The 42270-nt window shown below is 42.5% G+C and carries 38 protein-coding genes; 2 read left to right on the plus strand and 36 right to left on the minus strand.

Features of this window, described 5'->3' with window-relative positions; translation table 11 throughout:
* Window positions 1-71: 71 nt before the first annotated feature.
* The 12 genes from EKM80_RS09555 to EKM80_RS09610 all read right to left on the minus strand — a co-directional run bounded on the left by EKM80_RS09555 (window position 72) and on the right by EKM80_RS09610 (window position 13117).
* Window positions 72-1136: a DUF916 and DUF3324 domain-containing protein gene (locus EKM80_RS09555; RefSeq protein ID WP_125552901.1), complete on the minus strand. Its 1065-nt coding sequence runs from the start codon at window positions 1134-1136 to the stop codon at window positions 72-74.
* 97 nt (window positions 1137-1233) lie between these two features.
* On the minus strand, window positions 1234-1935 hold the full coding sequence (locus tag EKM80_RS09560) for a WxL domain-containing protein (RefSeq protein WP_125552902.1): 702 nt from the start codon (window positions 1933-1935) through the stop codon (window positions 1234-1236).
* A 12-nt stretch (window positions 1936-1947) separates the two neighbouring features.
* Window positions 1948-2286, minus strand: coding sequence for an LPXTG cell wall anchor domain-containing protein (locus tag EKM80_RS09565; RefSeq protein WP_125552903.1), 339 nt, complete (start codon window positions 2284-2286; stop codon window positions 1948-1950).
* 14 nt (window positions 2287-2300) lie between these two features.
* Complete coding sequence (locus EKM80_RS09570; RefSeq protein WP_225418854.1) at window positions 2301-3755, minus strand: cell surface protein; 1455 nt, start codon at window positions 3753-3755, stop codon at window positions 2301-2303.
* Window positions 3756-3916: 161 nt separating this feature from the next.
* Complete coding sequence (locus tag EKM80_RS09575) at window positions 3917-5422, minus strand: helix-turn-helix domain-containing protein (RefSeq protein ID WP_125552904.1); 1506 nt, start codon at window positions 5420-5422, stop codon at window positions 3917-3919.
* A gap of 307 nt (window positions 5423-5729) precedes the next feature.
* A complete protein-coding gene (locus EKM80_RS09580) occupies window positions 5730-6017 on the minus strand; it encodes an HU family DNA-binding protein (RefSeq protein WP_223877021.1) in 288 nt (95 codons plus the stop codon).
* 220 nt (window positions 6018-6237) lie between these two features.
* Complete coding sequence (der, locus tag EKM80_RS09585) at window positions 6238-7548, minus strand: ribosome biogenesis GTPase Der (protein WP_125552905.1); 1311 nt, start codon at window positions 7546-7548, stop codon at window positions 6238-6240.
* 176 nt (window positions 7549-7724) lie between these two features.
* Window positions 7725-8975, minus strand: coding sequence for a 30S ribosomal protein S1 (gene rpsA / locus EKM80_RS09590; protein ID WP_125552906.1), 1251 nt, complete (start codon window positions 8973-8975; stop codon window positions 7725-7727).
* 77 nt (window positions 8976-9052) lie between these two features.
* Window positions 9053-9739, minus strand: coding sequence for a (d)CMP kinase (gene cmk / locus EKM80_RS09595; protein ID WP_125552907.1), 687 nt, complete (start codon window positions 9737-9739; stop codon window positions 9053-9055).
* Window positions 9740-9810: 71 nt separating this feature from the next.
* On the minus strand, window positions 9811-10407 hold the full coding sequence (locus EKM80_RS09600) for a LysM peptidoglycan-binding domain-containing protein (protein WP_125552908.1): 597 nt from the start codon (window positions 10405-10407) through the stop codon (window positions 9811-9813).
* A gap of 228 nt (window positions 10408-10635) precedes the next feature.
* The gene (locus EKM80_RS09605) at window positions 10636-12090 is read right to left on the minus strand and encodes a RecQ family ATP-dependent DNA helicase (RefSeq protein WP_125552909.1); all 1455 of its coding nucleotides are present in this window, start codon (window positions 12088-12090) and stop codon (window positions 10636-10638) included.
* Window positions 12083-13117: a helix-turn-helix domain-containing protein gene (locus EKM80_RS09610; protein WP_125552910.1), complete on the minus strand. Its 1035-nt coding sequence runs from the start codon at window positions 13115-13117 to the stop codon at window positions 12083-12085. Before EKM80_RS09610 ends, EKM80_RS09605 begins: the two co-directional genes overlap by 8 nt.
* Window positions 13118-13259: 142 nt before the next feature.
* Between EKM80_RS09610 and EKM80_RS09615 the strand changes: the two genes are divergently transcribed.
* A complete protein-coding gene (locus EKM80_RS09615) occupies window positions 13260-13514 on the plus strand; it encodes a ferredoxin (RefSeq protein WP_125552911.1) in 255 nt (84 codons plus the stop codon).
* A gap of 33 nt (window positions 13515-13547) precedes the next feature.
* Here the strand turns inward: EKM80_RS09615 and EKM80_RS09620 are convergent, their stop codons facing one another.
* The 11 genes from EKM80_RS09620 to dnaE form a co-directional block, all read right to left on the minus strand.
* Window positions 13548-14279, minus strand: coding sequence for a pseudouridine synthase (locus tag EKM80_RS09620; protein WP_125552912.1), 732 nt, complete (start codon window positions 14277-14279; stop codon window positions 13548-13550).
* Complete coding sequence (gene scpB / locus EKM80_RS09625; protein WP_386699687.1) at window positions 14279-14866, minus strand: SMC-Scp complex subunit ScpB; 588 nt, start codon at window positions 14864-14866, stop codon at window positions 14279-14281. Before scpB ends, EKM80_RS09620 begins: the two co-directional genes overlap by 1 nt.
* A gap of 2 nt (window positions 14867-14868) precedes the next feature.
* Window positions 14869-15621, minus strand: coding sequence for a segregation and condensation protein A (locus EKM80_RS09630; RefSeq protein WP_225418855.1), 753 nt, complete (start codon window positions 15619-15621; stop codon window positions 14869-14871).
* Entirely contained in the window at window positions 15596-15979 is a 384-nt protein-coding gene (locus tag EKM80_RS09635) for an N-acetyltransferase (protein WP_125552915.1), read from the minus strand. Before EKM80_RS09635 ends, EKM80_RS09630 begins: the two co-directional genes overlap by 26 nt.
* 145 nt (window positions 15980-16124) lie before the next feature.
* The gene (gene xerD, locus EKM80_RS09640; protein ID WP_125552936.1) at window positions 16125-17012 is read right to left on the minus strand and encodes a site-specific tyrosine recombinase XerD; all 888 of its coding nucleotides are present in this window, start codon (window positions 17010-17012) and stop codon (window positions 16125-16127) included.
* A 74-nt stretch (window positions 17013-17086) separates the two neighbouring features.
* The gene (fur, locus tag EKM80_RS09645) at window positions 17087-17572 is read right to left on the minus strand and encodes a ferric iron uptake transcriptional regulator (protein WP_125552916.1); all 486 of its coding nucleotides are present in this window, start codon (window positions 17570-17572) and stop codon (window positions 17087-17089) included.
* Between the two features lie 28 nt (window positions 17573-17600).
* Complete coding sequence (locus EKM80_RS09650; RefSeq protein WP_125552917.1) at window positions 17601-18479, minus strand: CvfB family protein; 879 nt, start codon at window positions 18477-18479, stop codon at window positions 17601-17603.
* A 45-nt stretch (window positions 18480-18524) separates the two neighbouring features.
* Window positions 18525-18989 carry a DUF441 domain-containing protein gene (locus EKM80_RS09655; RefSeq protein ID WP_125552918.1) on the minus strand — a complete coding sequence of 155 codons (465 nt, stop codon included), beginning with the start codon at window positions 18987-18989 and terminating at the stop codon, window positions 18525-18527.
* Window positions 18990-19180: 191 nt separating this feature from the next.
* Window positions 19181-20941, minus strand: coding sequence for a pyruvate kinase (gene pyk / locus EKM80_RS09660; protein WP_125552919.1), 1761 nt, complete (start codon window positions 20939-20941; stop codon window positions 19181-19183).
* A gap of 61 nt (window positions 20942-21002) precedes the next feature.
* On the minus strand, window positions 21003-21962 hold the full coding sequence (pfkA, locus tag EKM80_RS09665) for a 6-phosphofructokinase (RefSeq protein ID WP_125552920.1): 960 nt from the start codon (window positions 21960-21962) through the stop codon (window positions 21003-21005).
* Window positions 21963-22104: 142 nt separating this feature from the next.
* On the minus strand, window positions 22105-25446 hold the full coding sequence (gene dnaE / locus EKM80_RS09670) for a DNA polymerase III subunit alpha (RefSeq protein WP_125552921.1): 3342 nt from the start codon (window positions 25444-25446) through the stop codon (window positions 22105-22107).
* A gap of 169 nt (window positions 25447-25615) precedes the next feature.
* On the opposite strand from dnaE, the gene EKM80_RS09675 reads away from it, so the two are divergent.
* Window positions 25616-25798, plus strand: a complete 183-nt coding sequence (locus EKM80_RS09675; protein ID WP_125552922.1) for a DUF2929 family protein — start codon at window positions 25616-25618, stop codon at window positions 25796-25798.
* A 31-nt stretch (window positions 25799-25829) separates the two neighbouring features.
* Here the strand turns inward: EKM80_RS09675 and clpB are convergent, their stop codons facing one another.
* From clpB to EKM80_RS09740, 13 genes are all read right to left on the minus strand, one after another.
* Complete coding sequence (gene clpB / locus EKM80_RS09680) at window positions 25830-28430, minus strand: ATP-dependent chaperone ClpB (RefSeq protein WP_125552923.1); 2601 nt, start codon at window positions 28428-28430, stop codon at window positions 25830-25832.
* Between the two features lie 194 nt (window positions 28431-28624).
* On the minus strand, window positions 28625-29863 hold the full coding sequence (gene pepT, locus EKM80_RS09685) for a peptidase T (protein ID WP_125552924.1): 1239 nt from the start codon (window positions 29861-29863) through the stop codon (window positions 28625-28627).
* A 25-nt stretch (window positions 29864-29888) separates the two neighbouring features.
* Window positions 29889-31025 carry a Nif3-like dinuclear metal center hexameric protein gene (locus EKM80_RS09690; RefSeq protein ID WP_125552925.1) on the minus strand — a complete coding sequence of 379 codons (1137 nt, stop codon included), beginning with the start codon at window positions 31023-31025 and terminating at the stop codon, window positions 29889-29891.
* The gene (locus tag EKM80_RS09695) at window positions 31018-31716 is read right to left on the minus strand and encodes a tRNA (adenine(22)-N(1))-methyltransferase (RefSeq protein WP_125552926.1); all 699 of its coding nucleotides are present in this window, start codon (window positions 31714-31716) and stop codon (window positions 31018-31020) included. The genes EKM80_RS09690 and EKM80_RS09695 overlap by 8 nt, the downstream gene beginning before the upstream one ends.
* Window positions 31717-31872: 156 nt before the next feature.
* Window positions 31873-32985, minus strand: coding sequence for an RNA polymerase sigma factor RpoD (rpoD, locus tag EKM80_RS09700; protein WP_125552927.1), 1113 nt, complete (start codon window positions 32983-32985; stop codon window positions 31873-31875).
* A gap of 179 nt (window positions 32986-33164) precedes the next feature.
* Window positions 33165-35015: a DNA primase gene (dnaG, locus tag EKM80_RS09705; protein ID WP_125552928.1), complete on the minus strand. Its 1851-nt coding sequence runs from the start codon at window positions 35013-35015 to the stop codon at window positions 33165-33167.
* A 162-nt stretch (window positions 35016-35177) separates the two neighbouring features.
* Window positions 35178-37259: a glycine--tRNA ligase subunit beta gene (glyS, locus tag EKM80_RS09710; RefSeq protein ID WP_125552929.1), complete on the minus strand. Its 2082-nt coding sequence runs from the start codon at window positions 37257-37259 to the stop codon at window positions 35178-35180.
* 2 nt (window positions 37260-37261) lie between these two features.
* Window positions 37262-38164: a glycine--tRNA ligase subunit alpha gene (gene glyQ / locus EKM80_RS09715; RefSeq protein ID WP_125552930.1), complete on the minus strand. Its 903-nt coding sequence runs from the start codon at window positions 38162-38164 to the stop codon at window positions 37262-37264.
* 267 nt (window positions 38165-38431) lie between these two features.
* Window positions 38432-39208, minus strand: coding sequence for a DNA repair protein RecO (recO, locus tag EKM80_RS09720; RefSeq protein WP_125552931.1), 777 nt, complete (start codon window positions 39206-39208; stop codon window positions 38432-38434).
* Window positions 39209-39221: 13 nt separating this feature from the next.
* Window positions 39222-40127 carry a GTPase Era gene (gene era / locus EKM80_RS09725; protein ID WP_125552932.1) on the minus strand — a complete coding sequence of 302 codons (906 nt, stop codon included), beginning with the start codon at window positions 40125-40127 and terminating at the stop codon, window positions 39222-39224.
* Window positions 40128-40204: 77 nt separating this feature from the next.
* A complete protein-coding gene (locus EKM80_RS09730; protein ID WP_125552937.1) occupies window positions 40205-40594 on the minus strand; it encodes a diacylglycerol kinase family protein in 390 nt (129 codons plus the stop codon).
* Window positions 40578-41054, minus strand: a complete 477-nt coding sequence (gene ybeY / locus EKM80_RS09735; RefSeq protein ID WP_125552933.1) for an rRNA maturation RNase YbeY — start codon at window positions 41052-41054, stop codon at window positions 40578-40580. The genes EKM80_RS09730 and ybeY overlap by 17 nt, the downstream gene beginning before the upstream one ends.
* A gap of 27 nt (window positions 41055-41081) precedes the next feature.
* Entirely contained in the window at window positions 41082-42050 is a 969-nt protein-coding gene (locus tag EKM80_RS09740; protein WP_125552934.1) for a PhoH family protein, read from the minus strand.
* Between the last annotated feature and the right edge of the window lie 220 nt (window positions 42051-42270).

Raw genomic sequence — 42270 nt, forward strand, 5'->3', positions numbered from 1 at the left:
AAACAGATAAAAGTTTATATTATTTCAATTGTCAACTTGACAGGGCCTAGTACACCACATCGTTATTTTATTTACTTTTTGTGTTTATCTAATTCAGCACGTAAAGCCGCATTTTCTTTTTCTTTAGCCTTTAATTTCCGTCGACTAATGAACCAGAAAATACCAATCAATATCACCAAAATAATGACACCAATCAAGGTATCCAGCCAAGTATAGTCAGGTTTGATCGTTACATCCCGCTTATTCAACTTAGCTGCCTTTGTTCCGTCGATTTCAAAGTTCCGGGTAAAATGCCACTTACGTCCTTTGGAAGTTGCAACTAGGTCCAACGTGTATTTACCTGCTTTTAGGGGCTGACTGTTTAGACGCACAGGAAAAGCAAATTTAGAGTTAGGCGCCATCTGCATCCCTTTATTGGTCTGCTGGTACTTAACCTTTTGACTACCACGCGTGTAAATCTTGGCTTTGACCGTTAATTGATTGACATAGGTTGCCGTCACATTACGCAAAGTGGCGTTGATCACATTCCGATAATTAACTTGGCTGGCCGCGACCTGGCCTAATTTTAACTGTGGGGTCACGGCTTGCGTATTTTGATGCAAAACAATGCCAATCACGTAGGCGTACTGATTCTGTACCGTTGTTCCCTTAGTCGCCTTCTTTTGCGCATCTAGCGCGTTGACATCTTGTAGTCTAAGCCCACTAGCGAGGATTCCATTAAACTTGCCCGCTGGCATTGTAACGTTTAACTTAACCGCAGTTTTTTGATGAGCTGGGATATTAATGGTTTTTTGCTCCGGCTTAACATAATCTGCTAACGAATAACGTAATGTGGTGTCTGCTTTTGCTTTAACCTTAGTGTATTCCACAACGCCATTTATATTAGTCGTGGCCGCATTAACTTCCGGCTTTAACTTAACCGCTTTATCAGTCAGGTTGGTCACCGTTGTGCTAATCGTCTGTTGCGCACCTGGCGCTAATTTTAAATCGAAGTAATTAACGTTTTTGGTGACTTGATTATCCGGCAGATTGGTTTCTACCCCAAAAGTCAATTCACTAGCCGCAGCAGGCTGGAGCCAAGTAAACAGTCCTAAAATTAAGGCTAAAGTAGCTAATACCAAATTTCGTCGTTTCAACAGACACACATCCTTTATTCGTTAGTACGCGGCAAAAAGACAGCTTTAACTGCCTTTTTGAGCACGCCTGAGTATGATTAGTCGAACGGGTTGATTATTAGTTTGCGGGCACGTCAGTTAAGGTCCACGTTAATTCTGATGTGTAGGTGGTTGCATCTGGATGGGCCGCAACTGGGACGTCTAATTTAGCCTTTGAAGCACCAGTTTCACCCCATTTATCCGCCCAAGTACCAAAGCCAGCACCAGCGCCAGCGTCCATAATAACTGATGACGTTCCTGGCGTTAAAGTAACATCATGTGTTGTTGGTGCTTTTTCAGCATTGTTAGTCGTCGTAATCGCCGTCCCTGAGAAGGATAATGCTGCACCATTTAATTTACCGTCGCTCTCATTGGCAAACTGATCCTGTTGCATAACCGTCAAGGTCCAGCCTTTAACCGCACCAGAACGTTGATCAGTCACCTGAACAAAATTAGAAATTGCTTTGCCTTCAGTTGTTTTATCGTCTGCAGCTGTATAAGTTGCATCTGCGGTTGGTACATCATGTGTCCCAAAATCTAAATCAGAAACATAATCAATGGTCAACGGTCCTGTTTCACCAGTACCAGGACCAGGGCCTGGATTGCTAGGATCAGGGTCTTCAGGATCAATTGGATTAGTAGGATCAGTCGTGTCGGTAAAAGTAGCTGTCGCAGTTGAATCTTCTGATTTGGATACAGCTGCGCTCACGCTTGTTGCTGTCCCACCAATCAATAAACCACTGAGTAATGTCATTGTTACCAAAGCACTTGTTTTAATCATGCTAGTCACCTCTTAATTTAATTTATGTTGCCCTAACCTGCTTTTAAAACTTAATCCTGCTAATCCAATCAGTAGACCACTGCCTAAAAGGGTTAATCCCCAAGAAGCTTGTTCATTAGTTTGCGGTAGTACTGATTGGGCGCTGCCTGCTTGCGAACTGATTTGACCAGTACCCTGATTTGTTCCCTGCTGATTCGGTACACTTGGTTTAACAACCGCTGCCGGTGTGGTTGCAGCGTTGGGCACAAAACTTGTTTGCGCCTGACTATTGATTGCGGCATAACTAGCCGTACTCGGTAAAAGGAGTGCCGCAGCTAGTAGCAAATTTAAGATGAGCTTCTTTGCATTCATCAGCGTGACCCCTTTCACGAATTCGGCGGTGTTTCTTGTAAATTCCAAGTCACCGTACCAGAGTATTTTTCAGCTTTCGGTTGCCCCGGCTTTGGTTCAAAAGCCAAGCCATTTTGTGCATCCCACTTATCAGAGAGATTAGTGGTTTTACCAGGTGTTGCTGTGGTTAAGCTAGCTACTGGACTGGCAGCGCTAGACAATGTATAGTCAGTGCCATTGTTCAAATAGTGCAAACTATCAGTTAAAACCGTACCGGTGGTTTCACCAGTCATCTGCTTAGTTAAACTCGCCGTTAGTTTCCAGCCGTTGATCTTCACACCTGCCGGAAAAACACGCGTATCTTCCACCGCCAAGGGCTTGTCACCAGTTGGAATTCTGCCCATATATGTTACGGCATTGGTTGCCTTCACATCAAGATTATTGCCAAAATTAATCTGACTCGGTGCAGTGATACCGATCGTGCCTTGAATGTACGCTAGTTTAAAAGAACTTGAGACCATCTCACCACTAGTTCGCCGTGCCTCAATTCGAAACGAATAAAGGGCTCCAGCCATAGCAGTACTTGGATCTGGGAAGTAACTATCTGGAACAACGTACTTCCATGGCTGATTGTCGCCGAGAATCGCATTAAAAGTACCTAACGTTCTATTCTGAAGCACACTACCAGGACCACTGTGCGCATAGGCTACAAGAACAAAAGTCAGTTTTTCCTTGAGCGTATCATTTAGTGTACCGGAAAGTGTAAAGTCGCCGCCATAATAAAAACTAGTTGCGATATCACTGGTGCCAGTAGCTTGATCAGCTCTCAAGAAAAATGTTGCACGCGTCGTTGCTGCTGTTTCAAGACTGGAATCTAAATCTGGGGTACTTGGGGTTGAGGTCGAATCTTCATCCACAACGACAGTACTGTTGGCTTCAGTTTCACTAGTGGCCTCTTCTTGCTGTAAAGTTGCATCAGCTGTTGATTCTGCGGATTCAGTAGCTTCCGTTGACTCAGAAGAAGCCGTTGATTCTGAAGCCTCTGGGGTAGTCTCTGTAGTTGTTATTGCTTGGAAATTAGACTGTAGCGTTCCTGCAGTTGCTTGTAATTGGTAATTGCCTGCGGTGACTGCTGTTATGGGAATTGCCAACTTAAGTGTTGTTGCTGCATGTGTGGTGATCAATAGGTCAGTTGCCTCAAGTCGTGCACTGAATTGCTCACTACTGGTATTGTTACGCTGGTTAAGTGCCGCTACGTCCGTTGTCAGTCCCGCTGGTAAGGTTAACGTAATCTGTGTCTCAGCAGGGACATTAACGGCTGTTAACATCAATTCATTACTTGACGCCACTTCTAAATCACTAACACCACTTAAGGTCAATTCTGGTTGCGCTACTGTGGTCGCCGCTTGAACTGAACTACCCACAATTCCAACGACCAAACTGACAAGAGCAAATAGATTTAGCCAGCGGCGCCACATCCTAGTCCGCATAAGTCCACCTACTTTCCTAATCATTTTTACAAGTTAATTGTAACCGATATCATTAAAAATAGTTTATCAAAAATGATAATAACATTACCAAAAATGATAAAACAAATAATTTAAAGGACAAAAAAATAGCAATAATCACTTAATTAAAGTGTTTATTGCTATTAAACAAAGCTATTAGTCTGTTCAAGTAGTGTTCTGCCACATCCGATATAGGATATTATTTCTTCTATATTATGCAGGTCACGTTTAGTGCCCAAGTGCGTTAATTGATAAATTTGTTGATCAGCAGCAACCGTAGCTAATTTATGATTAGTTATGACTAGGTCATAATCGTGCCCTGGCTGATACATTGTGATATTGATCAGCCATTGATTGTGTAATCGTTGCTGTAATTTGCCGATCAATAAACGTTCAAAGACATCCGTAAAATCAGTCGCTAAGCCAATCGTTATTTCTCGTCGTTGCTGCGTTTGAAATTCATTGATAATCAACAATAAGCAATCCTGAAAATAAGCCTGATTAGTTGTTACGATCAAGCCTAACTGTGAATAATCACTTTGCTTTAACTTGTCGATCACATCGGTCACCAGCCCTTGCAGTTCAGCTGTAAAATAAAATTGCTGATAATAAATAGTCGCCGCTGAATTAAAGGTTGCCAGCTCACCAGTAAATAAATACGGTTGCGCCAAAGTATCAAACAATAATTTAGTAAGGCTAAACGGACATTGTTCAGGTTTAATTGCTAATTCCTGACAAATAGTTTGGTTAAAGGCTAACAGCAACCGACTTAATTCGGTGTAATTTTTTTGATAGATATCGGCAAATTGACGGACCACCGTGGCGTGACTGTTGAACACGCTCATGCCTAGCAACATGGCAAACAAAGCCTTGGTTTCAAAATCAACGGTTGCCGCGTTGGTCCGCTCGAACAATTGGCAATAATAGAGATTGATCCGTTCGAACAGTACATTATTGCGACTAAGTTCCGCGATTGCTGGCGGTAGTTGCTGATCGAACTTTACGCTTGTTAATTGCCGCTGGCGTGAAATTGTAATCCATAATTTGATTCGCTGCGCTGCTACCGTGTTAAATTGATAAGCAAAATAGCTTTCCAAGCGGGCGATATATTGATCGTGTACAATGTTAGTTTGAATTTCCAACGGTAATACTTGGGTAAACAGCTGGTAATAAAAATAGCGAATCTGTAATTCTGAACCAACTAATTGCCCATGCCGAATTGCTATTTTAAATTCACGCAATACCCGATTAATATGTTGAATATGCCGATACAGCGAGGCCTCACTAATAGCCAACGTGAAAATAAAATCTTGTAAATTAACTTTACCCTTACGATACATTAACAATAAAATTTGATAATCGATCGCATTGCGAAAAACGTGATCAAAGCACAACTCATTTAGGGTTATTTGACCAGCTAAGTTTAACTGTATCTGATTAGGTGTTAGCTGTAGCTCAACGACATTACTAATAATCGCAGGTTGTAGATCAATTACTAATTGCTCAACATAACGATTTAACGAAGATAATGAAATTGACAATCGTTGACTCAAAACTTGCTTACTAAGCGCACCATCCGCCCAGTAAAGCTGTTCTAGTAATAACACTGTGATTCGGTCCTGTTTATCTAATAAGTCTTCTTTAAACATAAGCTGGCCCCTTTCCACAAAAAGATACCATCGTTATTAAAACTTAATTGCTCATTTTCTTAATTTTAAGGTTCATTTAAGGTTAAAGTTATTCCAAAACATGAAGAATTTGCGACGCCAAACAATTGACTGCTTATATTAAGCCACCAACGCTACTGCTTTAGACTAATTTCACTTTTGTCTGCTCAAAATTAATAACTAACAGCTCAAATTAGCGGTGTAACGCAAAAAGGGCTAATTTAACGTTAAATTAGCCCTTTTCACGGTATAAAAAAACTAGCAACCGAAATTGCTAGTTCATCATGCTTTATTTAACTGCATCTTTTAATGCTTTACCAGGTTTGAATGCAGGTACTTTGCTGGCTGGAATTTCAATTTCAGCACCAGTTTGTGGGTTACGACCCTTACGAGCAGCACGGTCACGAACTTCAAAGTTACCAAAACCAATCAATTGAACCTTTTCGCCTTTTGCTAATGTGTCTTGGATTGAACCAAAAACAGCATCAACAGCAGCGGTTGCATCTTTTTTAGTCAAACCAGTTTGGCTAGCGACGTTTTCGATTAATTCAGCTTTGTTTGCCATAGTGAATGTCACCTCCTGAGCAACAATTAGACAGTTGTCTAATATAAAATGAGTACTGCACTTAGCAGTTTTGAAATAATGGTTTGCAACATCATTTCTGAATCAAAGATATCATAGGAACGCCTTGATAGCAAGGTTTTTTCATATTTTTAAGCGCTTTTTCTTTAAAAACCACTAAATATGAGAAAAGTCTTCATAATTCGACGTTTTTATTGTTAAATCAGGCTTTAACCTACTTCCGCCGCCGAACAATAATATGGATCGGCGTACCGGAAAATTCGAAGGCATTGCGCAACTGATTTTCTAAGAAACGTTCATACGAGAAATGCATCATGTCAGGATCGTTGACGAAAACAATAAACGTTGGTGGCTTGACCGCTACCTGCGTTGCATAATAGATCCGTAATCGTTTCCCGTTTGATGATGGTGTTGGGTTAGTTGCAATAGCATCTAATAAGACATCATTCAACGTTGATGACGTGATCCGTCGACTTTGATTTTCGCTAACATGCTCGATCATACCTGGGATCTGGTTGAGTCGTTGCTTGCTCTTTGCGGAAACGAATACGATTGGCGCATAGTCTAAATAAGCAAAATTAGCCCGAATCGCCTGTTCAAAGTTGTTTAGTGAATGATTATCCTTTTTCAAGGTGTCCCACTTATTGACCACAATGATAATACCGCGACCTGCTTCGTGAGCATAACCGGCAATCTTCTTATCTTGTTCGCGGATGCCTTCTTCAGCATTTAATACGACCAAAACAACATCCGAACGATCAATGGCGGACATCGCACGTAAAACACTGTATTTTTCAGCATTTTCGTAAGCCTTGCCGCGTTTACGTAAGCCAGCTGTATCGATCATGTTAAATTCAGTTCCGTTGGCCGCAGCAAAGCGTGTATCAATAGCATCACGCGTTGTCCCAGCAATATCCGATACGATCACACGGTTTTCGCCTAAAATGGCGTTAACCAATGAAGACTTACCGACGTTCGGCCGGCCAATCAGGCTAAAGCGAATACGGGTTTCGTCTTCTGGTTCAATATCAGTTGGAAAATGTTTGATGATCTCATCAAGCAAATCACCAACACCGATACCGTGAACACCGGAAATACCAATTGGTTCGTCAAAACCAAGCGCATAATAATCATAAATATCTTGGCGTAATTCTTGATTATCAACTTTATTAACTGCCAAAACAACTGGTTTATCAGAACGATAAAGCAACCGCGCCACGTTTTCATCTGCATCCGTAATACCTTCACGAACACTCGTCACAAAAACGATCACATCAGCTTCTTCAATTGCAATTTCTGCTTGTTCTTTAATTTGCACAACAAACGGTTGATCGACAATATCGATCCCACCAGTATCGATCAAATTAAATTCGTGGCCCAGCCATTCAGCCGATGTATAAATACGGTCACGGGTTACACCAGGCGCATCATCAACAATGGAGACACGTTGCCCTGCGATCCGATTAAAGACGGTTGATTTACCGACGTTCGGCCGGCCAACAATAGCCACTACTGGTTTTGCCATTTTATCGCCTACTTTCTTAAATTTCACACTTGTTTTAAATTTATTTTTGCAATCACTTGATCATAGCATATTCGACCAGCAAACTGTAACAACTAGTCACTAAACTAATTCTGATCTGTGTGCATAGAAAAAGGGATTGGTCATTACCAATCCCTTCAACCAATATGACTGATCACTTATTTTTGATTGTCATCAGTACTGCGTTTTAATTCATTACCAATCAAATCGCCTAAGGTGAAGCCACCTTCGTCGTTATCTTGATAGCTTGAATTATTATCTTGATAATCGTTCTTTTCAGCTTTTGGTGCTGAATGACTTTCTTCGCTAGATGGTTTTGGTGTTAATGCTTTGATCGATAATGCCAAACGATGTGCGTCTGGATTAACTTCAAGTACTTTAACCTTTACATCTTCACCTTCAGAAAGAACTTCGTTAGGTGTTGCGATATGCTGATGTGAGATTTGTGAGATATGAACCAAACCTTCAACGCCAGGGAAGACTTCAACAAAAGCCCCAAAAGTCGTCAAACGCTTAACTGTACCTTCCAAAACGCTACCAGCTGGTGCTTTTTCTTCAATACCAGTCCAAGGTTCTGGTAAAGTGGCTTTGATCGATAACGAAATACGTTCACGATCAGCATCAACGGATAAGACTTTAACCGTGACTTTTTGACCAACTTTAAGCACATCAGATGGTTTTTCAACCCGGTCAAATGAGATTTCAGAAACATGGACTAAACCGTCAATGCCACCGAGATCAACAAATGCACCGAATGAAGTCAAACGTGCAACGGTACCTTCAACAGTATCGCCAGCTTTAAGTGTTGCCAAAACATGTTCACGTTGTTCTGCCTTAGCAGCTTCAACGATAGCACGATGTGACAAGATCAAACGATTTTCGCTTGGTTCGATTTCAATGATCTTCAATTCTAATTCTTTACCCTTATAAGCATTTAAGTCATCAACAAAATGATCTTGAATCATTGATGCTGGGATAAAGCCACGAACGCCAGCATCAACGACCAAGCCACCTTTAACAACTTCGGTAACTGGTGCCGTGATGTTTTCGCCAGCATTAAATTTGTCCTGAATTTCAGACCAAACTTTACGGGCTTCAAGGCGACGCTTCGAAAGTAAGTAGCTACCATTCTCCTTATCTTTACCGATCGTAGAAATAACAACGAGATCAAGGACATCCCCGACTTTCGCTACTTCTGCAATATCAGCAACTGGTTGGCTAGCTAATTCTTTAACTGGAACTACACCCTCAACACCAGTACCTTGGATACCGACGATTAATTGCTTGTCGTCGTCGATTGCCAAGATTTCACCTTTCACAATGTCACCGACTTTTACATCGTGGACGCTATTTAAAGCATCCGCCATGGCATTTTTATTTTCAACTTGGTTTGTATTATCTTCGCTCATGCCAAAATCCTCCTTAACAGCTTGAAACTACATTGTCTATTTTATAGTAAAATGACTTAAATTGCCACAAAAAGCTGCTATTTATTATTATCTTTCTGTTTTTGGGCCGTGATTGCACTGATTTTGGCAACCACTTGTTCGATTGATAACGCTGTCGTATCGACTAGTACAGCATCTTTTGCTTGTGTTAATGGCGAAACTTTACGGGTTGAATCTTTTTTATCGCGAACCTCGATTTCATGTTGTAAAACCGTCAAAGGCGTGTCGATACCCTTACGAATATTTTCCGCATAGCGCCGTTGTGCTCGTTCAGCCACACTAGCAACTAAATAAATTTTTACTGGTGCTTGTGGCAAAACCGCAGTCCCAATATCACGACCATCCATCACAATTGAGCCCGCGGCAGCAATTTTTTGCTGATGGCGCACTAATTGTTGCCGTACACCGGCTAGAGCCGCCACCGTCGATACATTATTAGTCACATCAGGTTGGCGAATAGCTTGCGTTACTTCTTGCTCATTAACAAAAACTTGTTGCTCAGGCTCGCCGGGTTTAAAACTGATCGTGATCTTAGCCAAGACTGCTAAAACGGCTGCTTCATCTTTTAAATCAACTTGCGCTTGCATCGCCGCTAATGTTAACGCGCGGTACATTGCACCCGTATCACAATATGTATAGTGTAGCTGTTTCGCCACTAATTTAGCAACTGTGCTTTTACCGGCCGATGCTGGTCCATCGATTGCGATTTGTAACCCTGCTGTCATTATTAAAAATCCCCTTGTTCAAAAAAATCGAGACTGTGACTTTTGCCGCAATCTCGTCATCACCTATTTTTTTATTTTACCCGTATTTGTTGGCCTGGCTTGATTGTACTAGTACTAGTAAGACCATTCAACTGTAATAATTCAGAAATCGTCAACCCATTATTTTTTGCAATGGTATATAAGCCCTGACCAGAACCAGCCGATACATAGCTTGCATTTGCGCTGCTAGAGCTACTTGACGAGCTAGCCGATGAACTAGTCGCACTTGAGGTGCTAGCGGCTGTAGAGGCGCTCTCAACGCTACTGCTGCTATCAGCGACAGTACTAGCCGCAACTTGTGAGCTGGCGCTACTTGATTTGTGACTAGTAGTTGATTTAGTGGCTTGTTTCTTAGCCGTTGTGGTCTGCTTAGCACTACTACTGCTGCTACTAACGGCGCTTTCCGTTGCCACAGGTCGATTCATTTGATTTTGCCAAATCGTCCAAGCGCCAACTGGTAAGGCAGCTAACACTAAAAGTGCAATTGTCAGGATCGTGACAAATAATGTATTACTCTTATCTTTACGGTGAGTTGCTGATCGCGACAAATTACCCTTATCATCGCGATCATCCTCAAATTTTGCATCCCATGGTTTATCATCGGTTAACTTTTGATCTCGTTTACTCATCGTTGCTCCTTCTTGCTCACCAAGCGTCTCCGTTCAGCAGAAATAAGCCAGTGAGTTACTAGCGTGTGAGCAATTAGCGATAGACTTTCTGCTAAACCTTCAGCAAATATTGTAACATAATCTTATTTAAAATTCTTTAAATTTCCTTTAAGGCTCGCCCTGTTTGGAAAAAGTACCCATTGCGATTCTGGCATCATGGTTCGATTTAGCATTGCTTTTAAGTGGCGCTTAAGTTGTGGTCGTAAAAACAGCCGCTAAGCGTTCCTGCCAATTTTGCTGCTGTGATTCAGTGTCAGCTATGGTTGTTGGCCGATATAAATCTAATGCCGCTAAATCAGGTGGCGTTGTCGTGTTGCAGCAAGTGGCATCATGGGTCACCTTGGTTGGATCAGTAAAATAATTCAAAATAAATTGGCGTTTGCAGCCTGGTGTCTGTAAAAAGGCTAACATACTGCGCAGTGCTAATAATTTCTCATCCCGCCGTTTAGCAAATAAGTGCTGTAAAGTTGCTGCATCTTGACCATGCTGCCGGTAAAATTTTAATAAGTCGATTTCCGGGATAGCCGCATTCGCAAATCGTTGTGGCTGAGCAAAATATTGCTTGATCAGCGCGGCATCAGGCAATGTATTAGTCACTAAATTCGCCTGCAATTGAAAATCGCGGGGCGCATATAACAAGTACGCAATACTTTGCTGGCCGTCACGTCCAGCACGGCCGATTTCCTGCAAATAACTTTCCAGATTACTCGGTAGATGATAGTGGATCACAAAGCGCACATCCGCTTTATTAATTCCCATACCAAATGCATTAGTCGCGCAAATAATCATTAATTTACCGTGCATAAATTGTTGCTGTACAGCAAAACGATCCTGACTAGCCATTCCCCCATGATAAAAAGCAACTCGCGCCGTTACTTTTTGTTGTAATAACTGCGTGATTTCTTCAGCTTTTTGCCGACTGGAAAAATAAATAATACCGGGTTGCTTTAATTGCTGGCATAACTCGATCAGACGTTGGTCTTTAGCGGTGTCATCCGCTACCGCCTCCGTGGCTAGATAAATATTACGACGATCAACCGAATGTACGATCTGTTTGGTATCAGTTGCTGACAAACCTAATTTAGCTAAAATGTCGGCTTGAACGCGCTTAGTCGCTGTTGCCGTTAAGGCTAGTGTCGCCTTTGGTGTAATCGCAGCGCGTAGTGATTTCAGTCCTAAATAATCTGGGCGAAAGTCAACACCCCATTGTGAAATACAATGGGCTTCGTCAACCACCAATAAGTCAACCTGTGCTTGGCGTAATTGCTGCCGGATCGGTGCTTGATTTGCCATTTCCGGTGACAAGAAGATAAATTTATATTGACTAAAATGGGCCAAACTAGACCGCCGCGTCGTAGCGTCCAATGTTGAAGTCAGTGCCAAAACACGCTTTTCACCTAAATAGTGTAATTGTGCCACCTGATCTTGCATTAACGATAGCAACGGTGAAATAACCACCACCTGTCCAGACAGCAAATAGCCCGGCAACTGATAACACAGTGATTTACCCGTTCCCGTTGGCAAAATGGCAAATGTATCCTGACCAGCTAAAACAGCACGGATCACCTCTGCTTGACCTGGTTTGAACGCTGTGTAGCCGAAGCGCTGTTGTAAGACTTGCTTAATTTGTGCTGCTTCAACCATGCTGCTTCCTCCGTTCAATTTGGTATAACCTAAATTCAAAAAAATCTAATCCAGAATCCGCCAATTGGTCAAAACGCCATTGATCCACTGGTTGTTGGTCAAAAGTAAGCGCCAGTGTTTGCCGTACTGAAGTCGATAAATAAGTAGCAAAAGGAAAATCAGCCAATAAAATTGCCGCTTCTAATAAATGTTCCTTCAATGTATTAACTTTCACGCGCCGGCGCTGACTGATCACCTCCAGCGACCAACCTTGCTGTAGCATCGCCAGTGTTTGCGCAGCGCTTTGACTAAGTGGTCCACTAGCCAATGGTTGCCATAAAGCCGCCAATAACGGAAACCGTGCGGCCTGAGTCGTCAGTAAGCGTAAAAAATGATGACTAACCTCTTGCCGCACCAATTCACCAGTCAATGGCGACCAACCAGCTAATTGATCAGCTTGGTTGGTCGTAGCGCGTTGGACCTGATAGCCCAGTAAAAACTGACTATAATAATCGGCCTGTTGTTGCGGCAACGCACCTAACAGTAACTCCCATTCGTGTTGCAACCGCTCAGCCACTAAGCTAATATCTTGCTGGTATAACCACTGCTTGACATGATATTGGGTGGCAGCACTGACCTCTAAAGGAAAATAGCGCCGATTATGCGCTTGTAATTCCGAAACCGCCTGTGTCGCTAAAAATAAGCTATCACTAAATTCACGACTATGCTGAAATTCAAAACCAGAATAATTAACTGGCAAAATAGCGGCGGTCTGCCACCTTGCTTTAGCCGCTACACCAGTTGCCGTTAAACGTACCGCGCGGGCCGCTTGTTCCAATAATCCCGCTGTCAGCAATTGGTTTAAGGCTTGCTGAAATTTTTCCGCCGGCAAATGTGGCAATAATTGGTATAATGGTAACAGATCGTAGTCAAGGCCAGCGTAAAGATTCGATACTGTTCGTTTACCTTTAAGTAACGCTTGTATGGCTAACGGCCGCCGCCACTGCTTTTGATCGAATAAATAAAGTAAATATAATTGATCTTCCATTTTCCACCCACCAGATTATGGTAACCGCACCAAATTAGGCCAAAAATATAATGACAACTTTAGCCAGTTATGCGTTTTACCCTTTGTCCACTTATTCTTTCATAGTATCAGGTTAATAATTAATACTTAAGGAGTCTTTTTCATGTATAGTCGTGTTCAGCGTGACGCTTGTATTGCTTGTGGCTTATGCCAATTATGCGCCCCAGAGTTATTCAATTACGATGCAGAAGGCATTGCTTATTACCGCCCAGATCATAATCAAGGCACTACGCCGATTCCACCAGAACAGTTGACGGCGTTTAAACAAGCCTACCGCCAATGCCCCACTGGTGCTATTAAGCGGCAAACACAGCCTTTTCCACCAGCAGATAAGAAAAGTACGACGCACCTATTATAGGCGCCCCGCACAATCATGAGCCTATTTAGTCCGCTAGCGTATTTTGCCAGTGCGGGCTAATTTTTTTAGTGATGCGACTTCTTGTGGTTGTAATGGTCGTGAATCACCTGCAGTCATGCCGTCAGTCGTTAAAAAGGCGTAGCGTTCTCGGCTTAACTTACTAACGGGATACCCAACTGCTGTCAGCATATCGCGGACTTCATGGTTCATCCCTTCATGGATCGTTAAATTGATCAAGGCTGTATTCTTGGTCCGATCACTGGATAACAGCTTAACCTTAGCTGGTGCCGTTGTTTTGGCTGCTAACTTAACGCCAGTCCGTAGCTTTTTAAGTGCTTCGACCTTAGGAATACCTTCGACCTTGGCTGTGTATTGTTTTTCAATACGATAACGTGGATGGGTCAATAAATTCGCCAACTCACCGTCGTTAGTGAGAATGATCAAACCAGAAGTATTGTAATCTAATCGTCCAATTGGATATATCCGTTCGTTGACTTCTGGAAATAAGTCGACCACGGTTTTACGTCCTTTTTCATCATGAACGGATGAAATCACACGCCGCGGCTTGTACAGTAAGAAATAACGCTTCTTCTCGGTTGTCAGTGGCACGCCATCAACTTCAATATGATCATGGGGTTCAACCTGAATCCCCATTGCTTTAGCCACTTGACCGTTGACTTGTACGTGTCCAGTACTGATCAGTTGTTCGGCCTTACGTCGTGATGCGATCCCTGCGGCGGCGATCACTTTTTGTAGTCTTTCCATTAATGATTTTCTTCCTTATCTTTTAATTGTGCTTCAAATTGTGCAAACAGATCCTGATTAGTTGCTGTAGTGTCTGTTGGCGTAGCGGCTGTTGGCAAAGGTGGTAAGTCAGCTAATGATTTGAGGCCAAAATAATCCATAAAAAAAGCACTCGTGCCATAAAGGATCGGCCGGCCAGGCGCGTTTTTACGCCCCCGTTCTTCAATTAGCTTACGCAGCATCAACCGCTGCAAGGCCCCACCACTTTGCACACCGCGAATCTCATCAATTGCGATACGCGTTACTGGCTGCTGATACGTAATAATAGCCAGAGTCTCTAGCGATGCCTGACTCAAATTAGTCGTCAGCGGCGTCGCAAAATAGCGTTTGATCAGATCGGCGTAAACTTTCTTGGTGACCATTTTATAACGCTCACCAAATTGAAACAAGACCAAGCCTCGTTGTGTGTCGGCGCGTAATTGATCCGCAAAAGCAGCTAACGCCCGCTTGATCGTTGCTCTTGAAGCCGTCAGTAAATGATCAAATTCATCCAGACTAACACCGTCATCGCCTGCAACATATAATAAGCTTTCTAACTCTGCCGTGATATTCATGCAATTTCCTCTTTCAAGGCAACCGTAATCGGTGCTAACGTTTGTGCTTGAAAACAAGCAATTTGTTTATTTTTCATAAGTTCTAAAACCGCCATAAAAGTCGTAACGGTTTCTTCGATCGATGGTGTAGCCGAAAGTAAATACGTAAAATCCAAGCGTTGTTGGCTACTGTGTTGTAACACCTGCTTGATTTGCGCCACTTTTTCCGCTACTGTAATTGTTTCTGGCTGAAGCTTGCGCGTTTGAACCACTTGTGGTTGTTGGCGCTGTAGCATAGCCGTAAACGCCGCCGTTAATGCCGTCAGTGGAATTGCCTGCTCTGGCATCGGCACTGGCGTTGCACTGGCAATTAGACTAGGTGCCTTACTAAAATACGCTTGGCGTTCCTGCTCACGGCCTTGGAGCTCAGTTGCCACTTGCTTATAAGTTTGATACGTCAACAATTGCGTAACTAATTCATCCCGCGGATCAGTATTATCAAGCTCCTCATCTGCTAAAACGGGTTCCTCGGGCTGCGGCAATAGCCATTGACTTTTAATTCGCATTAACGTTGCCGCCATCACAAAATAATCACCGGCAATTTCTAACTTGATTTGCTGCATGGAATGTAAATAATCCATATATTGTGACGTGATCGCCACAATTGGAATATCATAAATATTCATTTCCGAATCCTTGATCAGATGTAATAATAAATCTAAAGGACCCTCAAATTCAGGTAATTTAACCGTTAAGGCCACTAAACTCATCCTTCTTATGCCGCTGTTCCCACTTACCAATCAATGGCGCTGTTGCAATTGTGCCCATTAATTTGAGTTCTGGATACAGCTGACCTAATTCATCTAAAATCGTGAAACTATTACCCTCATCCCGATCAGATGGACTCAATGACAGGTGCCGGATAATGAGATAATCCTTATTCTGTTCAACACCAACAACACCAGCAATATCACCAGTTGCGTTTTTCCATAAAAATAGTTGGCGCCCAGTCTGTTCTTGATACCAGTCAATCTCAGCTTTTAGATGGCTAACATCATTTAAATCAGGAATAAAGGAGAGCAGACCCATCGCAATCTTCTCGTAGTCCGTTTTGTATTTTAATAACATGCTAGTCCTCCCAGTCCTTACCGTTCGTTTATAACCATAGCTATCCTATCATAACAATTTTCCCAGGATAATACCACTCTTACAAAAAGACCAACTGCAATCACGCTGACTATTTGAACTAGCAATTCAACGTCGTCCATACTTCTTAAGCGCGGGGATGATAGCGATTATATGCCTCACGTAAATGTTTTTGGGACACATGGGTGTAAATTTGTGTTGTTGAAATATCAGCATGCCCTAATAATTCTTGCACGACTCGTAAATCAGCCCCATTTTCTAACAAATGGGTCGCAAACGAATGCCGCAACGTATGTGGTGTAATATCTTTATCAATTCCCGCTGCTTTAACCATTTGTTTTAAGTTTTTCCAGATACCTTGCCGGGTAAACGGTCGACCGTAATGATTGAGAAACAAAATCGGCTCACTTTGTCCTGACTTTAAGAACGTGGGCCGACTTGTTTCTAAATAACGGTTGATCCAATCGATTGCAACGTCACCAATGGGAATTAAACGCTCCTTATCACCTTTACCAATTGTTTGGATCAAGCCTAAGCTTAAGTGTAATTCCGCTAATTTTAAATGGGTCAATTCACTGACCCGTAAACCAGTAGCGTACAGCACTTCCAAAATTGCCCGATCACGAATACCTAACGCAGTTGTGGTGTCAGGTACAGCCAGCAAGCGTTTGATTTCATTTTGCGACAATACTTGGGGTAAATGTTGTTGCTTCTTAGGCGAATCAACTTGTTGCATCGGATCAATCGTTATTTGTTCTGTTTCCAACAAATAACGGTAAAACTTACGTAAACTGGACACCATCCGAATGACACTATTAGTCGCCATTTTTTGTGTTTTTAATGTGCCTAAAAAATTTATGATCACAAAACGATCCTGTTCAAAACTAGACATTTTTTGTTGTTCTAAATAAGTTTTAAATTTAGTTAAATCGCGGGTGTAACTGCTAACCGTATTTTGGGCTAACCCTTTTTCAACCGTTAAATACCGCTTAAAATCCGCAAGTTGATTGGTCATAACTTCCAATAAAGATTCCCACTCTTCCTTAATTCAAGGCAAGTTGCCGCTAATCACTTGGCCTGCAGCAAACCCTACTCTTCCTTAGCCTTTGCCGCCTGAGCCTCGCGATTATGGCGCTGACAATCAGCACAGATACCTTGAAAAGTTAGTTTATGATCCTGAACATGAAAATGATACTGCTGTTCAACTAAACGTTCCACATCGTGTAATAAGTCTTCATGAACCTCTTGGATCTTACCACACTGTGTGCACTGTAAATGATGATGAAAATGCTGCTGTGCGCCTTCACGCCGGAGATCATAACGAATCAGGCCATCAGTAAAACTTACCTTATTAACGATATTTAGCTCGGTTAAGATTTCCAAAGTTCGGTAAACTGTTGCCAGCCCAATATCAGGTGTTGACGCCTTAACTAATAGGTAAACTTCTTCTGCGCTTAAATGTCCGGTCTCATTTTGTAACAATGATACCACGGTAGCTTCCCGCTGTGGCGTCAACTTAAAGCCTGCTTGATGTAATTGTGCCTTGATTTTTTTCACGTATGCCTGATCGACCATCCTGATCCCCCGCTTTCACGCTCATCAATTATTCTTCGTTTTGTTCAGCTAGTACCGTTTGACCATCAATTTGTTTGACCACGCCGGCTTTCATTAAATGGCCTAGTGCCCGCTTAAATTGGCCTTTACTGATGCCAAAATATTGCTTGATGTCTTCTGGACTACTTTTATCCGTATACGGCATTTTTTGTTCTGGCTGATGTTGTAAAACTGCTAAAATCATTTGCGCATCATCACCAATAGCTTCATACGCCCGTGGCCGCAACGATAAATTCAAAATACCATCAGGCCGCACACCAATCACCCGAGCCTTGACGTGCTGACCTAAGCGTGGTTCAGTGTCACGTTCACTGGGATGAATAAAGCCTAGATAATGATCGGATGTGAAAACATAACTGCCAACGATTTTCAGCCGGTAAACAGTACCAACGACATTGGTGTTCTTCAAGCTCGCATCAGCCTTTTTAGCCATTTGTTGAAAACGGTCCTCATCAGCTAAATCACCCCAAATACGCCCCTTGTTATCAATGGTTAAACTAACTAGTAAATAATCGCCACGTGCTGGCCAGATTTGTTTGATCGTTGGTAGCTCGTCTAAGGAAACAACAACATCCTTATTCGGTAAGCCAATATCGACAAAAACACCAAGATCATGCCGAACTGCTACCACTGGTACGAAGTCAAAGCGACCAATCTGAACTCGGGGAATTTTTGTTGTGATCTGCAACTCATGATCTTCATTCTCATAAGCAAAACCAGTAATTGCATCGGTTACCCGATGCTCCTTAGTCAATTCTGACTTAGCAATCCGGTAAGTAAACCCTTCATGTTGTGCAAAATAATAATCTTCGTTCTCGTCGGTGACGGTCACCGAAATTTTATGTCCCATTGCTTGATTTACGTCCATAATATCTCCTTCAAGTTCAGCTTAAAGCTGTTAAATTTCTATTTTTTATTTGATCAATGATAATGATTGCATAACTTGGATGATCACAAAGGTCATTCCTGATGCAATCACCGGTCCGGCAGCAATCCCTTTAAATAAAACGACACCCATAATCGTACCAAAAACTAGCGCAACGGTAATTTCTGGGCTTTGTGATAGCAAACCAACACCCTTACTGGATAAAACGGCTACCAGCACGCCACAAGCCACCGCAATAAAGCCAACTGGTGACTTAAACGCATTCAATAAGTCTTTAAAACCAATCTGGCCAGTCGCAATCGGCACTAAAATGGCGACTGAAATCACGGTGACGCCCCAATTGATTCCTTTAGCCTGAATCGTCGTTAATAGCTTTTGCGTATGCGGAATTAATTTTAAAACTAAAACTACCCCTGATGCGATCACCAAGGATTGGTTTTTACCTAAAAGGGCAACCACTAGAATAATTGCTAAAAACAACCAGCTTTCCATAAAACCTACTTTCTAAACCCTATAATACCTGTCTTTGAAAGCACTAATGTATTCAGAATCATTTTTATTAATATTTTTATTTTAATATAGCCAGTTATATTGAAAAATTAATTCAATTTTTACCCGTACTTTCATTAATGATAGCACAAAAAAAAGCCATCGTGTCAAACACGACGGCTTTAATTTAAAAATTACATTGCGTTAGAAGCACCGCGATAAATGATACCACGACGAGAATCAACAGTAATTACTTCGTCATCAGCAATCAATGAAGTCGCATCAGTTGCACCAACGACAACTGGGATACCCATTGCAATACCAACAACAGCAGCATGACTAGTTAATCCGCCAGCTTCAACGATCAATGCGCTTGATTTCTCAATTGCTGGTAAGTAATCTTTATCAGTTGTCTTAACAACTAAGATACCACCTTCGACCGCTTTTTGATTAGCTTCAGCAGCTGAAGTCGCAATGACAGTCTTACCAATAACGGTTTGATCGCCAACGCCTTGGCCTTCAACTAATTTTGAGCCGATCAATTGGATCTTCATAACGTTAGTTGTACCGCGTTCGCCAACTGGCACACCAGCAGTGATCAAGATCAAGTCGCCTTCTTTAGCGAAACCTAAATCTTGTGCTTTTTGTGAAGCCAAGTTGAACATATCATCAGTTGATGCTGGCTTGTCAGTTACGATTGGTTGAACACCCCAGTTAACGGCCAAGCCGCGACGAGTGCGTTCGTCAAAAGTAATTGCCAAGATGTCTGACTTAGGACGATACTTGGAGATCATCCGGGCAGTGAAGCCAGATTCAGTTGCAGCAACAATTGTACGGATGCCTAAGTTACGAGCAGTATGGGCAACGGATTGACCAATTGCTTCTGTAACGTCAGTCTTGCTGAATTCTTTCAAAGCGAATGAGTCAGCATCAACCATTGCTTTTTCAGCGCGTTCAGCGATTTTTGCCATCGTTGCAACTGATTCTACAGGGTATTTACCGTTAGCACTTTCGCCAGAAAGCATTGTTGCATCAGTACCATCAAAGATAGCGTTGGCAACATCAGTAGCTTCGGCACGAGTAGGCCGTGGGTTTTCTTGCATTGAATCTAACATTTGAGTGGCAGTGATAACTGGTTTACCAATTGCATTGCACATCTTGATCAAACGTTTTTGAATAATTGGGACGTTTTCAACAGGAATCTCGACACCCATGTCACCACGAGCAACCATCAAACCATCAGAAACCTTTAAGATTTCACTGATGTTGTCGATACCTTCTTGTGATTCAATTTTAGGGAAGATTTGGACATGTTCCATGTGCTTTTCTTCTAATAATTCACGAATATCTAAAACATCTTGTGCTTTACGAACAAAGCTAGCAGCAATGTAGTCAATATCATGGTCTAAACCAAAACGGATATCAGAAGCATCCTTTTCAGTGATCCCTGGTAAGTTGATTGCTACGCCAGGTGCGTTAACACCTTTACGGGAGCCAAGTAAACCGTCGTTTTCAACTTCAACGATAAGTTCGTTGTTGGCGTCATCTTTTTCAGTGACTTTCATGTCGATCAAACCATCATCAAATAAGACATGGCCGCCAACATGAACATCATCAAACAAACCTGGATAAGTAACCGCAATCTTATCTTTAGTCCCTTCAATGGAATCATCCATTGAAATACGTGTTACATCGCCGGTTTTGAACGCAATTTTGCCTTCTTTTTCAACTGTAGTGCGAATTTCAGCACCCTTAGTATCCAGCATAAAGCCGATCATCTTACCAGTTTCTTTAACTGCATCACGTGCTTGTTGCATCCGGTCTTCATGTTCTGCATGATCACCATGTGAGAAGTTGAAACGGAATACGTTAGCACCAGCTTCGATCAATTTTTTAATTGTTGCTTTGTCGGAACTAGCAGGACCAAGTGTACTTACGATCTTGGTTTTCTTCATAGGTAGAATCTCTCCCTTGGAATTTTTTATAAAAAGACTTTAGTGTCATTTTTATCGAGTATTAATATGAAATGCTTCTGTTTAAATCAAACAGCGACAATTCAGCGTGGTGCTTGGAATCAAATAAATCAAGAATGTCATGAGAAACGATCTTGTTGTTTTCAATACCAACTGCTAAGCCGCCTTTACCTTGCAATAAAAGATCGACCGCATAAGCACCCATTTGTGACGCCATAACGCGATCACGGGCAGTTGGCGAACCACCACGTTGCACGTGGCCAAGTACGGTTACACGAGTATGGAAATCACCGAACTTGCCTAATTCTTCAGCAAATTCGTCGGCGTGCATAACGCCTTCAGCCAAAATAATCAAGCTATGTTTCTTACCACGATTACGGCCCGCACGAATCTTATCCGCAATTGCTTGCATATCAAATTCTTTTTCGGGTACGATGATCGCTTCAGCACCACCGGCAACACCAGACCATAACGCAATATCGCCAGCGCCACGACCCATAACTTCGATAACGAAGGTACGTTCATGACTAGTAGCAGTATCGCGGATCCGATCGACTGATTCCAAAACAGTATTAACTGCTGTATCGAAACCAATTGTAAAGTCAGTGTAAGGAATATCGTTGTCGATCGTTCCTGGTAAACCAATTGCGTTGTAACCATGTTCAGTTAAACGTAAGGCACCATGATAAGAACCATCGCCGCCGATAACAACTAACGCTTCAATACCAAACTTGTTTAATTGTTCAATACCCTTTAACTGTCCCTCAACTTGAGCAAATTCCGGATATCTAGCAGAATACAAGAAAGTCCCACCGCGCTGAATCTTGTCACCGACTGAGGATTCGTCCATTTTGAAGATATCCCCGGCAACTAAGCCAGCATAACCATAGTTGATTCCGTATACTTCTAGTCCTTCGTGGATCGCTTTCCGAGTGACTGCACGAATTGCCGCGTTCATACCCGGCGCATCGCCACCACTGGTTAAAATCCCAATGCGTTTCATTTCTTCACCTCAGGCATTTTGTTTAATTTGTTAAAGCACAAGCACCTGTACTCAAACCCAGAAATATCATACCACTTTTCAGAAAATATGTCTGCTTAATCTTTGAATTTTTCATCACAAATTCATTTTAAATCGGTTTCATTCAGGGTGCAGGCAACGTTTTCGCTTTCACAACCACATTTTCAGCCCCTAACACGCCTGCTAATTGCTCGACTACCGTGCTGGTCAAATCGATCCAATAGTTTTGCCGCAACAATAATTTACGCTTTGTTGCCGGATAAAATAATAACACTGGCGTCGTCCCCTTATTTTGTTGTAGTAATTTTTGTACAGCTATTGTTTGCGCCTGCTCTAAACGCAAAAAAAGCATCTGTTGCGGCAATTGTTGTTCTAATGCCGTTGCCGCTTGAATTTGTTCTGCCAACAGTTGCAACTCACCGCGTTGATCATCGGCTTTACCCGCCACGTAGATCACCTGACCTTTTTCCAGCCAAGAACTAACTTTGCGGTATAACCGTGGAAAAACGGTCACGTCGAGCTCATCCGTTGGATCATTAGCGGTAATAAAGGCCATTTGTTCGCCACGCTTAGTTCGGATCACTTTGATCCGCTTAATAAATAGTAACACGGCTTGGCGCTTGCCAGCTACTAACTCGCTAATCGCCACGGTCGGTTTCAACCATTGCAGATTAGCATATTTTTCCACCGGATGACCGGATAAATAAGCACCCAAATAAGTTTCTTCCTGATCTAGCTTCTCAGCTAAGGTCAAATCAGGTACTGCTTCTTCTTTCAGCGCTAATTCTTCCGCCAATAGCTCACTTTGTCCACTAAAAGTCGTCGTCGCAATCAATTGTGGGACTCGCTTTAACAACGCACCACGATTGGCATTAAATTCATGAAAAGCAGCACTATAAATCAGTGGTTCCAAATAGGACATGTTCACCCACTTATCATCCAATTTAGCTAAGCGCTGAAGAAATTGTTCCAACGATTTAAACCGACCGTTGGTGCGCCGCTCCGTTAATAACGCAGTCACAAATTGGCGCCGCAACCCCTTGATGCACAATAAGCCAAACAGAATCTTATTCGGCTGCTGAAGCGTGTAGGTCAACTGACTTTGGTTGATATCTGGCGGCAAAATCGTCAAATGGCGCTTTTTGGCCGCAGCTAAATAGCTTTTGGTTTTGGTCGGGTTGCCAATCACTGAATTCAGTAACGCCGCAAAAAAAGCTGCCGGATAATGCGTTTTAAGATAAGCCAACTGGAAGGCCACCATACTGTAAGCCACTGCATGAGAACGATTAAAGCCATAATTGGCAAATCGTTCAATGTAATCATACATTTGTGTTGCTGTTTCTTGAGTGAAATTCTGTTGCAGTGCACCAGCTACAAATTCATCCCGCTTGGCATCGATCACTGCTTTTTTCTTTTTACTCATCGCCCGACGCAAGCTATCGGCTTCACCAAGGCTAAAACCACCCATCGCCGCTGCTACTTGCATGACTTGTTCTTGATAGACCAAGATACCATAAGTTGGCGCTAAAATTGTCGCGATCCGTTGATCTGGATAGTCGGGCTCCTTTTGCTCATGTTTGCGCTGAATAAATGTCGGAATATTGACCATTGGTCCTGGTCGATATAAAGCATTAACTGCAACAACATCTTCAAAGCTCGTCGGTTGTAGCTCCCGCAAAACATTTTTAATCCCCGCAGATTCAAACTGGAATACGCCATCCGTATCCCCACGCTGAAATAGCGCTAGAGTGGCGGCGTCATCCAATGGCACTTGCGCAATCGCTAATGCTTTGCCCGTTTGTCGTTTAATTAAATTCAATGCGTTCGCTAAAATACTTAAGTTACGTAGGCCCAAGAAATCCATTTTTAACAAACCGAGTGCTTCTACGTTGCCCATTGGTAACTGGGTCAGTAAAATACCCTCACTACCAGTCTGTAACGGTACATAATCAGTTAAATCTTGGTCACTGAGCACAATCCCCGCCGCATGGGTCGAGTAATGCCGTGGTAACCCTTCAAGCTTACGCGCAGTCGCAAACAGCAGCTGGTTGCGTGGACTATCACTAACTAAATTACGTAAACGCAGCGATTGGTCATAGGCAGTTTTTAAATCAATGTGTAACACGTTAGGAATCGCCTTGGACCAATCCGCCATTTCAAATTGAGTCAGTCCCAATACCCGACCAACATCGCGCAACGCCTGCTTAGCCGCCAAAGTACCAAAAGTAATGATTTGCGCCATGTGTTGCTGACCGTATTTGTCATGAACGTATTGTAGTAGCTGCTCGCGCTTATTATCTGGAATATCCAAATCAATATCCGGCATATTATGCCGCTCCGGATTCAAAAAACGCTCAAACAGTAAGTTATATTGAAGTGGATCGACTTCGGTAATGGCTAAAGCATAAGCAACCAAGGCCCCAGCAGCCGAACCACGTCCTGGTCCTGTTAAAATATGCACGCGATGCGCATACTGCATAACATCCCAAATAATCAGAAAATAGTCATCAAACCCCATTTTCTGGATCACACCAAGCTCATAATCCAAGCGTTGCTGGTAGGCTACAGGAATTTGACCATCACTAAAACGTTGCTTTAGCCCTTGTTCTGCTGTTTGCCGTAAATAGATGTGACTACTTTGGTCTGTTGGTACTGGAAATTTCGGTAATAACGAATGATGCAATTTAATTTCTAAATGACTACTAGCGGCAAAACGGACTGTTTCTGCTGCGGCTGCCGCTAACCCATTAGCTTGGTAGCGCTCGGTAATGGCAGCCGCTGTTGGTAAATAATGACTGCCTGTTTGTTGCGTGTCAGTGGTCGCCAAGGTTGTGCCAGCCTTGATATGCTGTAACACAGTGACACTAAAAGCATCTTCCGGCGCCAAGTAGCACACATCTTCTAAAGCAATCAGCGGTATGCCACTACTTTGACTGATTTGCTTAAGACCTGCAATATAGGGCTGTCCTTCCGGCTGTAAACTGACGCCTAAGCGTAATTGGGCTGGTTTTAACGCCTGCAATTGTTGTACATATTGCTGCGCCTGCGCCATATCGGTTGCCACTAAATCTGGTAATTCGGCAGCATAAGCAGGTGTGATCACAGCCAAATGAGCTAAGTACGGTTGCAACGCGGTTATTGGTACCCCTGCTTCATTGGTCATTAAATGAGTCGATAACTTTAATAATGCCTGATAACCAGCTTGATCCAGTGCATAAACCAGTAACGGCGCAGCTTGTTCTGTTGTCAGTAAGCCGTTCGGCGCAATGGTTAACCCTAATATCGGCTGCAAACCAGCAGTACGACAAGCAGTATAAAAATCAATACTGGCCGATAACGATTGAAAATCAGTCAACCCAACTGCCGTGTACCCCTGTGCTTTTGTATTTTTAACTAAATCGGCGATCGTTAATGAACTTTCAAGTAAACTGAAGGTACTTTTCACTTGTAATTGTACAAAGCTCAATTCGCCACGTCCTTTCATTGACTATACTGATAATTATACCAAACGAAAACGAGTTCCCCTAACCGATTGCCTTTATTTTACTTGGCTACTGACACTGAGTTAATGCATTCAACGCTTTCACTTATCCGTAAATTATGCTAAAATCATCAAAGTAGAAAGAGGTGCCGGCATGAAAAATATTATCGTCGTAATTTGGGCTTTGATTCTGGGCCAATTAGTAGGTTACATTGGCTCTGCCGTGACTTCACGGCCTTATAGTGTCATTTCTGTAGCAATCGTTTCAGCAATCTTTGGCGTGATTGTTTGCATTTTACCACACGTCCTTGATACAAAATCCGCAACTAGTAAATAAAAAAAGACCGACATTTGCCGGTCTTTTTTGTTTACTCTGCTTGCACAGCTTCATTTTCAAATACTAATTGATCATTTAATAAATTAATATTGATCGTGGTATGCGGTGCTACCCGGCTACTAATAATTTCCTTGGCCAATGGGGTTTCTACTTTGCGCGTAATAAACCGCCGCAACGGCCGCGCACCAAAGGCTGGATCATAGCCTTTATCCGCCAACCATTTTTTAGCACTCTCAGAAATCGTTAAGGTGATCTCCTGGTCAGTTAACCGCTGTTCTAATTGTTCGAGCAACTTAACCACAATTGCCTGCACATCACTTAAGCTCAACGGTGTAAACATGATAATATCATCGATTCGGTTAAGAAATTCTGGCTTAAATTTAGTTTGGATCAATTGTTGGACTTGTGCTTGACTAGCCGCCGAGATTTGGCCGTGCTCATCAACGCCATCCAGTAGAATTTCTGAACCTAAGTTAGAGGTCATAATAATAATTGTATTTTTAAAATCAACTGTCCGCCCTTGGCCATCAGTTAAACGCCCATCATCTAATACCTGTAGTAAAATATTAAACACATCAGGATGCGCTTTTTCAACTTCATCTAGCAACACAATTGAATATGGATTGCGTCGGACAGCTTCAGTTAGTTGGCCACCTTCTTCGTAACCAACGTAACCAGGTGCTGCACCAACTAGCCGCGAAACAGACGCTTTTTCCATATATTCACTCATATCAATGCGAACCATATGTGATTCAGAATCAAACAAATTTTCTGCTAACGCCTTCGCTAACTCAGTTTTGCCGACCCCAGTTGGTCCAAGAAATAGAAACGAGCCTAATGGTCGATTGGGATCTTGTAAGCCCGCTCGTGAGCGTAGTACGGCATCCGTTACTGCTGTCACCGCTTGATCTTGACCGACAACCCGTTGGTGTAAGCTGTCACCTAGATGCAGTAATTTCTGACGTTCACCTTGAACTAATTTGGCCACTGGGATCCCTGTTTGCCGGCTAACCACTGCCGCAATTTCATCCTCAGTCACTGATTCCTGAACTAACCAATCATCGGGCCGATCTTGCTTTTCTAAATCGGCTAATTGCTTCTCCAATTCTGGAATCGTCCCATGTTGTAGCCGTGCTGCTGTCTCTAGGTCATATTTGCCTTGTGCATCTTGTAATTCACGCTTAGCCTTATCCAATTCAGATTTTTTAGTGTTAACCGAATTAATGTCTTCCTTTTCGGCTTCCCACTGCATTTTCAAATTATTAGCTTCTTCACGTAAATTACTTAATTCACTTTGTAATTCAGCTAAACGTTTTTTTGAAACGGCGTCAGTTTCCTTTTTTAAGGCTGCTTCTTCAATTTCCATTTGCATTAAGCGCCGCGTCACTTGATCTAGTTCAGTCGGCTGTGAATTCATTTCTACATTGATGTTGGCGCTAGCTTCATCGATTAGATCAATTGCCTTATCTGGTAAAAAACGATCGGTCACGTAGCGGTCAGATAAAGTTGCCGCCGCCACTAACGCATTATCATGAATTCGAACACCATGAAAAATTTCAAAACGTTCTTTCAAGCCACGTAAAATGCTGATCGTATCTTCAACGGTTGGTTCTTGAATTAGAATTCGCTGGAACCGCCGCTCCAAAGCCTTATCCTTTTCCATATATTGCCGATATTCGTCTAAGGTCGTGGCCCCGATCAAATGGAGTTCACCCCGAGCCAACATAGGTTTCAATAAATTACCAGCATCCATACTGCCTTCCGTTTTACCGGCGCCAACGATATTGTGGATCTCATCGATGAAGAGAATGATTTGGCCGTCACTTTTCTTAACAGCTTTCAATACACCCTTAAGGCGCTCTTCAAACTCCCCACGGTATTTTGCCCCCGCAATCAACGCGCCCATATCCAAACTGAAAATAGTCTTATCCTTTAAGTTATCTGGTACATCCTTATTGACGATTCGTTGTGCTAAACCCTCAACAATGGCAGTTTTACCAACACCTGGTTCACCGATCAGGACTGGATTGTTTTTAGTTTTACGCGACAAAACGCGGATCACGTTACGAATTTCTTCATCCCGGCCAATAATCGGATCTTGATCACCAGTCCGAACAGCCTTGACTAAATCAACCCCGTATTTTTCCAACGCTTGATATTGTGCCTCTTGATTTTTTGAAGTCACCCGTTCACCAGCTCGCATTTCTGTAATCGTTGCTTGTAATTTAGCCTCTGTGATCCCTGCTTGGGTCAAGAATTGCGTCAATGGATGATACTTTAAGGCCATCAGCGCCAAAATAACACTTTCCGTAGCAATAAAATCATCGTTAAAACTAACCCGCACTTGATCCGCTGCTTGTAGTAATTTATACAAATTTTGGCTCATACTCTGGCCGTACTGTACATTACCTTCAACGCCTGGTGTTTCGTCTAATAACTGATCGATTTTTGCTTCAAACTGACCGAGATCAACGCCGACTTTTTCATAGATCTGTCGACCTAATTGGCCTGGCTGCACAATAAACTTAAATAAATGTGCCACATCGATTTCTTGATGTTTGCGTGTTACCGCAATCTGTTGCGCTTCAGCTAAAGCATCCTGTACCGCTTGAGTTGATTTTTCTGGATTCAAATGACTTACCTCCCGTAAACTATCACTGAAAAAATCGGCAGTTATGCACCACCAATCATCCTTTAACTAGTTGCTGAATAAAGCATATCACGAACCTATGTTCTACTCAACTATTTTGACCATCTTTGACTAATTAAAATGACACCTTACAATAACACGCCTACAAGTCCGTTTGCTTCCGTCCTAAGACTGAATTATGCCTGACTATTTAATCGTGAAATCTCCAAAATTGTCGCGACAGCTTTCGCCATTACTTGCTCAGACACAAATTCATACCGGCCATGCATGTTTTCCGGCCCAGCAAAAATATTAGGTGTTGGCAAGCCCATAAAGGAGATTTTTGAACCATCAGTGCCACCACGAACAGGCTCGATAATTGGTTTAATACCAAGGTTCTCCATTGCCTTTTTGGCTAGTTCAACACTGGTCATATCTTTTTTCAAAATTTCGCCCATATTATAATATTGATCAAAAATAGACAGTGTGATCCGTTCCATATCAAATTGTTGATTCAACTTAGCGGCCAATTCTTGGGCACGGGCCTTACGTGCTTCCAATCCTGTACGCTCAAAATCGCGGATAATGTAGGTCATATCAGCTTCTTCAACATTACCATTTAGCTGGTATAAGTGGAAAAAGCCAGCTAAACCAGCAGTTTTTTCTGGAACTTCTGCTTGGGGTAAGCCGTTTTGAAAATCAACAGCTAATTGCAGTGCATTGACCATCACGCCTTTAGCAGTGGCAGTATGCACATTTTTGCCTTGAATGTGCACTTTCATTTCAGCGGCATTAAAAGTTTCATACTCCAGCTGGCCTTCAGTCCCACCATCGACAGTATACGCAAAGGCAGTGTTGAAATCCTGCACGTCAAAATGATCGGCACCAGTGCCAATCTCTTCATCGGGGCCAAACCCAACACGCAATTCACCATGCTTAATTTCTGGATGTTGAATTAAGTATTCCATTGCCGTCATGATCTCAGAAACCCCCGCCTTGTCATCACCACCAAGTAGCGTGCTGCCGTCAGTGGTAATCAGTGTATGGCCGGCGTAATTAGCTAAGAATGGGAAATCAGTTGTGTTCAAGGTATACTGACCAGCCGCATCTAGCTTAATTTTTGACTGGCCATCATAATTATCAACAATCTGTGGCTTGATCCCTTCAGCATTAAAATCAGCCGTATCAAAGTGACCTAGAAAACCGATCACTGGTACTGAATGGTCTAAATTACTGGGTAAGGTACCAATCACATAGCCATTTTCTTTTAAATAATGAACATTCTGTAAACCAATTGTTCGCATTTCTTGAGCTAAATCTTGCGCAAAAGTAACCAAACTAGGTGTAGACGGAATCGTTGTTGAATCTGGGTTAGAGCGTGTATTAACCTTAACGTAACGTAAAAAACGGGGTACTAAAGTTGTATAATTAGCCATTTAATTGACCTCCAATAAAATTATGTTAATCGTTAGTTGAACTTATAAACGTAAACGGATCAGTACTCAACGTTGACGCCATAAACGTCACGTCAGTCCAGGCCAGTGCTTGTGCCCACTGTTCAAATAGCGGTATCGCCTTAGTCTTAACAATACTTTCGATATGGTGTCCTGGATCAACTGCTGATAAGCCCGCCGCCAACATATCGTGCGCCGTATGATAATAAACGTCGCCAGTTACAAAAACATTAGCTTGTTGCTGTAGCACCGCTGGATAGAATTTACCACCGTCACCGCCAATCACCGCCACCCGTTTAACTAGGTCGTCAGGATTATGAGTGACTAGGCGCAGCCCATTAACCGCAAAAACTGTTCGTGTGAATTCCGCAAACTGGCGAATCGTCATCGTTTTGCTAGGCTCACCAACGCGGCCAATCCCAAATTGCTCACCAGTTGCGTTGTCTAACGTAAACAAATCATAGGCTGGCTCCTCATAGGGATGCGTACTGAACATTGCCGCCAACACCGGGTTAGTTAAGTCTTCAGGAAAAACAACTTCAACCTTGGTTTCCGCTACGGCTTCTGCTCGTCCAACCTGACCAATAAACGGCTGTGCGCCATTGTCTGGTGTAAAGCGGCCAGTCCCAGCATAGCTAAAACTAGCCGCTGAATAATCACCAAGCTGACCAGCACCAGCCGCCGCTAACGCCTGCCGCATCGCTGCTGCATTGGCTTCTGGCACATAGGTGGCCAATTTCTTGATACGCCGGCGATAGCTTGGTTGTAGTACCTGTATATTTTGCAATTGTAATTGTTCAGCTAACCAATCATTCATGCCACCATTAGCGCTATCTAAATTCGTATGTGCGGCATAAACGGCGATATGATGGCGCAATAGTTCTGCATACATGGCGTTTTGCGGATCATCAGTTACCAGATTCTTAGCTGGATGGAAAACAACAGGATGATGGGTAAAAATAAAATCAACTTTTTTGGCAATGGCTTCTTTAACAACTTCCGGCCGCACATCTAACGTCACTAAAACGCGATGAATCGTCTGTTGCGTTGAACCGATCTGCATCCCAACTGGATCACCTTGTTCCGCCAAATAGCGTGGCGCAAATTGTTCAAAGCGTTGAATAAAATCCTTGACCTTAACCATGAAGCACCTCCATAATTTGCTGATTTTCCGCTTGTAACGCAGTCATTTTAGCTTGTGGTACATTTTGCGCTTGTGCTAGATTTGCTAAAATACGCTGATTAGTCAAGTGTTGATGTTGCCATTTAGCCTGAAATTCTGGCGTTTTAGCTTGCATTAACAATGGCCCAAATTTAATTTGCTGCGCTGTATAGCTCACAGAGTGCGAACTTGGCTCAGCAACTATAATTTCATAGGTATGTTGATCTTCACGTAAAATTGTTTCGGCAACAATCCTAAATTGTTGCTGCATTAACCAAGTACGCACTACATCTTCTTGCACATTTGGCTCTAGCACCAACCGTTTCACTGTTTTCAACGTTTGCCAGCCACGGGCTAAAATATCGCGAATCAAGATACCACCCATACCAGCGATCACGACTGTATCAATTTGATCAGCAACTTGGATTGCCGCTAAGCCATCCGCTAAGCGCACCTGAATCTGTGCGGCCAGCCCAGCTTCAGCAATAGCAGTTTCTGCCCGTGAAAATGGTCCAGCAATTACTTCGCCAGCCACTGCGTAATCGATTTTACCACTGGCCACTAAATTAATCGGCACCAGCGCATGATCGGAGCCAATATCAGCTAGCCGCGCCCCTTGAGGAACGTAACCCGCAACTGCACTTAAACGCTTTGTTAAATGATGTTTATTCACACTATTCAATCCCTTATTTGACAGATATTACTTCTATTGTAACAGCCAACCGCACCATTTAAAATGTTTTCTCGCCACTTTACTGACGCCGCTCACCACAAATTTTTCCAAACAAAAAAAGCAAACACCGTAACGATGTTTGCCTTAAGCTAAAATCTATTCTAAGAAATCTTTTAATTGTTTTGAACGACTTGGATGGCGTAACTTCCGTAACGCCTTCGCTTCAATCTGACGAATCCGTTCACGGGTAACGCCAAAGACTTTACCGACTTCTTCCAAAGTCCGCGTCCGCCCATCATCTAGGCCAAAACGTAACCGTAAAACATTTTCTTCACGATCAGTCAAGGTATCCAAAACGCTTTCCAATTGTTCTTTCAACAATTCATAAGCTGCATGATCCGCTGGACTAGTAGCATCTTGGTCTTCAATGAAGTCACCTAAATGTGAGTCATCCTCTTCACCAATTGGTGTTTCCAACGATACAGGCTCTTGCGCGATCTTTAAGATCTCCCGAACCTTATCCGTTGGCATATCCATTTCTGCACCAATTTCTTCAGGTGTTGGTTCACGCCCTAAATCCTGTAACAATTGACGTTGGATTCGAATCAATTTATTGATTGTTTCGACCATATGAACGGGAATACGAATTGTCCGCGCCTGATCGGCAATCGCACGGGTAATTGCCTGACGAATCCACCACGTGGCATAAGTTGAAAATTTAAAACCTTTACGGTAATCAAATTTCTCAACAGCCTTCATCAAGCCCATGTTACCTTCTTGAATCAAGTCCAAGAATTGCATTCCACGGCCAACATAACGTTTAGCAATTGAAACAACCAGCCGTAAATTAGCTTCCGCCAGACGTTGTTTAGCTTCGCCGTCACTTTGTTCGATTTTTAAAGCCAAGGCAACTTCTTCATCAGCCGTTAACAGCGGTACTCGGCCAATTTCCTTCAAATACATCCGTACTGGATCATTGATCTTGATCCCAGCTGGTGCCGATACATCATGCAACGCTTTTTTAGAAACTTTCTTTTCTTTCTTCAAGCTTTGTTGTGAAGGTTCACCGTTTTCATCAACAACACTGATTCCTTGGTCTTCAATTCGCAAAATGACTTTCTCAATTGCTTCAGACTGCAAATTGAATGGCGCAACGATCTGCTCAGTCAGCTTATCCTCCTGAATTTGCTTTTCAGGCTTATATTCCTTGATGAGTGCTTTGAGCGCCGTTTCCAGTTTCTTATTACTCTTCACAGTCTCTTTTGCCATTAAATCGGCCTCCCTATTTCAATCTCACTATAATCACTACTTAATATCCCTAAAAATGAGCATCTAATAATTTACAACCGCAGTTTCACTCACTATCGTGTCTATCATAACGCTAATAAATATATTGGTACACTGTAGCTACTCAATTTAGTTCAATAAAAATTACTTTTTCAACTACTCTAGCCAACATCAGAATCGCCGGCTGGTTGCATTTGCCGTTTCAGGCGAATAATTGTTTGAACCGCATTTAGCGAACCAATACTATCCCCGTTACGACTAGCCTCTTGTAATTGAGTCTGCGCCGCGGATAACTGTTGCTCCAGACTAGCCTGTTGCAGGGCCCGTAAATAATCCTGAAATTGTTCCTGGACCGTCTGCTCATCAAAGACCATTTGATCTATGGTGATCACCAAACCTTGCAACCGATCATCCGTTACTTGATCCATAAATTGTGCAATAACAAAATGATCATGCACGGCAAAATAAGTAGTTGCCAGTTGGTAGATCACCTGATATGGTTCATGGATAAAATGAAAATCAGTCTGATTTTGCATAGCAACCCGGACATCAGCTAATTTAAAATATAGATTCAGCAAGCCACGCTCTGCGCGCTCCGCACGCGTTAGCTTAGCTTGTTGCTGATGCACCTGCGGCGGTGGCGCAATCTCGTGTCGGGCTTGTGGCGCCGCTTGTCGTTGCGCCGTCGCATCAACCAAATAGTCCTGTAACTGGGTCACTAACGCCTCATAAGTGACCTGTAAAGAGTCACTGAGTCGATTTAGATAAATATCCCGTTCGACCGCCGAGCTCACATTGACTAGCTCATGTAACGCCGCATCAATGTACGTTAACTTATCCTGTTCATTATCCAAATTACGGTCTTGCTTTAAATAGCGTAGCCGGAAACCGACAGCTGTTTCCATCCCGCCAGTTAAGACGTCACGAAAACGTTCCGCACCATACTTTTTAACGTATTCGTCTGGATCTAATTGTTCTGGTAAGGTCACAATACTCAGCTGAAAACGCGGATCGTTGTGCAATAAAGTAATGACCCGGTTAGTCGCCTTCATACCTGGTTGGTCACCATCGTAACACACGATCAAATGCTCAGTCGCCCGTTGCAACAGATAAAGTTGCTCATTGGTCAAGCTAGTCCCCATTGAAGCAACACCATACTTAATACCAGCTCGATAAGCAGCAATCACATCCATAAAACCTTCAAATAACACAACTTGCTTGGCCTTACGAATCTCAGCCTTAGCTAAATCAAAATTAAATAGAACGTCACGCTTATTAAATAAATCAGTTTCTGGACTATTTAGATACTTCGGCTGATTTTCACGTTTAGTCAAGGCGCGACCAGAAAAAGCGATCACGTTACCTTGACCATCTTTAATTGGAAACATCACCCGATCAACAAAACGATCCCGCAATGTTCCATCACTATTTTCAGTAAATAAACCAGAATGGCGTAATAAATTAAAATCAAGTTTTTTCTCTGCAAAAAAACGGGTCAATAAATTATTTTCATCTGGGGCATAACCAATATTAAACGTTTCTAATAAATCTGGAGACAATTGACGCTGCTGCGTATATGCTAACGCCGTTTCACCAAGTTTGGTATTCAGTAAAATATGTTGGAATAAAGCTGCGGCATCCGCATAAAGCTGACGTAATTGCTGCTGCTGTGAATTAGGAGCTACTTCATTGCTCGCATGATCAGCATAATTAGACAGATCAATATTAACATGACCTAACTCAGCAACCCGCGTCACCGCTTCCGGAAAAGAAAGACTTTCGATTTCCATGATAAATTTAAAAACATTACCACCACGGCCACAACTGAAACAATGAAAAATTTGCTTGTCTTCAGTTACTGAAAATGACGGTGTGCGCTCTTCATGAAAGGGACATAAGCCAAATAAATTACGACCAGATTTCTTTAACTGCACATATTGTCCAACGACATCAGTGATGTTAACAGCATCGCGAATTTGTTCCACAACGTCCTCTGGAATTCTTGTTGCCACATTGATCACCTTACTCTCAAGCCATAAGCTTCGAAAAGTCGCACCCAAAATGAGTGCGACTTTTCAGAGCCGAACGAGCACAAAAATACATCATTAACTATAGCACAAGCTGGCTGAACCAGCAACCGGTTTGCTTGTAGTTTAATTTTTTATTATAACACGTTATTTAACGATCAATTGATTTAAATCAGCAATACTGAAAATTAACCGTGCCAAAATAACTAATTGTTTCAAGCGATTATTCCGTACCGCTTCATCATCAACCATCACCATAGTCGCATCAAAGTAATCAGCGATCAATGGCCGCAATGCCTCTAATGCATGGTAATTTTCAGCGATCGTCCGACCAACTGCTTGATCCCGAACGGCTTCAACTGCAGTATAAAGTTGCTTTTCAGCATCATTTTCAAACAAGCTAGGCTCAACTTTTAAATCAGCTTGTGGGCCAAAATCAGCTTTTTCACTGAGGCGCAAGACACGCGTTAAAGCTTCGATCGTTGCTTTAAAGGCAGGATCGTCTTTACGTTGCTCTAATACTTTAGCAGCCGCAAACATCCCTTGTAGATCGTTTTCGTGACTCGCTAAAACAGCATCGACAATGTCATAGCGCACTTTATGTTGACTAAACCATTGGCGCATCCGTTCATTAACAAATTGTTGCAAGTCAACAATATTAGCGTCCAGTTTCAAGCCAAAGGTAGCTTTGTGTTCAGCTAATACGTGGCTACTTTCTTGTTGCAACGCAGAAATATCTAAATGCCAGTTTTCTGCCTTAACAATACGGACGATCCCCGCAGCTTGACGCCGTAAAGCGTATGGATCGTTGGACCCATTAGGAATTAAACCAACGGCGAAAAAGCTAGTGATACTATCAAGTTTATCGGCCACAGCCAAAACTGCACCAACCGTAGTTTGTGGCAATTCACCATCGGCTGAGATCGGCATATAATGTTCACGAATTGCCGTCGCAACAGCCGGATTTTCCCCTTGTAACAAGGCGTATTTTTCGCCCATTGTACCTTGTAATTCAGGGAATTCACCGACCATCCCAGTCATTAAGTCAAACTTGTAAATTTCACTGGCACGTTGTAGATCCGCTAATTCAGTTGAATTTAAACCAACGTTTTTACCAATCAGTTGACCGATCAATTGTACCCGCTGCATTTTTTCATACATGGTTCCAATTTTTTCATGGAACGTGACTTTCTTCAAACGTTCAACGTAGTCAGCGATTGTTTGTTGTTGATCTTCATTGTAGAAGAATTGGGCATCTTCTAATCGTGCCGTCAACACCTTTTCGTTCCCACTGATCACGTTGTCTAAATACGCCCGATTTCCGTTGCGCACTGAGATGAAAATCGGCAACAACTTACCAGCTTGGTCACGCGCGTAGAAGAAACGCTGATGATCCTTCATTGAGGTGATCAACACTTCGTCTGGCATTTGTAAATATTTGGTTTTAAAGCTACCAGCAAAAGCAGTTGGGTATTCAACTAGATTATTAACTTCTTCCAATAAATCAGGATCTAGCTCAACCACCCAATTATTTTCCTTGGCCAAAGTCGTAATCTGTTGCTTGATCTCAGCTTTACGTTTGTCAGGATCGGCAACGACAAATTGTTTCGCTAACGCAGCTTCATAATCGGCAGCTTGAGCTAGGGCAACCGGTTGGCCTAAGAAACGATGGCCTTGTGTCGTGCGGCCACTTTTAATGTTCAAAACCTGTAATGGTACAATGGCTTGATCCAACAGCGCAACTAGCCAATGAATTGGCCGAATGTATTCAAAGTCGTAACTGCCCCAGTGCATATTAGTTGGGAAAGTCATGCTTGTGATAACTTCAGTTAACCCACTTAAAACTTCAGTCGCTGACTTGCCCGGCGTAAACTTGTTCACGAAAACATAGTCTTCACCTTTTTGCTGTTTAAACGTGATATCGTCAGTCGTCAACCCTTGACCACGGACAAAACCTTGCGCCGCTTTAGTCCAATTACCATCCTTATCTTGAGCAATTCGTTTGGCCGGACCGCGTAATTCCTTCTTAACATCAGCTTGTTTCGCTGCAACGTCAGTTAACATAACCGCTAACCGCCGGGGAGTTGCAAAGGACTTGATCTCACCGTAATCTAAGCGCTGTGCTTTTAAAAAGTCAGCGGTGCGCTTAACCAATTGCTCACGACTAGGGGTAACAACGTGAGCAGGGATTTCTTCTAACCCAATTTCTAGTACAAATGTTTGACTCATAACTATGCCTCCTCCTTTTTTGTTGCGTCCTTAAGTAAGGGGAAACCTAACTTTTCCCGTTCGTCAACAAAGGCACGGGCCACAGCACGGGCCATATTTCGGATGCGCGCTAAATAACCGGCACGTTCAGTCACACTGACGGCGCCACGTGCATCCAGCAAGTTGAAAGTATGGCTACATTTGAGAATATAGTCATAGGCTGGGTGAACCAAACCATTTTTGATTTGCTTTTTAGCTTCAGTTTCATACATATCGAATAATTGTAATAACATCGCCTGATTACTTTCTTCAAAAGAGTATTTTGAATGTTCATATTCAGGTTCTTTGAAAATTTCGCCGTACTTGACCCCGTCGCCCCATTCCAAATCAAAGACGCTGTTCACGTCTTGGATGTAGGAAGCTAACCGTTCAATACCATACGTAATTTCTGAAGTAACTGGTTTAACGTTTAACCCACCAACAACTTGGAAATACGTAAACTGAGTTACTTCCATACCATCGAGCCAAACTTCCCAACCAACACCGGCACAACCCATTGATGGATTCTCCCAGTTATCTTCAACAAAGCGAATATCATGCTCTAATGGTTCAATGCCTAATTCACGTAAGCTACCTAAATACAGTTCTTGAATATTGGCTGGTGATGGCTTCATAACTACTTGAAATTGGTGATGTTGGTATAACCGGTTAGGATTTTCGCCGTACCGACCATCAGCTGGCCGCCGTGAAGGTTCCACATAGGCCGCATTCCATGGTTCTGGTCCGATCGCCCGTAAAAAAGTATAGGGGCTCATCGTGCCGGCGCCTTTTTCCGTATCGTAAGCTTGCATTAACATACAGCCTTGATCGCCCCAATAACGTTGCAAGGTCAAAATCATTTCTTGAACATTTAATTTCTGACTCATAACAAATCCTCCATTTCTAAGTTCGCGGCATATAAAAAGTCCCTATGCCGTCAAAAAACACGACATAGGGACGCAAGTGCGCGGTTCCACCCTAGTTCTAGCAAATTACTTTGCTAACACTTCATTGTAATTCAATTCGAACTCGAGAGTGCCACGCCAAGCAATTACCTACCTGACTTCCACCAACTCAGGCTCGCTTAAAGTATTGCTTAACACCGTTCCGTCTTCATTCACTGATACAGATTCTACGGCTTTTCTTAAAAGTTGTCAATCACGTTTTAACAAACCATCCCAATTGGCCATTTCATCAATAAAATGTTTACTCTTTAACGCTAGGCCCGTGCTATCTTGATAGATTCGATCGATCATGCGCTTTAGGTCTTGCTTCGTCGCTGGCTTAACCGTGATCGAATTCAACTTACGCAGATCAATTATCGAAAATAAGCGCAACAGATAAATAGCGCGTGCACTGCCGTGAAAGCGATAAGGATCCAGTGACCAATGTTGTTGGCACAGCACGCCACCATAGCTTTGTGAATAATCCAATGGTAAATCAGTGCGTTGACAAACCACGCAGCTTTCTAAATGCGGCGCCACACCAAAAACTTGTAACAGTTGCACTTCCATAATATTAGTGATGATTTGTGGATCAAAACCATCATCGATATACCGTAAGGCTAATTGCGTTTGTTCATACCAGCGTTCTAGTGGTTGACCATCAGGAAAAGCCACATCGATCAAGTTTAAAATATAGGTCGCGTAGGCATTGAGTGTAATGTCTTGGCTGATTGATTGCCACTGCCGGTATTCCTTAGCTGCATTGATAAACGACAAGCCTTCGGGCCGCACATCACCTATAAAGGTGCCATGGGTAAATGGTAAAATTGCTGCTGCCAACCGAAACCCGCGCTTACGAGCCCCACGAATAAAAAACATTTTCTTGCCGAAACGATCAGTTAAGATCTTAACCAACATATCCCGCTCACGATAATCTTTTCGCAACATGACAACGCCATTAAAATCAGTAATTTCTCGTTGTGCCAACGCAACCTCCTGGTTAGTAATTCTTCTTTTGGTAACCTAATTCGTTTAAGTAGCGTGGATTATCGCGCCAATTTTTATCAATTTTAACCCATAATTGCAAATACACTTTGTCACCTAACAAATGTTCAATATCACGGCGTGCACGGGTACCGATCTCTTTTAGCATTTTACCACCTTTACCGATGATAATGCCTTTTTGACCTTCACGTTCGACAATGATCGTTGCTTCAACTTTTAGTTTGTCATTATCGTTGCGCCGCATCCGCTCCACATTAACTGCAACAGAATGTGGAACTTCATCACGGGTCAATTCAAGGATCTTTTCCCGAATTAATTCCGAAACAACAAAGTATTCTGGATGATCGGTGATTTGGTCATCGGGATAATATTGTGGACCAACTGGTAAATTTTGATTTAATGCCGTCAATAATTCATCAACATTATTACCTTCCAATGCAGAAATTGGGAAGACGTTAGCAAAATCAAACTCAGCTTGGTACTGTTCCACAAATGGCAATAAATCATTGGGGTGCACAGTATCGATTTTATTGACGATCAAATAGACTGGTTGCTTAACATGCTTTAATTGCTCCAGAATGAAAGCATCACCGCTACCCATTTTATCTTTGACGCTGACCATAAATAAAACAGCATCCACTTCATTTAGCGAAGAAGTTGCTGAGTTCAGCATAAACTCGTCCAGCTTATTTTGTGGCTTATGGATCCCTGGTGTATCAATGAAAACAATTTGACTATGATCAGTGGTATAGATCCCTTGAATTTTGTTGCGGGTGGTTTGGGCCTTATTCGACATAATAGCAACTTTTTGACCAACAACGCGGTTTAAAAAGGTTGATTTACCGACATTGGGCCGACCAACGATTGCGACAAACCCAGAATGGAATTCTGTTTCACTCATTTTATGCTGCTCCTTAATTAGGTTGTACTTTAAGCGTACTTACCTAGCTTCATTAAAAATCGATTTTACTTTACGCTCTAAATTAGCGCTAATAATTTGGGTAAAAAAATGACCAAGCCAACAATTATGGCAAAAAGTGCGGCGACTAATACAGCTGCTGCCGCCAAATCTTTGGCGTATTTAGCGGCCACGGTATAGTGATGGGCCGTTAATAGATCAACCACATTTTCCACCACCGTATTAGCCAATTCACTTTGGATCACCATAAAAATAGCGAGTACCAGCCAGAGCCAGTCGCCACGGTCCAAGTGCAACCACCAGCCACAGCCCAATACCAATAAACCAGCTAATAAATGCCAGCGCATATTGCGTTCCAAACGGACAACCTCAACTAGGCCAGCGACTGCATGCCGCATACTCTGACCTAAATTATGATTTTTAGTGGTCTGTCTATCTTTTAAGCCCATACGCATCCAAAATTTCTCGCTGTAATGAAAACATGATTTTTTCGTCTTCTGGTGAGCGCATATGATCGTATCCATTTAGATGTAAGAAGCCGTGAACGACTAAGAAACCTAATTCGCGCTCAAAAGAATGGCCGTATTCATCAGCTTGCTCCTGCGCTTTATCAACTGAAACCATTAAATCACCGATGTTACGCGGCACGTGAACATCATCTGGCAAAATGATCACATCTTGATCATCAGGATCTTCTTCGATAGCAAAACTGATCACGTCAGTGGCTCGGTCTGTATTACGATAATCCTTATTGATTTGATGAATTTCATCATTATGCATCAACGTTACTGACATTTCCGTATCCGCAGGTAACTTCATATAATTACCAGCAAATTCTAAGACGTCTTGAATCAATTTTAAATGTTCCGCAGATGCGGCTTCCGTATGGTCAAATATTTCTAAATCCACACAACTTCCTACCCTTCAAAAATAATATTATGCTTGCCGACTTTGCTTATCATAAGCCGCAATAATGCTGGCCACCACTGGATGGCGCACCACATCAGCAGCACTAAAATTAACAAAAGTAATATGATCAATATCTTGTAAAATACGCTGTGCTTGGACTAAACCACTGTTAGCACTACGCGGTAAATCAATCTGGGTGATATCCCCATTAACGATCATTTTCGAGCCATAGCCCAAGCGAGTCAAAAACATTTTCATTTGCGCTGGTGTCGTATTTTGCGCTTCATCTAAAATAACAAAGGCATTGTCCAACGTTCGCCCACGCATATAGGCCAGTGGTGCGATCTCGATCACACCACGATCCATTAAGCGCGTGGTGTGTTCTGCGCCTAAGACATCATATAGCGCATCGTAAATTGGCCGTAAATAAGGATCAACCTTTTCCTTTAGGTCACCTGGCAAAAAGCCTAAACTTTCACCCGCCTCAACTGCTGGCCGGGTCAAAATAATTTTTTCTACGGTTCCTTTTTTCAACGCGGCAACGGCCATAACCACGGCCAAATAAGTTTTACCAGTCCCAGCTGGGCCAATACCAAAAGTAACATCATTATGGTCAGCTGCTTGTACGTATTGACGCTGACCGAAGTTTTTCACGCGAATCGGCTTACCACGACGATTTTTAATTAATTCAGTAGCGTACAGGTCTTGAAAATAGTCTAATGTGCCGCGGGTAGCCATTTTGATTGCACTGATCACATCTTCACTACTGATTGCAATGCCTTGACCAAGTAACTGTAATAAGTTAGTCAACACCGCATAAGTCTGGCTGGTGGCTTCACTTGCACCGGTAATTTTAATTTCATTACCAAACGCATTGATCGTCACGTGCAGGCCATCTTCCAGTAAACTAAGGTTTTTGTCTTGATTACCCATTAAGCTGACGGCTTGTTCTGGGCTGCTGACACGAAATACTTTAACGGCTTGTTCTTCTGTCAAAAGCGGGCTCCTTCTCACATCGTATTTTTTCTACGTCTCTTCTGAATAACTAATGCATTATTTTCAGTAATTAATGGCGTCATTATCATTAAAAATGATAGCACAACCACGCTTAAAAAGCATCTGCCATTGTTTGCAGAATTTTTTAGGCGTAAATTTTAGGTCAAAAAAAGGCTCTATACTTTATCCTGTTGATAGATTGCTCAAAGTGGTAATCTAT

Origin of the sequence: Loigolactobacillus jiayinensis (genome assembly GCF_003946445.1) — a bacterium.
Classification (GTDB): Bacteria; Bacillota; Bacilli; order Lactobacillales; family Lactobacillaceae; genus Loigolactobacillus; species Loigolactobacillus jiayinensis.

What these genes read in the sequence shown, in the direction of transcription:
- pfkA (WP_125552920.1), bottom strand. Translation starts at nt 21,962, where the DNA reads ATGAAACGCATTGGGATTTTAACCAGTGGTGGCGATGCGCCGGGTATG.
- EKM80_RS09730 (WP_125552937.1), bottom strand. Translation starts at nt 40,594, where the DNA reads ATGGGCTTAAAAGATAGACAGACCACTAAAAATCATAATTTAGGTCAG.
- EKM80_RS09560 (WP_125552902.1), bottom strand. Translation starts at nt 1,935, where the DNA reads ATGATTAAAACAAGTGCTTTGGTAACAATGACATTACTCAGTGGTTTA.
- cmk (WP_125552907.1), bottom strand. Translation starts at nt 9,739, where the DNA reads ATGACAGCAGGGTTACAAATCGCAATCGATGGACCAGCATCGGCCGGT.
- EKM80_RS09690 (WP_125552925.1), bottom strand. Translation starts at nt 31,025, where the DNA reads ATGGTTAAGGTCAAGGATTTTATTCAACGCTTTGAACAATTTGCGCCA.
- EKM80_RS09635 (WP_125552915.1), bottom strand. Translation starts at nt 15,979, where the DNA reads ATGTTATTAAAATACAAAACGGACTACGAGAAGATTGCGATGGGTCTG.
- EKM80_RS09575 (WP_125552904.1), bottom strand. Translation starts at nt 5,422, where the DNA reads ATGTTTAAAGAAGACTTATTAGATAAACAGGACCGAATCACAGTGTTA.
- pepT (WP_125552924.1), bottom strand. Translation starts at nt 29,863, where the DNA reads ATGGCTAATTATACAACTTTAGTACCCCGTTTTTTACGTTACGTTAAG.
- rpsA (WP_125552906.1), bottom strand. Translation starts at nt 8,975, where the DNA reads ATGAGCGAAGATAATACAAACCAAGTTGAAAATAAAAATGCCATGGCG.
- EKM80_RS09605 (WP_125552909.1), bottom strand. Translation starts at nt 12,090, where the DNA reads ATGGTTGAAGCAGCACAAATTAAGCAAGTCTTACAACAGCGCTTCGGC.
- EKM80_RS09565 (WP_125552903.1), bottom strand. Translation starts at nt 2,286, where the DNA reads ATGAATGCAAAGAAGCTCATCTTAAATTTGCTACTAGCTGCGGCACTC.
- EKM80_RS09630 (WP_225418855.1), bottom strand. Translation starts at nt 15,621, where the DNA reads ATGAGTTTAGTGGCCTTAACGGTTAAATTACCTGAATTTGAGGGTCCT.
- EKM80_RS09610 (WP_125552910.1), bottom strand. Translation starts at nt 13,117, where the DNA reads ATGGAAGATCAATTATATTTACTTTATTTATTCGATCAAAAGCAGTGG.
- der (WP_125552905.1), bottom strand. Translation starts at nt 7,548, where the DNA reads ATGGCAAAACCAGTAGTGGCTATTGTTGGCCGGCCGAACGTCGGTAAA.
- pyk (WP_125552919.1), bottom strand. Translation starts at nt 20,941, where the DNA reads ATGAAGAAAACCAAGATCGTAAGTACACTTGGTCCTGCTAGTTCCGAC.
- EKM80_RS09615 (WP_125552911.1), top strand. Translation starts at nt 13,260, where the DNA reads ATGTATAGTCGTGTTCAGCGTGACGCTTGTATTGCTTGTGGCTTATGC.
- era (WP_125552932.1), bottom strand. Translation starts at nt 40,127, where the DNA reads ATGAGTGAAACAGAATTCCATTCTGGGTTTGTCGCAATCGTTGGTCGG.
- xerD (WP_125552936.1), bottom strand. Translation starts at nt 17,012, where the DNA reads ATGACCAATCAACTTGCGGATTTTAAGCGGTATTTAACGGTTGAAAAA.
- rpoD (WP_125552927.1), bottom strand. Translation starts at nt 32,985, where the DNA reads ATGGCAAAAGAGACTGTGAAGAGTAATAAGAAACTGGAAACGGCGCTC.
- EKM80_RS09620 (WP_125552912.1), bottom strand. Translation starts at nt 14,279, where the DNA reads ATGGAAAGACTACAAAAAGTGATCGCCGCCGCAGGGATCGCATCACGA.
- glyQ (WP_125552930.1), bottom strand. Translation starts at nt 38,164, where the DNA reads ATGAGTCAGAAATTAAATGTTCAAGAAATGATTTTGACCTTGCAACGT.
- fur (WP_125552916.1), bottom strand. Translation starts at nt 17,572, where the DNA reads ATGGTCGATCAGGCATACGTGAAAAAAATCAAGGCACAATTACATCAA.
- EKM80_RS09600 (WP_125552908.1), bottom strand. Translation starts at nt 10,407, where the DNA reads ATGAGTAAACGAGATCAAAAGTTAACCGATGATAAACCATGGGATGCA.
- EKM80_RS09650 (WP_125552917.1), bottom strand. Translation starts at nt 18,479, where the DNA reads ATGGACGTAAATCAAGCAATGGGACATAAAATTTCGGTGACCGTCACC.
- EKM80_RS09675 (WP_125552922.1), top strand. Translation starts at nt 25,616, where the DNA reads ATGAAAAATATTATCGTCGTAATTTGGGCTTTGATTCTGGGCCAATTA.
- glyS (WP_125552929.1), bottom strand. Translation starts at nt 37,259, where the DNA reads ATGAGTCAAACATTTGTACTAGAAATTGGGTTAGAAGAAATCCCTGCT.
- EKM80_RS09655 (WP_125552918.1), bottom strand. Translation starts at nt 18,989, where the DNA reads ATGGAAAGCTGGTTGTTTTTAGCAATTATTCTAGTGGTTGCCCTTTTA.
- EKM80_RS09570 (WP_225418854.1), bottom strand. Translation starts at nt 3,755, where the DNA reads ATGCGGACTAGGATGTGGCGCCGCTGGCTAAATCTATTTGCTCTTGTC.